The organism is Candidatus Eisenbacteria bacterium, assembly GCA_016930695.1.
In the GTDB taxonomy this organism is placed as follows: domain Bacteria; phylum Orphanbacterota; class Orphanbacteria; order Orphanbacterales; family Orphanbacteraceae; genus JAFGGD01.
Map to the genome: position 1 here is coordinate 1 of JAFGGD010000023.1, position 57,671 is coordinate 57,671.

At 65.3% G+C, this 57,671-nt stretch carries 50 protein-coding genes (1 of these 50 running past the window's edge); 23 read left to right on the plus strand and 27 right to left on the minus strand.

The window, feature by feature from the left end; translation table 11 throughout:
* A partial coding sequence (locus tag JW958_03725) for a hypothetical protein (GenBank protein MBN1825351.1) occupies positions 1-182 on the minus strand: 182 nt, incomplete at its 3' end.
* A 281-nt stretch (positions 183-463) separates the two neighbouring features.
* Between JW958_03725 and JW958_03730 the strand changes: the two genes are divergently transcribed.
* Positions 464-1,660: a hypothetical protein gene (locus JW958_03730; GenBank protein MBN1825352.1), complete on the plus strand. Its 1,197-nt coding sequence runs from the start codon at positions 464-466 to the stop codon at positions 1,658-1,660.
* A 90-nt stretch (positions 1,661-1,750) separates the two neighbouring features.
* Here the strand turns inward: JW958_03730 and JW958_03735 are convergent, their stop codons facing one another.
* Together JW958_03735 and JW958_03740 are read right to left on the minus strand one after the other, a co-directional pair.
* Entirely contained in the window at positions 1,751-3,508 is a 1,758-nt protein-coding gene (locus JW958_03735; protein ID MBN1825353.1) for a hypothetical protein, read from the minus strand.
* A gap of 246 nt (positions 3,509-3,754) precedes the next feature.
* On the minus strand, positions 3,755-4,285 hold the full coding sequence (locus JW958_03740) for a hypothetical protein (protein ID MBN1825354.1): 531 nt from the start codon (positions 4,283-4,285) through the stop codon (positions 3,755-3,757).
* Positions 4,286-4,843: 558 nt separating this feature from the next.
* On the opposite strand from JW958_03740, the gene JW958_03745 reads away from it, so the two are divergent.
* Together JW958_03745 and JW958_03750 are read left to right on the plus strand one after the other, a co-directional pair.
* Positions 4,844-7,099, plus strand: a complete 2,256-nt coding sequence (locus JW958_03745; GenBank protein ID MBN1825355.1) for a T9SS type A sorting domain-containing protein — start codon at positions 4,844-4,846, stop codon at positions 7,097-7,099.
* Positions 7,100-7,324: 225 nt separating this feature from the next.
* Entirely contained in the window at positions 7,325-8,020 is a 696-nt protein-coding gene (locus tag JW958_03750) for a hypothetical protein (protein ID MBN1825356.1), read from the plus strand.
* Positions 8,021-8,103: 83 nt separating this feature from the next.
* On the opposite strand, the gene JW958_03755 is transcribed toward JW958_03750, so the two are convergent.
* The gene (locus JW958_03755; protein ID MBN1825357.1) at positions 8,104-9,165 is read right to left on the minus strand and encodes a hypothetical protein; all 1,062 of its coding nucleotides are present in this window, start codon (positions 9,163-9,165) and stop codon (positions 8,104-8,106) included.
* 362 nt (positions 9,166-9,527) lie between these two features.
* Here JW958_03755 and JW958_03760 point away from each other — a divergent pair, with 362 nt between their 5' ends.
* Both JW958_03760 and JW958_03765 read left to right on the plus strand, forming a co-directional pair.
* On the plus strand, positions 9,528-10,820 hold the full coding sequence (locus JW958_03760) for a S1 RNA-binding domain-containing protein (GenBank protein ID MBN1825358.1): 1,293 nt from the start codon (positions 9,528-9,530) through the stop codon (positions 10,818-10,820).
* A gap of 119 nt (positions 10,821-10,939) precedes the next feature.
* Positions 10,940-11,734, plus strand: coding sequence for a class I SAM-dependent methyltransferase (locus tag JW958_03765; protein MBN1825359.1), 795 nt, complete (start codon positions 10,940-10,942; stop codon positions 11,732-11,734).
* A gap of 67 nt (positions 11,735-11,801) precedes the next feature.
* On the opposite strand, the gene JW958_03770 is transcribed toward JW958_03765, so the two are convergent.
* From JW958_03770 to JW958_03810, 9 genes are all read right to left on the minus strand, one after another.
* Complete coding sequence (locus JW958_03770; protein ID MBN1825360.1) at positions 11,802-12,548, minus strand: NTP transferase domain-containing protein; 747 nt, start codon at positions 12,546-12,548, stop codon at positions 11,802-11,804.
* A complete protein-coding gene (locus JW958_03775; GenBank protein ID MBN1825361.1) occupies positions 12,545-12,952 on the minus strand; it encodes an ATP-binding protein in 408 nt (135 codons plus the stop codon). The genes JW958_03770 and JW958_03775 overlap by 4 nt, the downstream gene beginning before the upstream one ends.
* Positions 12,949-13,989: a phosphotransferase gene (locus JW958_03780; protein ID MBN1825362.1), complete on the minus strand. Its 1,041-nt coding sequence runs from the start codon at positions 13,987-13,989 to the stop codon at positions 12,949-12,951. Before JW958_03780 ends, JW958_03775 begins: the two co-directional genes overlap by 4 nt.
* A gap of 112 nt (positions 13,990-14,101) precedes the next feature.
* The gene (gene moaC / locus JW958_03785; GenBank protein MBN1825363.1) at positions 14,102-14,584 is read right to left on the minus strand and encodes a cyclic pyranopterin monophosphate synthase MoaC; all 483 of its coding nucleotides are present in this window, start codon (positions 14,582-14,584) and stop codon (positions 14,102-14,104) included.
* 3 nt (positions 14,585-14,587) lie between these two features.
* Positions 14,588-15,562, minus strand: a complete 975-nt coding sequence (moaA, locus tag JW958_03790; GenBank protein MBN1825364.1) for a GTP 3',8-cyclase MoaA — start codon at positions 15,560-15,562, stop codon at positions 14,588-14,590.
* On the minus strand, positions 15,556-16,773 hold the full coding sequence (locus JW958_03795) for a molybdopterin molybdotransferase MoeA (protein MBN1825365.1): 1,218 nt from the start codon (positions 16,771-16,773) through the stop codon (positions 15,556-15,558). Before JW958_03795 ends, moaA begins: the two co-directional genes overlap by 7 nt.
* Positions 16,774-16,951: 178 nt before the next feature.
* On the minus strand, positions 16,952-19,891 hold the full coding sequence (locus JW958_03800) for a sigma 54-interacting transcriptional regulator (GenBank protein ID MBN1825366.1): 2,940 nt from the start codon (positions 19,889-19,891) through the stop codon (positions 16,952-16,954).
* Positions 19,891-20,163 carry a hypothetical protein gene (locus tag JW958_03805; protein ID MBN1825367.1) on the minus strand — a complete coding sequence of 91 codons (273 nt, stop codon included), beginning with the start codon at positions 20,161-20,163 and terminating at the stop codon, positions 19,891-19,893. Before JW958_03805 ends, JW958_03800 begins: the two co-directional genes overlap by 1 nt.
* A gap of 567 nt (positions 20,164-20,730) precedes the next feature.
* The gene (locus JW958_03810; GenBank protein ID MBN1825368.1) at positions 20,731-21,465 is read right to left on the minus strand and encodes a DUF2064 domain-containing protein; all 735 of its coding nucleotides are present in this window, start codon (positions 21,463-21,465) and stop codon (positions 20,731-20,733) included.
* A gap of 516 nt (positions 21,466-21,981) precedes the next feature.
* Here JW958_03810 and JW958_03815 point away from each other — a divergent pair.
* The 5 genes from JW958_03815 to JW958_03835 all read left to right on the plus strand — a co-directional run bounded on the left by JW958_03815 (position 21,982) and on the right by JW958_03835 (position 26,768).
* The gene (locus JW958_03815) at positions 21,982-23,082 is read left to right on the plus strand and encodes a hypothetical protein (GenBank protein ID MBN1825369.1); all 1,101 of its coding nucleotides are present in this window, start codon (positions 21,982-21,984) and stop codon (positions 23,080-23,082) included.
* Positions 23,083-23,310: 228 nt separating this feature from the next.
* On the plus strand, positions 23,311-24,825 hold the full coding sequence (locus tag JW958_03820; GenBank protein ID MBN1825370.1) for a DUF2779 domain-containing protein: 1,515 nt from the start codon (positions 23,311-23,313) through the stop codon (positions 24,823-24,825).
* Positions 24,822-25,448: a cyclase family protein gene (locus JW958_03825; GenBank protein ID MBN1825371.1), complete on the plus strand. Its 627-nt coding sequence runs from the start codon at positions 24,822-24,824 to the stop codon at positions 25,446-25,448. The genes JW958_03820 and JW958_03825 overlap by 4 nt, the downstream gene beginning before the upstream one ends.
* Before the next feature lie 168 nt (positions 25,449-25,616).
* On the plus strand, positions 25,617-26,495 hold the full coding sequence (locus JW958_03830; GenBank protein ID MBN1825372.1) for an SPFH domain-containing protein: 879 nt from the start codon (positions 25,617-25,619) through the stop codon (positions 26,493-26,495).
* 90 nt (positions 26,496-26,585) lie between these two features.
* A complete protein-coding gene (locus JW958_03835) occupies positions 26,586-26,768 on the plus strand; it encodes an Arc family DNA binding domain-containing protein (GenBank protein ID MBN1825373.1) in 183 nt (60 codons plus the stop codon).
* Positions 26,769-26,872: 104 nt separating this feature from the next.
* Here JW958_03835 and JW958_03840 read toward each other — a convergent pair whose 3' ends face one another.
* Positions 26,873-27,733, minus strand: a complete 861-nt coding sequence (locus JW958_03840) for a methyltransferase domain-containing protein (protein ID MBN1825374.1) — start codon at positions 27,731-27,733, stop codon at positions 26,873-26,875.
* 108 nt (positions 27,734-27,841) lie between these two features.
* On the opposite strand from JW958_03840, the gene JW958_03845 reads away from it, so the two are divergent.
* A complete protein-coding gene (locus JW958_03845) occupies positions 27,842-28,081 on the plus strand; it encodes a CDGSH iron-sulfur domain-containing protein (GenBank protein ID MBN1825375.1) in 240 nt (79 codons plus the stop codon).
* A 30-nt stretch (positions 28,082-28,111) separates the two neighbouring features.
* On the opposite strand, the gene JW958_03850 is transcribed toward JW958_03845, so the two are convergent.
* Entirely contained in the window at positions 28,112-28,681 is a 570-nt protein-coding gene (locus JW958_03850) for an HDIG domain-containing protein (GenBank protein ID MBN1825376.1), read from the minus strand.
* An 82-nt stretch (positions 28,682-28,763) separates the two neighbouring features.
* On the opposite strand from JW958_03850, the gene JW958_03855 reads away from it, so the two are divergent.
* Complete coding sequence (locus tag JW958_03855; protein MBN1825377.1) at positions 28,764-29,159, plus strand: hypothetical protein; 396 nt, start codon at positions 28,764-28,766, stop codon at positions 29,157-29,159.
* On the opposite strand, the gene JW958_03860 is transcribed toward JW958_03855, so the two are convergent.
* Together JW958_03860 and JW958_03865 are read right to left on the minus strand one after the other, a co-directional pair.
* Positions 29,127-29,468, minus strand: coding sequence for a hypothetical protein (locus JW958_03860; GenBank protein MBN1825378.1), 342 nt, complete (start codon positions 29,466-29,468; stop codon positions 29,127-29,129). The two genes, JW958_03855 and JW958_03860, sit on opposite strands and share 33 nt — an antisense overlap.
* A 1-nt stretch (position 29,469) precedes the next feature.
* On the minus strand, positions 29,470-30,759 hold the full coding sequence (locus JW958_03865) for a hypothetical protein (GenBank protein MBN1825379.1): 1,290 nt from the start codon (positions 30,757-30,759) through the stop codon (positions 29,470-29,472).
* A 69-nt stretch (positions 30,760-30,828) separates the two neighbouring features.
* On the opposite strand from JW958_03865, the gene JW958_03870 reads away from it, so the two are divergent.
* Positions 30,829-31,515 (plus strand): uracil-DNA glycosylase, encoded by a 687-nt coding sequence (locus tag JW958_03870; protein ID MBN1825380.1) that lies wholly within the window; start codon positions 30,829-30,831, stop codon positions 31,513-31,515.
* Between the two features lie 174 nt (positions 31,516-31,689).
* Positions 31,690-32,838, plus strand: coding sequence for a metallophosphoesterase (locus JW958_03875; GenBank protein ID MBN1825381.1), 1,149 nt, complete (start codon positions 31,690-31,692; stop codon positions 32,836-32,838).
* Positions 32,839-32,899: 61 nt separating this feature from the next.
* On the opposite strand, the gene JW958_03880 is transcribed toward JW958_03875, so the two are convergent.
* The 7 genes from JW958_03880 to JW958_03910 form a co-directional block, all read right to left on the minus strand.
* The gene (locus JW958_03880; protein ID MBN1825382.1) at positions 32,900-34,066 is read right to left on the minus strand and encodes a hypothetical protein; all 1,167 of its coding nucleotides are present in this window, start codon (positions 34,064-34,066) and stop codon (positions 32,900-32,902) included.
* A gap of 626 nt (positions 34,067-34,692) precedes the next feature.
* Positions 34,693-35,493: a metal ABC transporter permease gene (locus JW958_03885; GenBank protein MBN1825383.1), complete on the minus strand. Its 801-nt coding sequence runs from the start codon at positions 35,491-35,493 to the stop codon at positions 34,693-34,695.
* Entirely contained in the window at positions 35,486-36,244 is a 759-nt protein-coding gene (locus tag JW958_03890) for an ABC transporter ATP-binding protein (GenBank protein ID MBN1825384.1), read from the minus strand. The genes JW958_03885 and JW958_03890 overlap by 8 nt, the downstream gene beginning before the upstream one ends.
* Positions 36,241-37,152, minus strand: coding sequence for a zinc ABC transporter substrate-binding protein (locus tag JW958_03895; GenBank protein MBN1825385.1), 912 nt, complete (start codon positions 37,150-37,152; stop codon positions 36,241-36,243). The genes JW958_03890 and JW958_03895 overlap by 4 nt, the downstream gene beginning before the upstream one ends.
* Before the next feature lie 93 nt (positions 37,153-37,245).
* Positions 37,246-38,235: a zinc-dependent alcohol dehydrogenase family protein gene (locus tag JW958_03900; GenBank protein ID MBN1825386.1), complete on the minus strand. Its 990-nt coding sequence runs from the start codon at positions 38,233-38,235 to the stop codon at positions 37,246-37,248.
* A 123-nt stretch (positions 38,236-38,358) separates the two neighbouring features.
* A complete protein-coding gene (locus JW958_03905; GenBank protein MBN1825387.1) occupies positions 38,359-39,177 on the minus strand; it encodes a hypothetical protein in 819 nt (272 codons plus the stop codon).
* A gap of 134 nt (positions 39,178-39,311) precedes the next feature.
* Positions 39,312-41,879, minus strand: a complete 2,568-nt coding sequence (locus JW958_03910) for a hypothetical protein (GenBank protein ID MBN1825388.1) — start codon at positions 41,877-41,879, stop codon at positions 39,312-39,314.
* A gap of 157 nt (positions 41,880-42,036) precedes the next feature.
* Here JW958_03910 and JW958_03915 point away from each other — a divergent pair, with 157 nt between their 5' ends.
* From JW958_03915 to JW958_03955, 9 genes are all read left to right on the plus strand, one after another.
* A complete protein-coding gene (locus JW958_03915; GenBank protein ID MBN1825389.1) occupies positions 42,037-42,336 on the plus strand; it encodes a GYD domain-containing protein in 300 nt (99 codons plus the stop codon).
* Between the two features lie 60 nt (positions 42,337-42,396).
* A complete protein-coding gene (locus JW958_03920; protein ID MBN1825390.1) occupies positions 42,397-42,819 on the plus strand; it encodes a YjbQ family protein in 423 nt (140 codons plus the stop codon).
* 155 nt (positions 42,820-42,974) lie between these two features.
* Positions 42,975-44,114, plus strand: coding sequence for a saccharopine dehydrogenase NADP-binding domain-containing protein (locus JW958_03925; GenBank protein MBN1825391.1), 1,140 nt, complete (start codon positions 42,975-42,977; stop codon positions 44,112-44,114).
* 169 nt (positions 44,115-44,283) lie between these two features.
* Complete coding sequence (locus JW958_03930; protein MBN1825392.1) at positions 44,284-45,654, plus strand: fibronectin type III domain-containing protein; 1,371 nt, start codon at positions 44,284-44,286, stop codon at positions 45,652-45,654.
* 230 nt (positions 45,655-45,884) lie between these two features.
* Positions 45,885-47,258 carry a fibronectin type III domain-containing protein gene (locus JW958_03935; GenBank protein MBN1825393.1) on the plus strand — a complete coding sequence of 458 codons (1,374 nt, stop codon included), beginning with the start codon at positions 45,885-45,887 and terminating at the stop codon, positions 47,256-47,258.
* Positions 47,259-47,531: 273 nt separating this feature from the next.
* Positions 47,532-49,310 (plus strand): signal peptide peptidase SppA, encoded by a 1,779-nt coding sequence (gene sppA, locus JW958_03940; protein MBN1825394.1) that lies wholly within the window; start codon positions 47,532-47,534, stop codon positions 49,308-49,310.
* Between the two features lie 200 nt (positions 49,311-49,510).
* The gene (locus JW958_03945) at positions 49,511-51,595 is read left to right on the plus strand and encodes a (2Fe-2S)-binding protein (protein ID MBN1825395.1); all 2,085 of its coding nucleotides are present in this window, start codon (positions 49,511-49,513) and stop codon (positions 51,593-51,595) included.
* Positions 51,592-52,746, plus strand: a complete 1,155-nt coding sequence (locus JW958_03950) for an FAD-binding oxidoreductase (protein ID MBN1825396.1) — start codon at positions 51,592-51,594, stop codon at positions 52,744-52,746. Before JW958_03945 ends, JW958_03950 begins: the two co-directional genes overlap by 4 nt.
* Positions 52,747-53,028: 282 nt before the next feature.
* Complete coding sequence (locus JW958_03955; GenBank protein ID MBN1825397.1) at positions 53,029-55,140, plus strand: acetate--CoA ligase family protein; 2,112 nt, start codon at positions 53,029-53,031, stop codon at positions 55,138-55,140.
* 56 nt (positions 55,141-55,196) lie between these two features.
* Here JW958_03955 and JW958_03960 read toward each other — a convergent pair whose 3' ends face one another.
* The 3 genes from JW958_03960 to JW958_03970 all read right to left on the minus strand — a co-directional run.
* Positions 55,197-56,111, minus strand: coding sequence for an MBL fold metallo-hydrolase (locus tag JW958_03960; GenBank protein MBN1825398.1), 915 nt, complete (start codon positions 56,109-56,111; stop codon positions 55,197-55,199).
* Positions 56,112-56,200: 89 nt separating this feature from the next.
* On the minus strand, positions 56,201-57,274 hold the full coding sequence (locus tag JW958_03965) for an AI-2E family transporter (GenBank protein MBN1825399.1): 1,074 nt from the start codon (positions 57,272-57,274) through the stop codon (positions 56,201-56,203).
* Positions 57,275-57,525: 251 nt separating this feature from the next.
* Positions 57,526-57,671 carry the 3' portion of a S9 family peptidase gene (locus JW958_03970; protein MBN1825400.1) on the minus strand. It continues 1,948 nt past the right edge of the window, so 146 of the gene's 2,094 nt are visible here — the last part of the coding sequence; its start codon lies beyond the right edge, outside the window; it ends in the stop codon at positions 57,526-57,528.

The window sequence follows — 57,671 nt, forward strand, 5'->3', positions numbered from 1 at the left end:
AGAACCAGTAGAACCAACCGATCTCGGTGACGCCGGCGCCGGACCACCCGGCAGGGCGTTCTCGCCGGCATGTTCGCCGGCACCCTCTCCACCATCCTTTGGAAGGACCATCCCGACTGGAACGCGGCGCTCGACCGGAAGGAGGCCTGCTTCCTCCTCTCCCTCCTCTTCACGGTCGGCATCAGCCTCGCGATCCGGCCGCCGGAACGGATGAACACAGGACAATCAAACGGCCCATGTGAAAGAAGAACACGGCAAAGAACCGATCCTGAAGTGAACCGATCGCTCTATCACAGGAAATCCTTGACACTTAGGATCGCACTGTCTACTTTGTAGCCGCCCCCGAGGAGGGCGTGCGTTTGCGTGCCGCCTTTTCCGGATTACGGATCAAGGGCTTGGAGTTCTTCAGAAGGTTGGGGAAAGAGGGGATATTCTCGCGGCAACCACAAGGAGGGTATGGGACATGACACGGAACCGTTTGGTCGGCGTGCTTTTTCTGGCTTTCCTGCTTGCGGCGCTGGCGTCCACGGCGTTCGCGACCGAATCCCGCGTCGCCGCCCTGGGCGGTCGAGGCATCTGGCTGCGGGACGACTCCAACGTCTCCTACTTCCCCGGGACGATCGTCCGCTACAACGAGCGGGCCATCTCCGAGCTTCGCTTCAAGGACGCCACCGAGGATTCCTACACGATCGGCGTTCATTTTCCCGTCCAGGAGACGAATGTTTTCGGCGTCTATCTGAACAGTCCCATCGACCTGCCCGTCTTCCCCGACGATGAGGAGCGGGGTAATATGTTCGCGCAGGTCTCCCCGACGGATCTCCTGAACAACGCCTCCTACGAGCAGACTCTGACGTTCTACTACGGGATGCCGATGAGCTCCTTCGATTTCGCCGTCGGCCTGACCGTCGGCCTGGACAGTTACAAGAACGATCCGGGCTCCAACGACGTGGAGGAATCGACCCGCTACATCGCGGTGTCGGCGGGCCTCTCGAACGAGAAGATGGACCTGGGGCTCCAGATCGACCTTCCCGGTCAGAAGTGGGAATCGGGTGATAATGAGCAGACCTGGGGCGGCGTCGGCCTCGGCGTGGCGGGACGCTTCTTCCTCGGCGAGGAAGGAGAAACCCGGATCGTGCCGGTTTGCGGCTTCGGCTACTCCCCCACCACTTACGAGGTGAAGTCGGGGGGCAATAGCATGGAGACCGATCTCTCCGAGATGGACCTCCTCCTCGGCGTAGCCGTCAACAAGCCGATCAACGAGAAGAACCTCATCATCCTCGGCCTGGAGCTTTTCGGCTACCACACCGCGAAGATGGAAGACTCCGATCCCGACCTCAGCGCCACGCGGACGGTCATGACCCTGCCCGGCTTCTACGTCGGCTTCGAGTCGCAGATTCAGAAGTGGCTGACCGGACGGATCGGCGCGGTGGAGCGCTTCCAGAGCACGAAGTATCTATGGGAAGGCGACGGGGTGGACGACTACGAGATCACCATGCGCGATTCCGACCTGGACATCACCTTCGGCCTGAGCATGGAGTTCAAGCGGTTCGTGCTCGATGCGGTGATCAACGAGGATCTCCTCTTCGACGGCCCGAACTTCGTGAGCGGGACGACCGAAGTGATGGCGAACCGGCTTTCCGTGTCCTATCTCTGGGACTGATCGAACGGGAATGCAATGGAACGGGCGGGGAACTCATCCCCGCCCGTTTTCATTTCTCCCGCTCCGCCGCCGCCGGCCTCTTCTCTCCGATCAGTTCCTCCGATCGAACTCGTGAGTGATCCAGTAGAGCTCCTGCATTTCCGTGTCCCACATGGAGAAGCCGAGGATGAGAGTGTTCGAATCGACGGAGTATTCGTATTCCGAGCCGCTCCCCGTGTAGAGCATGTTACCGGATATCCACCAGGAGAAGTCGGCTTCCCTCTCCTGGTAGATCTGCACGGCCGAGCCGTCCGGATTGAAAATATAGGTCAACGGATCGGCGGCGATTTCACTTCGCGGCACGCAGTAACGAAAACCTTGTTGGTCCTCGGAACAGATGGAAACGAGATCCCAGGTCCCGATTAGGGCATGCTGGTTCGCATTGATTGTGAATGTCCATGTCCCGTCCGCCGGAGGAATGTCGTCGCTCGGACTGCTCGAGCATTCGGACATCCGGTTGTCGGCGACGACCCGCACCTCGTGAACTCCGTCGGCGAGAGAGAGATCCGCGGACAGTGCGAAATCGTTCGGCCCGTTCGACAGGACGGTGAGATCTTCGACGGGGTTTCCATCTACGGTGAGCTGAACACGATCCTCTTCGTAATAGGGGTAGTGGACTTCGGCCGAGAGCGTCACGTCGGGCTCGCTCACCGCGCCGGTCGGAGCGGGATTGGTCACTGCGGGAGGATGGAGGAAGTACTCATACACGAAGTCGGGTTTCACCCAATCGGGTGAGCCGACAAGACCGAACCGGCTTCTTTGCGGATAGTAGGGTTGACCTCCGGAATCACCGTAGAAGAGAGAGTCTCCGTCCCAGACGATCTGTCCACTTTTCGTATGAGTCTGTCCGCTCCAGATATTGTTATCGTAGACGGAGAAGAATGTATATTCGACATCCCCTTCCGTTCGCACTTCATAGTTATAAACCAGAACGGCGTGGCCGTCCATGGCGTCGACATTCGAGTTCCAGAACTCGAACCCGAGAAGAACGGGCTCCTGTAGAACAGCGAGCTGGAGACGGAGACTCCACTCCATGATCCGATCATCGATCTGGTTGGCGGCGAGGGCCGCCCGTGATGTGTGTTCGTGACAAACCCAATGGGTATAGAGAGCAATGCTGGCGTGCTCGGTCGTCTTCCACGTCGAAAGCGGCGTGCCCGCAACACCATGTTGCTCCCAGTACCACTTTACGAATGCACATTCCCCGTAACAGCTCTTTTGGTTGTTCGGATGCGTCAGTTTGTCCTGTGCGGGGTCGAAGGACAGATTGGATTGGGAGGGCAGCGTAGAACACGATGGATACGCGGCAACCTGAAACCAACCGGTGGATTTTGTCGTGAGGGAGATCGTGTTCTCCGTGGAATCCGCCGTCGAGAGAGCGGCGACTTCCCACGATCCATCCTCGATATTCGCGTGAAGGGGAACGATGCCGCTTTCAACGATCCCGCTCTCTTCGTAGGGAATGTGAATCGTGATCGACTTGTCGAAGCCGTCCGCCCCCCGGAGATCCAGCCGAAACGCGGTACTCGCCCCGGTCAGCATCTGCGGGAGAGAGGGGGCGGAGCCGACGTCGAGGGATACCGTGCGTTCGGAGGAGAGCGCTCCGGCGGGAACGTCCACCCGCACGCCATAGAGGACGCTGCTCGAATCTTCCACCGTGAGGGTTCCGCCCGACGGGCCGATGGCCGCGGAAGCTTCCGGTTCGTCCACCGGCCCCGCCGGCCCGCCGTCGTCACCGCAGGAGAGGGTGAGAAGAAGAGCTGTCGCGGCGGCGATCCCGCCGGCGTGAATTCGTCTGAAATGGAACATGCCCGCATCCTCCGGTTGGCGTGAATCCGCGCGATGCCGGGAGGAAACCGTGAGAGTCCGTTCGCATTTCAGGAGGCATGTTCCGGTGGATTCCCGTCGTTTCCCCGCACATCTCGATTCTAACATTCCTTATTTCGCGAATGAAGGAAATCGATGAAAAATAAGCGGAGACGGACGGGATGGGGAAGAAGAAAAACCCCCCGCCCGTCGAACGAGCGGGGGGTTCGAATCGCGAACCGAATCGATTTAGAACCAGTAGAACCAACCGATCTCGGTGACGCCGGCGCCGACGGTATAGAAGTCCGTGGTGCCCTCCATGATCACATCGCCAGCCTCGTTCTCACGATCGCCGGTGATTTCGATGTTGAGGCCGTGGGAGGCGTTCACACCGAAGTTGTCGGTCACCATGAGGTTGACCGTCAACCAGCCATGGACCACGAAGTCGATCGGGCTGTTGTCGACCTGACCGAACGGGCCGTCCTCGTCGTACGAGGTGTAGTAAACCGAAACGGCCGGACGGAAATCGAGCGAGCAACGGTCATTCGCCATCAGCTCGATGGGCAGACCGAGGTGCACGTTGAACTCCATCCGGTTCGTGTCGTAGCTCGCCACACCGAGGCCGACGTCGGCCGCGATCTTCTCGGCCACCTGGTAACGGATGCCGATCGGGGCATTGCTGTTCACCCAGCCCAAGGCCATCGAGCCTACCGGCATCGCCGCGTAGGCGGTGGTGGTCATGAGTGCAGCTGCCGCCAAGAGCAGAACGACTTTACGCATTCGAGAAACCCTCCTTCTCGGATTGAAAAAGGCCATGTCGACCTGCCGGGCGCAGAATCGCAACACTGAACCCGGCTGTCAATAAAAAAACATTCACGAACTCTCATGGCTTTATGCCAGGACTGCGTGTTCCTGTCAACAGGAATCGTTCTCTTCTTCTTCCCTCGCAACCGGCTACGGCGTTCTCTTCAGAGGAATCCGCCATCGCTCCATCCCTTATCCCAAAATAATTCTCTATACAGAGAAACGATCCCTTCCCGTCGCCGGCCATGTCGTGGGCGGCGTCGTCATCTTCGTGACCGGCGCCTGAAAAAACCACTCGGCCCTTGACATAAGAAAACGGCGGCGGCGGCACCATATCTATTTTCTATCGAATTACATAACAACGGCTTGCGCGATCAATCCCGTGGCGATGTCGCGGCGATTCCACGGGCGGATTTCCGGAACGAAAAATGCGGGGGGTCTGTCCGGCCGGCAACCCGGGCAAGGCGCTCGGGAGGAGAGACCACCCTCTCTCTTTTTTGAAAACGGGAACGGCGGCGAGGAAGGAGCGGTCCGATGATGGGATGGGTAAGGGATGAAGCGGGTAAGACCGGCGCGGGAAGGACCTTCCTTTTTCCTCTCCTCTGCATCTTTTTTTTCTTCGATTACGCGGCGGTTCGAGCCTCCGATATCGACGGGAACGGGATCGACGACGACGCGGAAGTCGCGCTCGCGGAGAAGTTCCGGCCGACGTTGATTCTGCCGTCGGACGGCACGGATGGGATGAAGCCGTGCCCGGTCGGGATTCTCGGGGATGGAACGGCGCTCACCGCGGATCGATTGTGGGCGCGCGTATACAACGTGGCCGGTCGCTTGGTCGGCGTGTTTCGCGCGACCGATCCGGATTGGAACCCGGCGCCGACGTTCGCGTCTCCGTCGTTCAATTACTCCGGTTTCGGTTGGGACGGGAACGCGATCACCTACGTCGGAGCGCCCCCCGGCGCCGCCTACTACATCTACTACGTTCGTCTCTACCCGGACTACGGCGGACCCTCCGTCCGGTGCCCCGGCGACTGGCGAGCGCTCTACGCGTCGGGAAGCGGCGATCACCCGCCCGGCGCGGATCTGGAGCCGACCGTCTATGCGCATCTCCTCGCGGGCGCCGGGCAGCCGATCATCCAGTATTGGTTCTTCTTCCCCTTCAACGACTGGGTGAACAATCACGAGGGGGATTGGGAGCACGTCCACATCCGCGTCTCCTCCGCCGATCCCGGTTCGGCGGAGATTCTCTCCGCCTGTTTCTATTTCCACGGGCGTCACCAGATCCGGGAGGCCTCCTCGCTTCTTCTCGCCGACGGCGGCCATCCCGTGGTCTGGATAGGCGGATCGGGAGAGTGGAGCTGCGGAGGTTGCGACGGAAACAGCTGCCCCGGCGACGGGAACGGCGGACCGGAATCGCACGGGTGCTACCCCTTCCACGGCCACTGGCCCGATGTGGGAGCCGGCGTGCCCGGCTGCGGGAAGGCGGACGAGTGGGTGGCGCGATGCGGCGACGTCGTTCATTGGGCGGACATCCGCGTGACGATTCTCCCCGAGCCGGACCGTATCGACTATGCCGACGAACCGGGGCTCTCCTGGCACAAGGCGAAAATCCCATTCGGCACCCCCTTCGTCCCGAGCTACTGCGACGGCGCCTGCGAGTTCTTCGACGAGTTTCCGCCCACGGGGTGGCTCATTTCGGAATGCGGCAATCGAGCCCCCTTCGGCCCCGCTCACCACCCGAGCTGGGAGGGGTTCGATCTGTCCGATGGGGGAGGCGCCTATGCGGGAGGACCTTTACCGGAGGGACGGCCGACGACGCTCCTCGTTCCCGAGGAGTTCGACGGCATCCGGTCGGCGGCGTTGTGCGCGCTTCCGGGAGACACGATCCTCGTCGGGCCGGGGACTTATTCCGGCAAAGTACTCCTGACCGGGGGGGTGACCGTCTTCTCGACGGAGGGTGCCGACTCAACGGAGTGGATGGCGCCCTTCTTGGACCGGGCGGTCCGGGTGCGGAACAACGCGCGGAACGTGAGGATCGGCGCGCCGGGACGCGGTTTCCATTTCACCTGCGACTCGGCTTTCTTTCCTTTCTACTACGTGGTGTTGGCCGGGGACGACGGGATGGTGCTGGCCGGGAATCGCTTCGAACATCCCTCGCTTCTATCGGCGGTCTATGTCAGCGGGGATCCGGGACAAGTGCGGATCGAGTCCAACACGTTCTTGGGGAACAATCCGGCGATCCTGGCCCACCTCGGACCGGGAAGAGAAATGACCGTCGGCGGCGGACGGGACCGGGCGAATGACTTCACATACGTCTCGACCATGAAGCACATCAAGATTTATTGCGACTCCTGTCCCGCCGCGGACGGCGCCTATAATTACTGGGGGACCATCGACCCCGGGGCGATCGCGTCTCGGATCGACGATCCGGTTGGAGCGCTCGCGTGGGAACCGTGGACGGACTCGAGCCACACCGGCGTCTACGACAGGGAAAACGTGGGACTTCCCGGCCGGTCCGAACGGGTCGAATCGCTTCGTCTCGAAGCCGCCGAACCGAATCCCTCTTCGACGTCGATCCGCGTCCGTTTCACCCTCCCCCGCGCCGCGCCCGTAACGCTTGCTCTGTACGATGTAAGGGGGCGACGAGTCCGAGCGATCGAGATAGAAGAGCGGCGGGCGGGGGCATGCTCGCGGATCATGCGGGTGGACGACCTGCCGAGCGGCGTGTATTTCTTGAGAATCACTTCGGGGGAGAGGAGCGTCACCGGGAAGGTGATTCTCCTCCGATAAAAATGGGGGCGCCCCGTCCCCGCGGGGCGGAAGGGATAAGGGGAGATCGACGGGGAAGAAGTTACGGAGACGAGAAGAAAACCGGAGGGTCTCCTGCGGCGTGTTCGCGTCGATGGAGTGCGTGGAACGCGCCCCGGTGTGGCATTCCCCCAGAGGGATGGAGACGAAGGATGGTCTCGCGCAGAGAGAGGCCGAGCCCGTCTCGAAGAACACGAGGAAGAGTGAATGGAGAAAATGATTGCTCACCCCCCGGCCGGCGGGGAGAAGAGACGACGATCGGATTCCATCGGCGGAGTCCGGAAGGATCCCCCCAAAAACGCGAGGCGCCCCGGATCGCCCTTCCGTGAAATATTGCTCCTGCTCCTGGCGGCCGCGTTTCTCGCCGCGCCCGGGAGAATCCAGGCTTGGGACACGGAAGAGGTGGAGGGAGAGGAGAGGAAACAACGCGCTTTCTTCGGCGCCGGGATCGCCGTGGGCCTCGAATCGGATAGCTCGGAAGCGAACCTCGCCCTCAATTTCGGGTCGATCCGGCGGCTGGGGCACGGATTCGGAGCGGGCTGGGAAGCGGCGCTCCACGACCTCTACTCCTCAGGCGACCCCGTCTACGGCGGAGCGATCGTCCTGTTTCGCCTGGGCGTGACCGCGGAATGGCTCCCCCCCTTCCCCCGCGACACCCGCCCCTTTCTCGGCGGCGGCGCGGGCTGGTACTCCTGGGGGGAGCGGGGCGGTTGCGGCGATCGGGTCTGCTGGCCGTGGAGGGATAGCGCGCGCCACGACGCCTTCGGCGGATGGGTGGGCGGCGGCGTGCGGATGCCGCGCGGCTGGGGGAGGGATCTCTCCATCGCGGCTCAGTTCCACCCGTGGTCGACCTGGAACGAGGCGTGGGATTTCCTCAACGTCTTCGTCACGATCGGCTGGTAGTCGATCGGCAAGAGAACGGCCGATCGCAAAAACGCCCGGCCCCCGAAGGGACCGGGCGAGTTCGACGGATCGAGAGCGATCGTCTAGGGGCAGCTGGGACAGCCGCCGCGAATCATACGGAGCATCCTGTCCAGGACCATCTGTTCGGGCACTTTGCCGGCAAAATCGACGCCCAGGTCGAAGGAGCCGGTCACCGTCTTGTTGATCGTGCTCTGGGAAGTGGTCGTGATTTCCACGTCAAAGTCGAAACTCCCCACGATGTGGGAAGACGTCGCCTCGGTGATTGTGAGGGTTCCGCCCGCGCTCTCCGTGAGACCATCCGGATCCCCGTATACGACGCCTACTTGATTCCCCGTCGGCAAGTCACTCAGACCATAGGTGCCGGTCGTCGTGGGCGATGGGGTCGTAAAGATAAAAGAGGGGGTGTCACCCAGATTCACGGAAATACTGTAGTAGCCCTCGCCGGAGTCGTAGTAAACGAGCGCTTCCGCCCCGGTGAAATCGACATCGGTCGTGCCGCCGTTCGTGATCGTCGCGGTGAAACTGCCCGTCCCGGGATCGACAGGTGTATCGCCTCCGGTTCCAACAGGTCCCACATCCGGTACGCAGGGGTCGGGTACGTCGCCGATCCGCGTACCCACCACCGAATAGGTGGCGGTCACCGTTTCTCCGGCCAGCTCACCGCAGCCGGCTCCGTAGGTCATCTCCATGGTGCCGTTTCCTTGGTAGCTACCGGCCGAAACCGTCTCGGTGAACTCCAGGTCAATGGTGGTCTCACACGCCTCCGTCGTGTCCGTCTGCGTGCAGGCGACCGTCAGGGTGTTGCCGTTCCAGGTGAAGGTGCATTGCGGGGGGAGCCCGGCGGCGCTGTCGGCGGGCATCTCCGGACAGATCGTCACCGTCACCGTGTCCGAGAAACTGAACTGCATCTCCCCGACGGTGTACTCGATATGGGTCGAATCCTTCCAGACACCGACCCACTGGCTCGGCACGCTTACAAAGGTACCCTCTCCGTTGCCGCCGTTGCCGCCGTTGTCGGCCGGGTTGTCGTCATCGTCGCCGCAGCCGACGGCGAGCACGAAGGTCAGCGCCAGCACGGTGAGCAACGAGAACCACACGGCCCTTTTTTTCCCGTTTCTCGTCATGGTTCTACCCTCTCCTTTCGAAAAAGGGGCTTCCAGGAGGCTCACTCCCCTTCCGGGGACTCTTCCCAGGGGCATTGTGAACGCTTCCCTCCGGTTGTCAAATAAAACCAGAACCGCCAACTCACTTCCAGATCGTTCCTTACATGAATCCGCCTCCACGCCTCCCTCTTGCCGTTCCTCCGCAATCCCCCAGGGAACAGCTCGCCCGTCCTCCTCTCCACTTCCCGCTCGCGGCCGGCGGCCAGCCGGCGACGCCCCTATCTCCCGAGCGGCCCCGCGGGCCGCCCCGGTGCCACGCGGAGCTCGAAAAAACAAGAACTCGGATTGACATTTTCCCTCCACCATCTGGTAGGATGGTGTGTATGGAAGAGAACCGCCCCGAGCCTCCGCCCGAATGGCAAGAGCCCCCCAGGCAAGAGCCGGACCGGGAAGAGATCGAAAAACAGATGGAAGCGGCCATTCCCCCGGAGGGGGCTTCGACCGAATTGGAGGTCGGGCATCGCCTCAAGGGGAAGCTCGTCCAGATCGGCGAGAAGGAGAGCTTCCTCGACTACGGCGGGCGGAGCGAGGCGATCATCCTCTCCCAGGAACTCCGTGACGAGAAAGGGGAGATAAAATTCGCCGTCGGTGATTCGCTCGAGGCGACCATCGAATCGGTGGACGAGCAGGTCGTGCTCACTCTCGGTAAAAAATCCGGCCCCACCGACCGGGACGCCATTCGGGCCGCTTACGAGGGAAAGGTTCCCGTCGAGGGAACGGTGAAATCGACCAACAAAGGCGGGTTCGAGGTGGCCATCGGCAGCCTCCGCGCCTTCTGCCCCTTCTCACAGATCGACATCGCCTACTGCGCGGACCCCAATGTATTCGTCGGACAGAAGCTCTCCTTCCTCATCACGCGCTTCGATGGAGGCGGCCGCAATGTCGTCGTCTCCCGCCGCGTCATCCTCGAAGAGGAAAGGAAGGCGATGGTGAAGGAGACCGAGGAACGCCTGAAAGAGGGCGAGGTATTCGAGGGGATGATCCGCCGCGTCCTCCCCTTCGGCGCCTTCGTCGATATCGGCGGCATCGAGGGGTTGCTGCACGTCTCGGAACTCTCCCACGCCCACATAGGCGATCCCAAGGAGGTGCTCCAACCGGGCCAAGTCGTCAAGGTCCAGGTGATCGGCGTCGAGCAGAAAGAGAAGGGACGACGCATCTCCCTCTCCATGAAAGCGCTGGAGCCGGACCCTTGGGCCATCGCCATCGCCGAGTTGGAGCCGGGCAAGGTGGTGCGGGGAAAAGTGGCGCGCCTGACCGACTTCGGCGCCTTCGTGGAACTCGCTCCCGGCGTGGACGGACTCCTTCATATCTCCGAGATCAGCATGCAACGCATCAAGCACCCCCAGGACGTGCTGAGTCCCGACGAGGAGATCGAAGTCAAGATCCTCGACATCGACCCGGCGAAGAAGAGAATCTCCCTCTCCCGCAAAAGCCTCGAAAAACAAGCGGTTCAGCAGGAAGAGAAGGCCAAGCTGGCCGAATTCAAACAGCAGCAGAAAAAGAAAAAGGAAGATACCCGGCCGAAACCGGAGGATCTTCCTCCCCCGCCGACGGAATCGATGGAGACACTCCTCGACCGCCTCCAGGACAAGTTCCGCGACAACTCCCTCGACTAATCGCCGCCGCCTCGCACGGCCGACGCCTCTGTGGTATTCTGGCTTCGCGGTGGGAGCGTGGGGGCGTCCCCGCCGACAAAGCGAGTATTCCCCCGCGCCCTACCCAACGAGACGGAGCCATGCCGAAACCGATTGCACGCACCCAGGACAGACATCGCCTGTATGAAGCCTCGGTCCAGAATCCGGACGAAGAGGTACGTTTCATCCGCCGCGTATACAAACAACGGTATGGAAGAACCCCGGTTTTTCTACGCGAGGACTTCTGCGGCACCGCCGCCGTCTGCGCCCGCTGGGTGAAATCGTTCCCCGAAAACCGCGCCGTCGGCGTCGACCTGGACGAAGAAACCTTGGAGTGGGGGAGGCGGAACAACATCGAACCGCTCGGCCGGGCCGCCGAGCAGGTGCGCCTGATTTTGGGCGACGTTCGCTCCCGCCGCGCCTTCCGTCCCGAGGTGGTGGCGGCGATGAACTTCTCCTACTTCGTCTTCAAGGATCGCGCCGCGCTCCTCGATTATTACCGGCGGGTGCGGCGAAGCCTGCGTCCCGAGGGGATGTTCGTTTTCGATATCTACGGCGGCCCGGAATCCCAGATTCCACAGGAAGAAGAAACCGATTATGACGACTTCACCTACGTCTGGGACCAGGACCACTACGATCCGGTCACGGGCGCCTATCGTTGTTACATCCATTTCCGTTTCCCGGACGGGAGCCGGATTCGGAAGGCTTTCGCCTACGACTGGCGACTCTGGACGCTGACGGAAGTTCAGGACCTGCTCCGTGAAGCGGGCTTTTCGGAAACACGCGTTTATTGGGAGGGGACGGACGAGGACGGCGACGGGAACGGTGTGTTCCGGCCGGTCAAGAAAGGGGACGACGCGATCTCCTGGGTCGCCTATGTGACGGCTTTCTGCTGATGGGGCCAAGTGCGCCGCGACAACAAGAAAGGAGTGCGTTCGCCGTCACGGGAACGGCCGGCGATGTCTACAGCCCGCCGGCCGCGAGCCGGTCGAGAGTGGTTTTCCCTCCCGCCAGGTCCTTCTCCACCTTCTCGAGACGCTCCCTCGTCCCGAGGTCGGCCCAGTAGCGCCCATCCATCGGGAAGGCACGCACCTCCGCTCCTTCGGCCACCCAGACGAGGTAGGCGTCGATCAGATCGAAAGCTCCTTCGCCGGGGAGGCGCTCGGCGAATCCCGCGCGGATCACCTGGATCCCGTTGAACGCGAGGGGACGGGTCCCGCCGCGCGGCCGCCGAATCTCCGGTCCGCCCCATCTCCCGCAGACCATCCCACCGGAGTCCACGGCGAGGGCCCGCCCGGTCGGGCGATCCATCACCGCCAGCGTCGCCCGCGCGCCGGTCCGACGGTGCTCCGCCAGGAGGTCGGCGAGCGGAAGATCGGACAACACATCCACGTTGTGGACGAGCAGCGGTCCGTCGCCGCCCAGCAGGGCGGCCGCCCGTTTCACCCCTCCGCCGGTGCCGAGCAGGAGATCCTCCCGAGAGAGGAGGACCGGGCAGGGCGCGGGCGTTCCGCTCCGTAAAAACTCCTCCAGCCGATCGGCGTGGTGGTGGGCGTTGACGGCGATCCGATCGAATCCGGCGACGGCGAGCTTCGCCAGTGCGATTCGCAGAAGGGGAACGCCTCCGACGGTGAGAAGCGCCTTGGGTGTCCGGTCGGTGAGCGGACGGAGGCGACTCCCGATTCCCGCGGCGAGAACGACGGCGTTCAAGGATTCTCCCCGGGCAGGTCGTGGTGGGTCAGATCACAGCGCTCGCCGCGCCCCGACAGGTGGCGGCAAAGCTCCTCGGCCAGCCATACGGAGCGGTGCCGGCCGCCGGTGCAGCCGAAGCAGACGGTGAAGTCCTCATACTCCTTCGCCCGAACCCCCTCCACCGCGTCCTCCACCATGCGAAACACCCTCTCCCGAAAGGCCCGCGCCTCCTCCCTCGCCTCCAGAAAAGAGGCCACATCCGGGTCCCGTCCGGTCCGATCCCGGTAGCGCTCCTCCCGGCCCGGGTTGGGAAGAAACCGGCAGTCGAACACGAAGCCGCCGCCGTGCCCGGTCGGGTCGGCGGGGATGCCGCTCCCGTGATAGGAAAAGCTGCACACATGAATTCGGGGCGTTCGGCTCATCGCTCGGGCACCCTCACCGCGTCCGGATCTTCGGTGATGCGCGACACCAGATCGCGCAGCGCGCCCGGCCGGGCGAGGGGCCCGTCGCGGGCGAGGAGCGCGCGCAGGTTGGCGATCGCGAAGGGGACGCTATCGAGAAATCGCGTCTTCTCCTGCCGAATTCCCAGATTACCATAAGCGCCGAGCGCTTGAAGGATCCGGATCAGGACGAAACCGGGGAAGAGACGAAGGAAGCGCTCGCGGTCCACGGGTATGCGGCCGGCCAGTTCCTCCAGATACGTTTCGGTCAGTCGCGCACGGACCTCCTCGCCGAGATCGGCGCGGGCACTGTAGAGAAGGGAAGCGAGGTCGTAGGCCAGGGGGCCGCGGCGGCCGGACTGATAGTCGATGAACCAAGGGCGGTCATCGAGGATCATCACGTTGCGGGCTTGGAAATCCCGGTACAGGAAGTAGTCGCGGTCCTCGCCGTCCAACTCGGCGACCAAACGGTCGAAGTCGCGATCGAGAGCTTTCCCGTCGAGGGGGCCTCGGTAGAGCAGTCCGAGAAAATGCTCCCGGAAATAATCGATGTCGCGGCGCATCGCCGCCGCGCCGAATTCCCCCCCCTGGTGACAGAGGCCGTAGTCGAGGCCGCGGTGCCCGTCGATCTGAAAGCGGACGAGCGCGCGGACCGTCTCTTCGTAGATGGGAAGAATCCCGCCGGGGAAACGCCCCTCCCGGCGGACCGCGAGAAGACGGCGGTGGAGCGTTTCGTCTCCCAAATCCGTTTCGAGGTAGAGCCCCTCCCCCGCGTCCTCGGCGATGATCTCCGGCACGGGGAGTCCGACGGAGCGGAAGTGCCGGCTGAACCCGATGAAGGCGTCGTTCTCGGCGCGGTTCCCGCCGCGCACGCCGACGACGCTCCGCCCGCCGCTCCGGAGACGGAGGATTTTCCGGTTCGAGCCGTCCGAGCGGATCGGAACGATCTCCTCAGGCTCCACGCCGAACACGCGGAGATAGAGGGCGGCCAGCGCGGCGCGCGTTTCGGGATCGCTCATAACGGGCATCCTTGTTTCATCGAAGGGAGACTACCGGGCGGGCGGGAACGGGTCAAGGCGGCGGCGGGCAGCCCACGCGCCGTTTCCGAATCCCGGCGCCGGAGAGCCGCGTTCATCCTCCGGCGCTCCATTCACCGCTTTTGCCCCCCCGCTTTTCGAGCAGGCGGACCGTCTCGATGACGATTCCCTTCCCCGCGGATTTGCACATGTCGTAGACGGTGAGCGCGGCGGCGGCGGCGGCGGTCATCGCCTCCATCTCCACGCCGGTCCGGGATCGAGAGGAGACGACGCAGGTGATCCGGACCCTTTCTCCGTCAAGAGTCGTCTCCACGTCCACGTGATCGATCGGGATCGGGTGGCAGAGCGGGATCAGATCCGGCGTCCGCTTGGCGGCCATCACCCCGGCGATCCGCGCCGTCTCCAGCACGTTCCCTTTGGCGACCGCCCCGGTTTCGGCGAGAAGTCGCGCCGTCTCCGGTCCGAGCCGGACCGTCGCCTCGGCGCGGGCGTACCGGTCGGTCGCCTCCTTGCCGGAAAGGTCCACCATGCGGGCGCGCCCGTCCGGGCCGGAATGGCTCAATCGTCTTTCACTCATCCATCAACCTCCGAGGCGGTGCATCGCCTCGCCGGTCCGCATACCGCTCCTTTGCGGTTTGCCGCGGAGCGCCGCTTCCAGCGCGCCGGCGAGCCCGGCGGCGCGCGCGGCGGCGGGGCCACGCAGAATCGGCCGCAGATCCACGCCGTCGGCGCTCATCAGGCACCCGCGCAGGAGACCCGCGGCGCCGAGACGAAGCCGCCCACAGCTCGCACAGAATGGATGGGTGACCGGCGCGATCAATCCGACCGTCCCCTCGCGCCCGTCCGGAGCGGTCAAGGCGTAGCGGACCGAGGTGGACCCGCTCCGCGTCGGGAGGGGCCGGAGATCGAAAGCCTCCCGGATTCGATCGAGCGCTTCCCCCGCCGGCGCGAAGAAGTCGTCGTGGATGGTCCCCGCCTCGCCGATCGCCATCAGCTCCAGGAAACGGACCTCCACGCCGCGATCGAGACCGAAGCGGACCAGGTCGACCGTCTCGTCCAGGTTGCGGTCGCGGAGAAGCACCACGTTCAAACGGACCGGCTCCAATCCGGCGCGGCGCGCCGCTTCGATCCCGCGCAGGGTCTTTTCCACTTCGCCGGCGCGGCGGAGTTCACGGAAACGCTCGGGGCGGAGCGAGTCGAGGCTGATGTTGACGCGGTGGAGGCCGGCCCGCCGGAGCGCCTCGGCGCGCCCCTCCAGGCGTTGCCCGTTTGTGGTGAGAGCCAGATCCTCCAGGCCGAGAGCGGCGAGCCTCCCGATCAGGTCCTCGATACCGGGGCGGAGAAGCGGCTCGCCTCCGGTGATCCGCACACGGCGAAGACCGGTGCGTTCCTTGAGGAAGCGGACCGTTTCGATGATCTCCTCGTCGGTCAGCAGTTCCTCCTCCTCGACGAACCGCCCGCCGTGCAAGGGCATGCAGTAGAGACAGCGGAGATCGCACCGATCGGTGACGGAGAGGCGGAGGCGATCGATGGCGCGCCCGTAGCGGTCTACCACGAATACCTCCAGGGATGAAAATCAACGGCGACGCCCTCGGCGAGCCGGATCGGGCCGTCGGGGAGCATGATCACACCATCGCCGCGGGAGGCGGTGACGAAGTCTCCCGATCCGTGGTTGTCGAGTGCTTCCACGGCGGTCACTCCGCCCGCGTGGATGAGCCGCGCGGGGAGAAAAAAGCGGAGAGGGAGAAGGCGCTCCACGCCGGCGGCGAGGGGAATGCGGACGGACGGTCCCGACGGGTCGGCGAAGCCCGCCATGCGCCGGAGGCCGCGCAGGGCGATCTCCCGGAAAGTGACTTGGAAAGAGACCGGATTGCCGGGGAGCGCGAACACCGGTTTTCCCTCCGCCGTACGGCCGAACCAGCACGGCTTGCCCGGGCGGATCGCCACCTTGTGGAAGAGGCGCCGAACACCGCACTCGCCCAGCGCGTCCGGGACCAGGTCCCGGCGGCCCATGGAAACGCCGCCGCTCATGACCAGCGCGTCGGCCTCCTCCAGCGCGGCCGATATCGCCGCGGTGAGAACCTCGCGGTCGTCCGGCGCGCGGCGAAAGGAGGACGCCGCGAGCCAGGGCGTCCGGTCGATGAGCGCCCGGAGGCCCGGGCCGTTTCCTTCCCGGATGTGCGTGGGAGCCGGTGTCTCTTCCACACCGATCACCTCGTCTCCGGTTCCCACGTAGGCGACGCGCACCGGGCGGCGGACCGCCACCTGCGCCGCGCCGACCGATGCGGCGAGCACCACGCGATGCGGGTCGAGAGTCGTTCCCGCGCCGACGGCGACGTCGCCGCGCCGCGCGTCGATCCCGCGCGGGTGCACGTAGAGCCCGGCGCGCATCTCCGGCTCGTCGATCCGGACCCTTCCATCCCCGGCGGTCCCCATCTCCACCATCGCCACCGCGTCCGCCCCCTCCGGGAGGGGAGCGCCGGTCATGATGCGCGCGCACTCTCCCGGACCGACCACGACATCCGGCGGCCGTCCCGCCCACAGGATACTTTCCAGGAGGCAAAGGTCGGCGCGCCCGCCCCGGAAATCGGCGCTCCGCACCGCCCAGCCGTCCCTCTCGGAACGGTGGAAGGGGGGAAGGTCTCGGTCCGCGGCGATCGCCTCGGCGAGCACGCGGCCCGCCGCTTCGATGAGGGGAAGGGTCTCCTGCTCCAAAGGATCGGTGTTGGCGTCGACGATACGGATCGCCTCTTCGAAAGGGATCATCGCTCTCCCGCGGAGTGAGGATGGACGGAGAAGGTGCCGCGCCGCCCGGCCGAGAGGGGACTTCCCCCGCCGGGCCGCGAACGCCCCCGCGCGGGGGCGACGGCGTCACCCGTTGGATTTGTTGAGCTTAAGATGAGAGGCGGCACGATGTCAAGGGCTCGGGATAAGGAAGGCGACCTCAGTTCTTGCGGATGCGGATGTTGTACTTCTTCAGTTTGTAGCGGAGAAGTTGGACGGAGATGCCGAGAGCGCGGGCGGATTCGCGCAGGGAGCCGCCGGAGTCGGCGAGCGCTTCCTGAATCCTGCGCTCTTCGAATGTGGCCAGCTCCCGAAGGAGAAGCCCCCGTCCATGCTCGGGTGCCTGGAAACGCTTGACCGATCGAGCGTCCCGCAGGAACGCCGACAGTTCCTCGTCGCGGAGCGGTTCCCCGTTCGGGTGGAGCACCACGGCCCGCCGGATCTCGTTTTGCAGCTCCCGCACGTTGCCGGGCCAGGGGTAGAGCATCAGACGCCGCATCGCCTCCGGATCGACGCCGGCCACCCGTTTCCCCTCCTCCGCGGCATAGCGGGCGACGAAATGGCTCACGAGGTGGGGGATATCCTCGCGCCTCTCCCGGAGCGGCGGCACGGTCAGGCGGATCACGTGGAGACGGTAAAAGAGGTCTTCGCGGAAACGTCCTTCGGCGACCTCCTCAACCAGATCGCGATGCGTGGCCGCGACCACGCGAACATCCACGGCCCGATCCCGCGCCTCGCCGACCCTCTTGAGGCGTCCCTCCTCGATGACCCGGAGGAGTCGCACCTGCACCTCCGGGGACAAGTCTCCCACTTCGTCGAGAAAGAGGGTCCCCCCGTTCGCGGACTCGAAAAGCCCCTCCCTCTCGACGACGGCGCCGGTGAAGGCGCCCCGAGCGTGGCCGAAAAGCTCGCTCTCCAGCAAGGTCTCCGGAAGCTCGGCGCAATGAACTTGAACGATACGTACCGCCTCGCCGTGATCTCCCAACTGATGAAGCAGATGAGCCAGAAGCCCCTTGCCGGTGCCGGTCTCGCCATAGATGAGAACCGGCGCGCGGGAGTTGCGGATCGAAACGAGACGGTCCACCAAGCGTTGCATTAATCCGCTCCGGGCGATCACCGTCGGGTAAGGAGATCCCTTCGTCTCGGTTTTCCTGCGCGGGAGATCCCCGAAGAGGCGCTCGGCGTAGGCGACAAACTCTCCGGCCTCTCTCTCGTCGAAGGGGCGCTCCCCCAAACCCCTTTCGACGTAAAGAAGTGCGTCCGCAATCTCGGGACGCCGAAAAGCGAGAAAAGGACCGTGGCAGTCGCTCCCCGTGCTGGTGAGGTTCCCCGAGGAGACGACCAGATCGCGCCCGCCCACTTCGCGCAACCGGGCGGCCAAACGAACCGCCTCTTCTTCCGCGACGCCAACGGCGCGCCTCCCCTCGGGGGAATCCTCGATCAACAGAAAAGCCTGCTTCGCCCCGTAGCGACGGGACAGGCGCGCCACGGCGCTCGCGTGGGCCTCCCTCCCCTCCCGTCGATACAGGAAAGAAGATTCCCCCTCGAGGGCGACCCGGGCGACCTCTTCCTCGAGGCGGGAACGGAGGTCGGCGATTTCACGAAGGGCTCGGTGGTCACGCCGGCGCCGGCAGAGGATCTCCGCCTCTTGCAGGAAGCGAAGCCCCTCATAGGGAGAAATCACCCCCTCGGCGATTTTTACGATCTCGATGAAGAGTTCGCTCCTGCGGCGCGGAAGGCCCAGTTCCTCCAGAATCTTCGCGGCGCTCCGGAAATCGTCCACTCCCCTGCGCCGGTCTTCACGGGACCTGCGTGGGGCGGAAACCCTGAGCCGGCCTCTCTCGATCCGGCTGAGCGCCTCCTCATAGCGGGTACCGATCTCTTCCAGAATGTCGATGCTCTTCTTAAGCGCCGACTCCGCGGATTGGAGCCTTCCACGGCTTGCGAGGATCATTCGGGCGCGGACCCGGTGTAGGATTCCCTCTTCACGGCGATCCTGGATCTCTTGGGCGATCTCGAGGGCTCTTTCTAATTCCACCCGCGCCTCGCGGATCTCGCCGCGGTCCAATCGCCAATCGGCGATTCTACGACCGATTTCCGTAACCATGTCCCCTCGCGGCGCGATACGAAGGGCGATCTCCATCGCTTTCGCGTAGTGCTCCCCCGCCTCGTCGGACCGATTCTCCGCACGTTCCAGATCGCCAAGGAATTCGTGGGCGATGGCGATATCACGCACCACACCTATTTCACAAGCACCCTCCCTCGCCTCTTCAAGATTCTTTCTGCTCTTCTTGTATTCATTTGTTCTACAGTATATCATTCCTAATGCTGTCTTTATTCTAATTGCCCCTCGCAAATGATGTGTTTTGTTTGCCTCTGAAAGTGCTTCCTTTAGTCTTATTGTTGCTTCTTTATACTCCCCTCTCCAGTAAGAAATAATACCCGCTACGAGCAACCACCTCGACTGCCCACCATCAGATAGATTTTTTCTTCCTTTTAATGACTTCTTTGAACAGGCACTGGCTTTCTCAAGCATTCCGATGTTTTTATAGGCTATACTGAGGTTGTGATAGGCTCTGTTACTCATACCTTCATCGTCGAAATACTGAGCCACTCTCGAGACCGTCTCGTATCTTTTTATCGCTTCTTTATACCTAGACAGCCTAAGGAATGCCGTGCCAATGCTTATCAACAAATACAAAGCTTCTTTATAGATCACACCGTCAAACTTCTTAGAATATTGTCTTTCTAGATCCACAACTGCATTGTATTCACCAAGCCAGACTAGCAATCTCGCCTTTAAATCGAGGGAATACAGGTAAGTGCGGTGGTCGATTTCCAAATCAGACCCGATGATCTCTTCAACACAACACAGAGCACTCGAGTAATCATCGGACAAGGCGAGCATCCATGCTTTAGCCAATGTCGACTCTGCATCAGTCTCAAATACCAGTGGGATTTTTACTGAAAGGTTGGCACCAATCGTATAGCAAGCACAACTTGCACCTGTATTGATGTTGTCCTCAGATACAGGTATATCTTGCTGTTTGCAATTAAGCAGTCTTCTGAAGCCATCAATTGCAGTTTCAGTATTCTTCATTATCTCAAAATCACATCCAACAGGTGAAAAAGCACATCAGCACCAACAAGAGGCTCGTCAAAGCAATCTTGGTGAGTTCTGTTCAGTACGTACGGGAAAGGATCATCAGGATCCCCATTACAATGAATCTCCCTCTCCCACTCTTTCTGCGGTAGGTAGGTGTCCTCCGCGCAGGCGCGGGAAACAGTTAAGGAAAAGAGGGAAAAGAGCACGAAGAGAGTGAGGGAGAGGGTGACGGGAATACGGGTTCTACGGAGGAACTCGAGGGCCATGACCTTTCTCCTTCTTGGCGGGAAAATTCTTTCACACCCACAACGGAATGCCGCTACATAAAATACCCTAGCAGCACCGCGGGGCGACCCGCAAGAATCCTTTTAGGCCCTATCGCGCTCCGTCGGTCCGTCCAATGGAGCCGCGGGAAACAACTCTCGATATTTAAACCGGATAGGTGATCCGCGCATGCTTTCTCGCCTTCAGGCCACCGAGGCGATTCCATCCCGACAGGTGATTGTGTCGGGCGAGGGATGCGCCGCCATTCCCTGCAAGGAACCGTTTGGGGAGTGAAAATATTTTTCTCCCACAACAGGTTATGGCCGAAGGAGTTCGCGTCTCCGTCGCACCACCCTTTTCTCATACTTTCCTTGCAACCTTTTCGGCAATCGAGCGCACGGTCCGGCTCACACCACCCGGCTTCCGTGGAACAATATCCTAGCATCCGCCTTATGATGTGTCAAGCTTGTGCGCGGAAAAGTTAAGCCGGCGCGGTCGCGGATAGGGAGCGCGACGCTCCGGGCCACTCTTTCGGAGGAGGCACAAAAACGAGAAATACGCTTAAAGCATTAAGAATAGAGGGAGCGGTCGCCCCACTCCTTGCCCACTTCCATCCCACCCTCCACCACGGATTCGATCCACATGCCGAACTGTTGGCGGGCGAGACTGTGGGAAATCTGGAGATCCTCGGCGGCGCGGTGGAAGGCGTGCTCGTCGGTGACCCGGTACCAGGGCGGGGCGATACCGAGCTTCATGCCGTGGCGGCTGAGAACGCTCGCCAACTCGCCGAAAGTGTCGGCGCTTCCCCAGTGAACCGACTCCAGCTCCGGCACGTCTTTCCCCACGCCGAAGACGTAGACATCCCCGTTCTGGGTGGGGCCGATAACGGCGTCCTTGTCGCGGAAGAGCCGGCGGATCACGCGGAGGTAGTGCATCGGCAGGGAGGGACAATCCGCGCCCAGGACGACCACCTTTTCGTGGCCCATCGTCCGGAGCGCCTGCACGATCGTGTGGAGCCTCTCCCCCTGCGCCCCCTCCGGCTGAGGGATGACGTACTCCGCGTAGGGAAACTTCAGCTCCACCCATTCCCGGTCCTCTTCGCGGGAAGGACAGATCGCCAGATCATAGATGTCGTGCAGGAGAGGAAGTTCCTTCTGGAGAAGGTCGAGGCAGAGCGTGCGAAACTGCTCCACCGCCTGATCGCCGACGGCATCCCGCAGGACGGACCGGCCGCTCTTCGGATCGGGGCAGTTGCACAGGATGGCGAGCACCGGACGTGTGTCCGATCCCTCCGTCCGATTCAAAAGCTCTCCTCCCTCCTTCCCGGCCGAAGCGCCCGCACGCCGCGAGCGCCCACCGGGTGGTTGTCCGCGATCCGGCCGTTCCGAAGAGAAGAGGGGGCGCGTGGAGAAAGCTTCACGCCGGAGCGGCCGTGCCGCCGTGGGGTCCACCCTTTCCATCTATAACAGAAACGAAAGGGTCCGTGAACCACTAAACAGGAACCTATTCCAACTTAGCACCGATTCGCCCGCGCGCCATCCCCCGCCTTATCCCCCGCCCCATCACCGCTCCCCCGCCACCTTATGTGTGCTCCCGCGTCAACCAGTTTGAATGCAAGGGATTACGCGCCGACAATCCTCCCTCTCCTGTAAAGAGAACCGCAGAAGCTGCCGATGATACGCATGATCGGCGTCTCCCGTCGATCCGGCTCCGCGCCGGAAGCGGGACCGGATGGACCGGGCGCGCCGGGTTTCGAGCGGAACCCGAGAAGGAAAAGTGGTTCCCATGGACGCACAACCACGTCGCGGAGGTCGCTGAAGATGAAGAAGTCTCTACCGCTGCTCATTCTATCGCTTGTTCTGCTCGTCGGCGCCGCCTGGGCCTGGGAACGGGCCGGAACCGGCAACTCCATCGCGCCGCAGCAGATGCTCGACCAGAAAAACGCGCGGTCCACGGGGAGCCCCTCCCCCGGCGTGCGGACCCAGGGAGACGACATCGGGAATCCCTACTTGATTCCGGGCATCCCCTTTCGTGATGAAGGGAACAGCTGCTCCTTCAACGATGACTACGTGGAGTACTGCCCCTGGCAGGATCCGGTCCACATGGCGCCGGATGTCGTGTACGCCTACACACCGGCGGGCAATGTCATCGTGAATGCGTCCCTCTGCGAGTCCCAGTACGACACCAAGATCTATATTTACGAGAACTCCTGGACGTCCGGCTCGCCCTACGCCTGCAACGACGACGCCTGCACGAACGAGTACACCGATTTCGCCTCCAAGCTGGAGGCAGTGCCGCTCTACTCGGGGAACACCTACTACTTCGTCGTGGACGGCTACGGGTATAGCTGCGGCGACTACGTGATCGACATCACGGAGTGGTCGGAATGCGTCATCGACTGCCCCAACGGCGCCCTGACCGAGGACGAACCGGTCTGCTACGACGAGTATGTGGACGTCTCCAATGGAGGCTGCAACTCCTCACCGCCCGTGTTCGACCCGATCTCCTGCGCGGCCGAGCCGATTCACCTGTGCGGCACGAGCGGCACCTACATCGTGACCGACCCGTTCTGGGGGGACGTAGACTACCGGGACACGGACTGGTACGAGATCACGCTGAATGAAACCCGGACCATCACCTACCGGGCGACGGCTCAGTTTCCGGTGCTGATCTTCCTTCTGGATGGAAGCGGCGGCTGCGACGATCAAGAGATTCTCGAGTCGGACTCCGCCTGCCCTTGTGACGAGGCGATGGTCTCCCGCACGCTCGGCCCAGGCACCTACTGGCTCTGGATCGGCCCCTATTTCTACTCCGGCGTCCCCTGTGGGGCGGAGTACGAGATCACCATCGAGGGTTTGGAGTGTCCCGTACACACCGAGAACTCCAGCTGGGGGAAGATCAAGAGCCTTTTCCGCGATTAAACGCGGCGGAAGACGACGTGGTGCGAGTGGCGGGCGGGCGTCCGGAATGGGCGGCCGCCCGCGCTCTTTCGGGCCGGAAGCGGGGTGCGCGCGCCCGGGCGTTGATTTTTTCGGCCCCTTGCATGAAAATGAAGGGGTGAAATTCACGGATCGGCGGCGAGAGACCACGAAGAGGCCCACCGAACCGGAGGACCCCCGCCCGAACCGGACCCCGCGAAACGGAACTGCATGCCTCGTAGTAAGCGATTAACGAAAGAGATCATCGGACGCGCGCTCGAGTGCCCGCGCCTCGCCTATCTGGAGACCGCGAGACGTGCGCCGGAGAACGCCGCCGGAGAGCCGACCAGCGCCGCGCGCATTCAGATGCATCACGGCCGCATCGTGGGAAAGCTGGCGCGCGGGGAGTTTCCCGGCGGCCGCCTCGTGGAGGCGATCCGTTTCGACGACGCGGTGGGCGAGACCGCCGAGGCGATCCGCGCGGGCGAGACCATCCTGTTCGAGGCCGCCTTTCGGGGGGACGGCATCGCCGTGCGGACCGACATCCTCGCCCGGAACGGTTCGGACGGGAAATGGCGGCTCTGGGAGGTGAAGGCGGGGGGCGAGGTCAAGGAATCCTATCTGATCGACCTCGCCGTGCAGGTCCACGCGCTCGAGGCGGCGGGCATCCGCCCGGAGCCGGGGCTCATTCTGCTCGACAAGGAGACGGTCCGCGGCGATCCCTCCCACTTCCGGCGCGTCTCCTGCGCCGCCGACGTGAAGCGGCGGCTGCCACGGATCCGCGACGCGGTCGCGAAACTCCGGGACACGCTCGCCTCGCCCGCGCCGCCCGAGGCGCCGATGGAACGGCGCTGCCGTGACTGCGCGCACCGGCGGTCGTGCTGGCCGGCGCTCCCCGACCGTTCCGTCTTCGAGCTGTACCAAGGGATGGGCGGCTGGCGCGCCGTGGAGTCGCTCCTCGCCGCCGGCTTAACCGATATTCGTTCGATTCCCGCCGACGTGCGACTCACCCGCATCCAGAAGCGGCAGGTGCGGTCGGTGCTCTCCGGCGCGCCGGTTGTGGGACGCGGTCTCGGCAAAGCCCTTCTCGCCGCCGCGGTTTATCCAATCCACTTCCTCGACTTCGAGGCGGTCCGCCCGCCGATCCCCCGCTTCGAGGGCCAGCGCCCCTTCGACCTGGTCCCCTTCCAGTGGTCCTGCCACGTTCTCCGCGAACCGGACGCGCCGCTGGAGCATTACGATTATCTGCGGACGGACGACGGCGACCCGCGACGCGAACTGACCGAGTCGCTTCTCGACCGCGTCGCCGACGAAGGATCGATCATCGTCTATTCCCTCTTCGAGCAGGAGGTGCTCCGGAGCATGGCGGCGGTTTGCCCCGACCTCGCCGCGCCCCTGCGCGGCATGGAAGAGCGTCTCTTCGACCTGCTCGACGTGATCCGCCGGCACTACTATCATCCCGGTTTCGACGGATCCTTCTCGATCAAGAACGTGCTCCCCGTGCTTGCCCCGGGTAAAGGGTACGAAACGATGGCGATCCGCGACGGCATGGACGCGGTTTGGTCCTACTATCGATTACAATCGGAGGGGATGAGCGACGGAGAACGCGAGCAACTGGAGAAAGACCTTCTCGAGTACTGCGAGCTGGATTCTCTCGCCATGGTCGACATCTACGAGGCGCTCCTACGCGCGCGCGAACACGATCCCGCCGCGCGCGGCGGGAGACGGGGGTTTCGAGAGAAATGACGATTCACGACATCACGAGGCCTCTCGGCGAAGAGACCGCCCCCTGGCCGGGGGATACACCTTTCTCACGAGCTTGGGCGGGGCGGATCCCGCGGGGGGACCACAGCAACGTGAGCGCCCTCTCTTTCAGCCCCCATTTGGGCACGCACGTGGACGCCCCCTTCCACGTCCGGGAGGAGGCGCCCACTCTCGACCGGATGAACCTGGAGCCCTTCCTCGGGCCGGCCCGCGTGATCGACGTGGAACCGGGTCCGGATGGCGCCATCGGACCGGAGGCGCTCGCCGGGATCGACCCGGCCGATCCGCCCCGTCTCCTCTTCCGGACAGGAACCCACCCGGACACCACCCATTTCCCGACGAGCTTCGCCTACCTCGCCCCCGAAACGGCGGAGGCGATCGTGCGGGGGGGCGCGCGCCTGGTCGGCATGGATTCCCCCAGCTTGGATCCTTTCGGCTCGGACGCGCTCGTCAGCCACAAGTGCATCATGGAAGGTGGGTTATACTGGATCGAGAATCTCGATCTCTCCCGCGTTTCCGCAGGCATCTACAGGCTGATCGCCCTTCCTCTCCGCATCACGGGCGGGGACGCGAGCCCGGTGCGAGCTGTTCTCGTTTCTGAATAACTCTTATTCCAGAAACGCGTTACGAGTTTTCTATGTGGGCCGGTGAAGAAAATCCGGCCCTCTTTTGTATTCTCAGTTGACGAAAAAATATCAATGTGATATCATTTCGATAACAACACCGTTCGACGCCGCCCCCCGCACGGACGGCGCGGAGAAGGAGACCCGACGATGAACGGCGAAACCACGCGCAAGCCGATCTCCGGCTACCCGATGCTGATCTTGGTCCTGCTGATTCTGCCGCTGATCGCGCTATCGATCGTTGCGGCGGGATCCACGAAGAATCTCCTCTATCTCGTCCCTCTCTTCAGCCTCTTCCTTCTGGAGATTCTCCTTATTCCCGGTTTCTTCGTGGTCAACCCGAACGACTCGCGGGTGCTTGTGCTCTTCGGGAAGTACAAGGGGACGGTGAAGACCAACGGCTTCTTCTGGGCCAATCCTTTCTACAGCAAACACAAGATTACATTGCGGGCGCGCAACCTGAACGGCGACCGTTTGAAGGTGAACGACAAAGCGGGGAACCCGATCGAGATCGCCGCGGTGGTGGTCTGGCAGGTGGAGAACACCTACCACGCCGCTTTCGACGTGGACGACTTCCATGAATACGTGATCGTGCAGAGCGAGGCGGCGGTCCGCCATCTGGCCGGCGCCTATCCCTACGACACTTTCGAAGACCATGACGAGGAGACCCTTACCCTCCGCGCCGGCAAGGAGCACGTGAACGAGATGCTCGAGAAGGAGTTGACGGAGCGTTTCGCCCGGGCGGGGGTTCGCGTGATCGAGGCGCGGATCAGCCATCTCGCCTACGCCTCGGAGATCGCCGAGGCGATGCTCCGGCGGCAGCAGGCGTCGGCGGTTGTCGCGGCGCGCACACAGATCGTGAACGGCGCGGTCAGCATGGTGGAGATGGCCCTCGATCAGTTGAGCGCCAAAAATGTGGTCGAGCTGGACGAGGAGCGGAAAGCGGCGATGGTGAGCAATCTGCTCGTCGTGCTCTGCAGCGAGACTTCCGCCTCGCCGGTGGTGAACGCGGGCACGTTGTATCAATAAACCTCGCGACAAGGCGGACGACGCGGCGCCGGGTCCCTCCGCGGGGCGTCCGGCGCCGCGACCGTTCCCCGGCGGAATCGAGGTCGAGACGTGGCGGAGCGAAAGAAATTCCTACTCCGAATGAGCCCCGACCTGTGGGAAGAGCTGAACCGCTGGGCGGCGCGGGAGTTCCGGAGCGTGAACGGTCAGATCGAGTTCCTGCTGCGGCGCGCGGTGGACGAACGCAGCTCGGGTAAAAAAGACACCGAAGGAGGCGAAGGAGAAAACCGATAGCCCTTCGCGGACAATCGACCGAGGGGCGGGCCGGCACCCGCTTTTTTTATTTATAAAACAAGAGATGTCGCGTCGGACCAGCCGCCGGGCCGCATCTTCCGTCGCTACTCCGGGCGGACCGCCTCGAAGAGTACCCGGGCGACGGCGCCCGCAAGATCCCGCGCGGCGCGCCCCACCAAGCGGTCGGTGACGAATCCTCCGAGCGCCTTGCGGGCTTCCTCCGCTCCCGGCACCGTCTCGCCCCGGATCATCTCGGCGATCCGGTCCTCCGAATAGGGAACGCGCTCCACGATCCGCACGGACGCCAGACCGGCCCTCTCCAGGCCTTTCCGGTACGCGTCGACCCCGATCGCGCCGGCGAGGCTGGGGCTGTAAAAGGCGCCCACTTCGCGGAGCCAGAGGGGCATCTCCTCCACCGCCACGTCCGCCAGAATCGCCCGCCCTCCGGGATGAAGCGTCCGGACGATCTCGGCGAAGACGAGATCCTTCTCGGGCGAAAGGTTGATCGCGGCGTTGGCGTAGATCCGGTCCGCGACGCCGCTCCGGACCGGCAACCGTTCGATGGCGCCCACGACCGCCCGGACGTTGGCGAAGCCCGCGGCGGCGGCGTGCTCTCGGACGCGCTCCGCCATGGGGCGGGCGAGTTCCACGCCGACCGCGATCCCCCGCGGGCCGATTCTTCGAGCCGCGAGAAGAAGGTCGAGACCGGCGCCGCATCCGAGGTCGAGCACGAACTCCCCCTCCGCCGGCGGCGAGGCGCCCACCGGATCGCCGCACCCGAAGGAGAGCGCCCACGCCCCCGGCGGGAGGCCGGCGAGATCCGCGGGGCTGTAGGGCGCGTCGCGCGCCGTCACGCCGGCCGGCGTCGCTTCCCCCTCCGCGCCCGTCCGGGAAACCGCCGGTAGCGCGGCGGCGCGCGCGTAAGTCTCGGCGACCCTCCTTCGGATCGCGTCGGCGTCGCTCATCATCCCCTCCCCCGCCGGGGGCGGAAAGAGTACCCACCCGGCGGCGGGATCGTTAGACTACAAACAAGGACGCGCCGGGCGTTCCGGGGCGTCGAAGGAGGTGATCCGATGGCCGAACCGAAAATTCCCTTCAAGAAGCCGATCAACATGAAGCTCGAGCCGGGCGAGTATTACTGGTGCGCCTGCGGCCGCTCCTCGAAACAGCCCTTCTGCGACGGCAGCCACAAGGGGACCGAGTTCACGCCGCTTCGTTTCGAAGTGAAAGAAGCGAAGTGGATGAACCTGTGCCGTTGCAAGCACACGGGGACGCCGCCGATCTGCGACGACACCCACGAGGATCTGGAATAGGCCGAGGGGACGCCCCCGCGCGCCCCCATCCTACAAACCCAGCGCCTCGGCGTTTTCCTGCATCGCCGCGAGCACGAAGAGGATGTGCTCATCCAGATCGACGCCCAGCTCCACCGCGCCGACCTTCACCGCTTCCCGGTCGACGCCGGCGGCGAAGGATTTCTCCTTCCACTTCTTCTTGATCGACTTCAGTGCGACGTCCGCCAGCTTTTTCGACGGCCGGACGAGGGCGACCGCGGCGATCAGCCCGGTCAGCTCGTCCACGGCGTAGAGCGCCTTCGCCATGCGCGTTTCGCGCGGGACGCCCGTGTAATCGGCGTGGCTCAAAATCGCCCGCAGAAACTCCTCCGGGTAGCCCTTTTCACGAAGCAGGTTCACGCCCCAGTAGGGGTGTCCGCTCTCCGCCTCCGGGTCCGGCTTCGGGTGCGCCTCGTAATCGAAATCGTGCAGGAGGCCGAGCGCCGCCCAGATCTCCTCGTCCTCGCCGAAACGGCGCGCGTAGGCGCGCATCCCCGCTTCCACGGCGAGCATATGCTTGATCAGATTCGGGTTCTTGGTATGCTCCGCCAGTATCGCGTATGCTTCTTCGCGTGTGATCATCGTTCCCTCCCGGCCGGGTTTTGCTCCATTCTAGCAGGAGCGGCGGCGCGGCGGGACCGGAAGATCCCAAGGAGATGAACCCATGCCGCTGCGTTCGAAGATTCCTCTGTTCCTCACGCCGGCCGTCGTTTTCCTCTCCCTCGCCCTCGTCAACTGGCTGCAGATCCGAGAGGCGCGGACGAAAGACTTCCATTGGACTCCCGGGGCGAACCCTCTCACCATCGAGGAAGCGGCGGGAGACGTGGAGGTTTTCGCGGCGGGGGCGCGGGTGGAGACGCTCCTCGACCGGCGGGAAATGGCCGTGCGACGGGACGGCGAGTGGATCCCCCTCGCCCGCGGCGACATTTCCTTGCGGATCAACAATCTTCACCGGGTGAACGGTCCCCGCTTGTTCGCCTTGGGTATTTTTCTGGCGCTCGGCGCCGTCCACCTGCTCCTCTTCTTTCTACCCGTTCGGATCGGGCGCGGCGGCGTCTAGCGGAGGTACGCCTCGGGCCGCGGCCGTTTCGGCGAGCATAGCGATCCGGAATGGACCGACCCGATCCACGATCACATACCTCTCATCGATCAGATTCGAGAACCAGACGAGGGCCGGATCGACCCTCGATGAGCCGACGGCGAAGAGGTCCGCTCCCGCGACGAGAAACTCCGGCCGTCCCCGCTCCACGTCCGGCCGGACCTCGCGCTCGAATCGCTCCATCGCCCTGGCGGTGAAAAACCGGCCGAGGACGACCGACCCCGCGATCCAGAGCAGAAGGAGGACGCGCGTTCCCTTGCCGCCGCTCATCTCAACTCTCCCGCGCGCGGCGGCGCAGCCAGAGCGCCTGCACCACGTATCCCGCCAGGTTGGCGGCCAGCCCGTAATAAAGCCCCGTCACGCCGCCGTGGCGCACGCCGGCGACGAGGACGGCGCAGATCGTCGCCAAGGAAAGCATCATCGCCTCGGTGATTCCCCGGGTCCTATGGGTGTGAACCAGATCCCCCTGATAGTAGCTGTGGATCACGCTGAACGCGGGGAAAAGGACGGCGATCCAGAGGCCGCGGCCGGCGAGGACGGCGAGCTCCCCTTCCAACGCCGACACGCCGGTGAACCAGAAGCGGCCGAGGGGGGTCACGATGACGATCAGGAGGAGCGCCGTGGTCGACACGCCCAGGACTCGGGCGAAACGGGCGAGTGCGCGGCGCGCGCCCGCGTCGTCCAGCATCACCACCACCACCTCGTTGAAGGCGAAGCCGAGCGATCGGAGCGTGAAGACCAGGCCGTTCAGCACGGGAAGGACCGCCAGCGATTCCAGCGCGCGGGGCATCCGGCTGAGCGCCGCGCTCATCACCGGATGGGCCATCATCGTGAAGAGCGGGGTGATGGCGAGAGGCACATAGAAGGAGAGCATCGCGCGGAGCGTGAGCGGCGCGCCTCGGACCTCCGCGAGTTGAAGCGGTCCGCGCACCACCGCGCGCGCGACGGCGCCCGCGTAGATCGCCTCGGCGATCACGCCGACGGAGATCGCCGTGGCGCCCACGACGATCCCCGGCAATCCGCCGTACGCCATCCCCGCGAGAAGCGTCGCCACGTTCGCGCCGAGACGGACCGCCGTGCCGATTCCGACGGCGCGTGAACGGCCGAAGCGAATCAGGAGCCCCTGCTGGAAGCGGCGGTAGGCGATCGCCGGCGTCCAGGGGGTGAAGATCAGCATGCCGAGGCGCGCCGGCCCGCGGATCTCCTCCGGCACGCCGAGGAGCCGGTCCACCACGAGGTCGTAGAGAGGCGTGGCGGCGAGGGCGAAGTGGACCGCGCCGAGGACGAGAGCGGAGACGATCATGAAGCGGCGGAGCCTCGCGTAGGTGTCCCGGTCGCGGCAAAGCGCCGTCGACGCCGACAGAAGCATGATGATCGGCGCCTCGATGACGAGCGACAGGGGAAAGACCACGCCGCCGTAGGCCGCCAGATGGACGCTCGGGTTCGGAAGACGGGCGATGACCGCGCTCGCCACCGGCAATTCGAAGCCCATCATGATCCAGCTGGCGGCGAGGGGCCACCAGGTGCGGAAGACGCGGCGGAGCGTGATGTCCCGTTCCATACGATCGACCGTCCTCGCCGTTCGCGAAAAAGGATGGCGGCCGGCGGTTCCGCGCGATAGGGTGGCCCCATGAGCACCGCGCGGGATTGGCTGCAACTGAACGAGCGAATCGGCGCCTGCGCCCGTTGCCCCCGCCTGCGCGAATACGGCGACCGCATCGCCGTGGAGAAACGGGCCGCCTACCGGGACGAGACCTACTGGGGGCGCCCCATTCCGAATCTGGGCGATCCGGAAGCGCGCCTCCTCTTGGTCGGGCTCGCGCCGGGCGCCCACGGCGCCCACCGGACCGGCCGCATGTTCACGGGCGACGGCGCCGGCGATTTTCTTTTCGACGGGCTCCGCGCCGCCGGACTCGCCGCCGGACCTGCGGGGGAAGAGTCGCTACTCGGCGCGGCGATCACCGGCGTGATCCACTGCGCGCCCCCCGGCAACCGTCCTCTCGCCGCGGAGATCGCCGCCTGCGCCGAACACCTCGACGGAACCGTCGACCGGCTTCCCCGCCTCGCGGGGATCGTCGCCCTCGGCGGAGTCGCCTTCGACGCGACCGTCCGCCTGCTCCGGAGGCGCGGCGTGCCCCTCGGTCCGACGCGCCCCCGCTTCGGCCACGGCGTCCGGGTTCTCCCCGCCGGCGGTCCCTTCCTTCTCGCCTCCTACCACACGAGCCGCCTGAACACGTCCACCAAGCGACTCACCCGTCCGATGCTTCTCGCCGTGCTCCGCGAAGCGGCGCGCCGCGCCGGCCTCGCCGCCGGCTAAGATGTCCTCGGTGCCGGACACCTTTTTGCGAACACAGGGAGCGAAAAGGTATCTGGTGCCGAAAAACGGTTCGGAAAAAGGGAAAACACGCCGTTCGGGCTCGTTTCGGGTTATCTTCCGTATCAAGAGCGGTATGCGACCGTGCACCAAACACGCCATCCAAGAGGATGTTTCATGAATCATCATCGAGGCGGACGGACGGGGTCAAAACAAATCTCCCGGACGGCGGCGGCGATCGCGTTCTCCGCGGCCCTTTCCCTGGGATTCACCTGGCCGTGGGAGATGGGGGATCCCTGGCCGGGAACGTCCGAGACGCCGGTCGCGCCTCTCGAGCGCCCCGCGCCGGAGGAGCGCGCCGCCGCGATCGATGTCGACCCCGCGGAAGGCTACCGCTTCGCCGTCTTCGGCGATCAAAGGGCGCTCGCCGACGGCGAGTGGCAGAGGATGATCGCCCACATCGACTCCATCGACCGCGCCGGGCCGCCGATCCTCTTCCTGGTCGACACGGGAGACATCGTCTACAACGGAACGCACACCGATCAGTTCGCGATGCTGCGGGAGATTCTCGCGCCGGTGGAGCGCCTCCCCTATCTGGTCGCCGCCGGCAACCACGAGGTGTGGAACAACAAGAGCGACGCCGCCCGCGCGCACACCGCCCGTTTTCTCGCGGGGCTCGATCCCGCGCTCGGACCGGAGCGTCTGTATTTCAGTGAGCGCGTCGGCCCGGCGCTCTTCCTCTTCCTCGACACGAACGACATGGTTTACGGCGGCGGCCGGAACGAACGCGTGCCGGCGCAGATCGCCTGGCTTCAAGAACGCCTCGCCGCGCGCGAAGAGGGTGTGCGAACGGTGATCGTGGTGATGCACCATCCCATCTTGCAGTCGTCGGAGAAGCACCGCTCCGAGGCGGCGAAACTGTGGAACGCCGACCACGGCGGGCGCCGTCTCGTGGACCTCTTCCTGGACGGAGGCGTCGACCTGATCCTCACCGGCCACACGCACACCTACGAGCGCTTCCGGATCGAGAGGGCGGGCGGCGGCGCGCTCGATCTGGTGAACCTCTCCGGCCGCCCCCGGAACGATCTCTTCTGGTTCGGCCATCGCTCCCGTCGCGCCCGCTCGTTCGCGGGCCGCGAGAAGGAATGGCTCGAGTCGAAGGGCTGGCGGATCGACGAGGGATGGCGGATCACGCAGGAAGAGGTGATGACCGGCGAAGGGGCGGACCAGTTCGGCCTCTTCACCGTCGGCCCGGACGGCGCGATCGACGCGGAGATCCTCTTCTTGGGCGACGACGCGCCGGGAGGACTGCGGCGGGGGTTCTAGCGGACGCGATCCAGACCCTCGAGCACGAACCGCTCGCGGCCGGCGGGAGGACACCGCCCGGTCAAAATCGGATGGAAGTGATCCGGCGTCCATGCTCCCGTCGCGAACGCACGACCCCGTCTCGAAGATCGAGAATCAATCCATCCGCCTCCAGGCGCATCTCCTCGAATATCCCGTCGGACGGGACATCCGGAATCTCCTCCCCGTTCCAAAGGATCCGCGGAGAGGACGGCCAAGCGAACAGAATATTTCTCACTCGAAAGAGATCCCGGTCCGCCAGTTCGGTCAGCGCTCCGCGCCCGTTCATACTAAGGAAGAGGCGTGGATCCCTAAAGACCTTTAGAAATCCACGATGAAGAATCGTGCGATCGGACACCCGGATAATGCCCTTGGGATTGTAGTTCATGCCGATTTTCGGCCAACCCGCCGGAATCCCGATTTCTACATGGTCTTTTCCGGTGATTTCCCGCACGAGACCGGCCAGACCGGCCCGATTCTCGTCGACTCTGATCGCGAATTCGTTTCGATGTCCTTCATACCCGTAGTATTCCAAGATTTCCGCGAGACTCCACCGGCCGTCGACGGGAATCCATTCGTCCACCAAGCCGCCCAATGTGCTACCCGAACGGACCCGTCGCTTCCAATCCGGATCGATCCGGTCCAGAAGAAAGGCGAGAGTACCGCCGACGCCGTATCCCCGGTTTCTCCATCCGGCCGGATCAAGAAACACCTGATCCAGTCTTTCCCTTAGCGCCTCCCCCGCAATGGAGCATCCGGTCAGGACCTCGACGCCTTGTAGGCCGACATATGTGGCGATCCCTTCGTGAAACTCCGATCCGCGTTCACAAGCAGCCATTTCCGGATCCAGGAGCGCCCGCCGATGCCGGGCCACCGTTCGATACCGAGCAACCCGATCAATCATGTCTTCCGGCGCCGTCGATCGCAAGGCCTCGGCAAGAATGATTTGTTCGAGATGTCCGAGCGCATAGAACTCCGCATGATCAATCGGAAAGAAAGACTGCAACGCCGGGTTTTCCCAGTTCCCCTTGAGAGCGGGATCCACTAATTGGCGGGTGTGAAATCCCTCGTGAAACAACAACTCGTAAAAACGTTTTTCGTCCCAATCTTGCAGAGCGAGCATGAACAGGGGGTCCGCGCCGTCCCAGGCGGCGTCGACGAAAACGTCGAACGGCGCGTCGGCCGCAAAGAATACCGGCCGGCCGTTCATGCGGACGCGGGTATCGGTAAAATCGTCCGGCGGCTTCTCCGAGTTCAAAAGGCAGGTGTAATCGGCGCCCCAGAAGGCGATCCGCATCTCCTTCAGGTTGTAGCCGGGCCATATTTCTTCCAAGACCTCGTCTTCTTCATTGAAAACGCGCTCCATACGGAGGAGCGCCATCCGCAAGGTTTTCGGGAAAGGAAGGTCCGGTGTGGACAAGGTATCTCCCGACGAAGCCGATTCGCCGTTTTCTTCCACACGGACGAGGTTCGTGGCGCAGGCGGGACCACGGACGATCGACGGGACGTGAAGGACAAGGATCACACACAGGTAGAAGCTCGAACACGCGGGACACAAGCATCGCCTTTTCATGATTCGTTCCCTTGTTGAATTTCGTTCCGAGTCGCCTTCGGTTCATCCGCGTCCTGATCGGTGGGTCGATTTTTAATTCCGGGCACGAAATTTTCTTCACTTCTCTAGACACTTGAAAAAAGAGAATGGTTGCCCACTTCATCCGGACCGGGGAAACGAGTCATCATCATGCGGTATTCGGGGCGCCCCTCATCAAGGGGGCGGAATGGGAACGCGTGCCTCGCCCCGGGCGATTTCTACGGAGGAAACGAAGGGAAAGCCGGCTATCCCCGGCCGCGCCGCAGCAGAAAGGCGGCGGTGAAGACGGCGGCGTGTGTGAGGATCACGGTGGCGCCGCTCGGGACGTCCAGTTCGTAGGAGGCGAGGAGGCCGGCGACGGTGCCGAGGACGCCGACAGCGACGGCGATCGCCGTCATGCCGAGGAAGGTGCGGGCGAGTACGCGCGCCGTCGCGGCGGGGATCACCAGAAACGCCGCGATCAGGAGAATCCCCACCACCTTCACCGCCACCACCACGGTGACCGCCACGAGAATCGCGAGAAGATAATCGTCGCGGCCGACCGGCACGCGGTCCGCCCGCGCCAACTCCCGATCGAACGTGGCGTAGGCCCAACGGCTCCAGAGGGGAAACGTGGCGAAGGGAAGGAGCGCCAATACGCCGCTCAGAATCAGGTCCCCCCGGTCCACGCCGAGAATCGATCCGAAGAGGAGTGCGAAGGCGTCCTCGGTGTACTCCCGTTTGAGCGCGAGGAAAAGAACGCCGAGGGCCACCGACACGGCGAAGAAGATGCCGATCGACGTGTCCCCACCCAGCTCCGTCCGGTCCCGCACCCAGGTGATCCCGACGGCGACGAGCACCGTGAAGGGGATCGCCACATAGAGGGGCTGCAGACCCAGGAGCAGCCCGAGGGCGACGCCACCGAAGGCGGCGTGGGCGAGGCCGCTGCCGAGAAAACTGAGCCCCCTCTGCACCACGAAGACGCCGTAGTAGCTCGCCAGGAAACCGACCAACGCGCCGGCGAGGAGCGCCCTCTGCATGAAGGGGAAGGTAAGCGCCTCAAACATCGAACACCCCCCCGAGGTAGGGTGCTTCGTGACTGTGGCCGGTGTGGCCGAAAGCGGCGCGCAGGCAGTCTTCCGTGAGGCAATCCCTCGCCGGACCGAAACCGATCTGCCGGCGATCGAGAAGAAGCACGTGGGTGGAGTGATGATAGGCGACCTGCCAGTCGTGGGTCACCACGAGCATCGTCGCCCCGTTCTCCCTCTGATAGTCCTCGAGAAGACGGTACAGGTCCGCCTCGCCGACGGCGTCGATCCCCGAGGCGGGTTCGTCCAGAAGAACGAGGCGCGGACGACTGACGAGGCAGCGGGCGATGTAGATCCTTTGCATCTCCCCGCCGGAGAGATCGCGGATGGGGCGGTCCGCCAGGTGGGCGGCGTCCACGTCGGCCAGCGCCGCCATCGCCTTCTCACGATCCCGCCGGGCGATCCTCGCCGGCCAGCGCCGCCGGAGGCCGGAGACGACCAGTTCCACCGAAAGCGCGGGAAAACGCCGGTCCATCGTCTTCAGCTGAGGCATGTAGCCGATCCTCGCCGGGGAGACGCGGCGCGGCTCTTGTCCGAACACGCGGATCGATCCGGTCTCGATCGGCACGAGACCGAGAATCGCCTTCAGCACCGTCGACTTGCCGCCGCCGTTCGGCCCGATGATGGAGACGCTCGCCCCCTCGGGAACCTCGAAGTTCAGATTCTCCACGGCGCGATGCGCGCCGTAGCGGACCGCGAGCCCCTCCACACGCACCACCGGTTCGCTCATCGAAGGGCCTCCGCCGCGCCGCGCGTCATCGCGAGCAGAATCTCCTCGTACGTATCCAGCCCCGGCGCGCCGCCGAGAGGGTCGAGGAGCACCACCGGGATCCCCGTCGCCTCCTCCACCGCGCGCGCCGGCTCCCGCGAGAGCTGCGGGAGCGCGAAAATCGCGTCGGCGCCGCTCTGTCGGACGGCGCGGATCACGCGAACCAACTCCTTGGCGGTCGGTTCCTTCCCCGGGACGATCTCGATCACGCCGGCTTCGCGTATTCCGTAGCGCCTGAGAAAATAACGGTTAAAAGGATGAGAGAGGAGCACCACGCGCCCGCGAAAGGGTTCGAGAGTCGCTTCGATGCGCCGGTGAAGCGAATCGACCGACGCGGCGACGCGCGCGCCGTTCCTCCGATAGACCTCCGCACCCTCCGGGTCGAAAGCGGCGAGGCTCTCCGCGAGGACGGGGATCGTCGCCGCGACGGCGACGGGATCGAGCCAGAAGTGCGGGTCCGTTGCGGGCGAGTCTCTCTCGTCGCCGCCCCCGCCGCGCGCGCCGTGGTCGTGATCGTGGCCGGGAAGAACATCCGCGGGGAGGGGAAGGAGAAGCGAATCGGGGACGAGGCCGAGCACCCGAAGACGGCGGGGCCCCGGCAGGTTCGCCGCCCAGCCGTCCAGAAGACGGTCGACATAGACGATCGCCGCTGCCCCTTCGGCGCTCCGGATGTCGGACGGCCGCGGCTCGTACGTGTGCGGCGAGGCGCCGCTCGGGAGGAGGCGGATCACCTCCGCGCGCCCCTCCGTCACGCGGGCGAGCAGGTCCGCGATGGGCGCCACGGTGGCGATGTAGCGCACCGGCGCTTCGCCCGACGCGGAGCCCCACAGGAGCACCGACAGAACCAGAATAAGAACGCTTGGGCGCATCGCGCTTCCCTCCCCCGGGCGGGGGCGCCCGGGTCGCTCGGGACCGATCGCCTACAAACTACTCTCCTCGATGCCGGTTCGCAACGCCGGCGCTCATCGGTCGACGACGAGCACCGCCGCGCCGGTCAGCCGTCCGGCGCGCAGATCGTCCAGCGCGCGGTTCGCTTCGCGAAGGGGATAGGGGACGACCTCCGTCCGGACCGGGACGCGCGGCGCCAGATCGAGAAACTCCACGCCGTCCCGGCGCGTGAGGTTGGCGACGGAGACGATCGATCGCTCCTCCCACAGAATCGAGTAGGGGAAAGAGGGGATGTCGCTCATGTGGATTCCGGCGCAGACGACCCGCCCGCCGCGCGCCGTCGCGGCGAGCGCCGCCGGGACCAGTTCCCCCGCCGGCGCGAAGAGAATCGCCGCGTCCAGAGGCTCCGGGGGCGCCTCGCCGGAAGCCCCCGCCCAGACCGCGCCCATCCGTCGCGCGAAGCGCTGCGCCTCCTCGTCGCCGGGACGCGTGAAGGCGTACACCTTCCGTCCGAGGTGAACCGCCACTTGGGTGATGAGGTGCGCCGCCGCGCCGAAACCGTACATGCCGATCCTCTGCGCGTCGCCCGCCATGCGAAACGCGCGGTAGCCGATCAGCCCGGCGCAGAGGAGGGGCGCCGCCTGCAGGTCCGGGTATCCCTCGGGGACGGGAAAGGCGAACCGCCGATCCGCGGCGGCGTACTCGGCGAAACCGCCGTCGACTTGGTAACCGGTGAAGCGCGCCCCGGCGCACAGGTTCTCCCGGCCGCTCCGGCAGTAGACGCAGCGGTTGCAAACGCCGCCGAGCCAGGGGATGCCGACCCGGTCGCCGACGACGACGTCCCGAACCTCGGCGCCCACCGCGACCGTCTCGCCGACGATCTGGTGCCCCGGCACGAGAGGGAGCTTGGGCTCCTTCAGGTCCCCGTCCACCACGTGCAGGTCGGTTCGGCAGACGCCGCAGGCGCGCACGCGCACCAGCACCTCCTCCGGCCCCGGTTCGGGGCGCGGGATCTCCTCGGGACGGAGCGGCTTCCCCTGTTCATGCAGTACCATGGCGAACATGTCGATCACGCCTCCTCGCCCCGGCTTGCAAAGAGACCGCGCGCGCGGCGGCCCGCCACCGGTATCTTCCTCATTATAGCGAAAAAGGGAGGGACGGCGCGAGAGGGGCGCGGCGGCGGGGCATCACCGAACCGGCGCGCTCTCCCAGTCCAGCTCCGACCCCATCATGCTGTGCGGAATCAGATAGATCGCGAAGAGAAGCAGGGCGGCGGCGAAAACCCACCAGCGCGCGGAGCGGGCGCGGCGGCGGAGGGCGGCGAGCGCCGCGATCCACCCGAGAAAGGCGACCAGCGTTTTGTTGTCGGTCAGGTCGAAACCCAAGGGGACGCCGGTCCAGAAAGCGCCGAAAGCGAATTTCTGCACCACCGGACCGAGGATCATCCCGCCCGCCAGGAGAAAAAGAAAAGTGATTCGCGCGTAAACCGCGAGCCGCGGGCCGTTCCGGATCGCTTCGACGCCGGTCCGGTTGGAGAAGAGCATGGCGACGAACATGAGGAGGATATGCGGGACGAGGACCGCCGCCGGAACCGCGCCCTTGAAGCGCGTCACCACGGTCCGATCCGCCGGCGCGCGGACCCTCTCGCTCCCGTCCCGAAGAAGGAGAGAGTACTCGATCTTTCCCGCGGGCGGTTGGTGGGGGATGCGGCCGACGAGACGGTCCCCCTCGCGGGTCATCGGCGCGCTTTCGAACGGATCGTCGGTCGGATAGCGCCTCCAGAGGAGATCCCCCTCCGCCGTCCGGGAGAGGCCCGCCGCCTCCACCGTCTGGTCGCCGGGACCGCCGTGGCTTCTTTCGAAAACGACGACCGTCTCCCGCGAACCGAGGCGGACCTTCTCCTCCAGAGGATAGGTCGGTCCGGTGGCGCGCTGATGCCCGGCGGCGCCGACGGTGATCGCCGCGGCGATCGCCCAGAGAAGCAAACCCCGAATGGAACCCTTCACCAGTGAACATCCTCCGGCGGCGCGCTCCGGTTCGGCCGCGCCTCTCCGGAAAATAGCCGGAAAGCCGCCTTACGGCAAGAGGGCGGCCCGACACGCCGTGGGGCGCGGAGAGAGAGCGCCCCGGCGGAGCGGGATCACTTTCCCTGCAGCCTCTTGAGAACGCCGCCGACGCCGCCGTCCAGGGTTTCCGCCGCGTCCAACGACACCTTCGGTTTCTTCGTCGTCCCGGTGAGGCGAAGATGGACCGGCACGCGTCCCTCCCCGCCGCCGAGAAGAGCGCCGAGGAGCGCGTTTCCGCGGTACTTGCGGGAGAGTTCCTCCGAGAGGAGCGCCTGGATCTTATAGTCCAGGGCGCCTCCGAAACCGATCGATCCGGAGACGGTCCAATCCGCGTCGTCGGCGCGCGCCTGCAGATCGTCGAAGACCACCTTGCGGTCCCGCACGGCGAAATCGGACCAGAGGGCGCGGAAGGGAAGTTCCCCCGTCTTGCCCCGGCCGAGCAGTTCCGAGATCATGTCGATGGCTTCCAGGTTTCGGAGGCGGCCGTTCTCCACGCGCATCGTGCCCGCGGCGGCGAGGTGGGCGAGCATCGTGTCCGGCGAGAGCCCCCTCCCCTCCCATTCCGATTCCATTTGAAAGCGGCCGAAGAGAACGTCACGCGCCGGCGTCAGGCGGGAGAGAAAATCGTTCGCTTCCATCTCTTCGGCGCGGACGCGTGCGCGGTAGGAGCTGTCGTCCCGGCCGCGGATGTCGACCCGCGCGTCCCCCTCGATCCGGCCGCGGAATACGCGGGCGCGGACCGAGTCGACGGCGAGGCGTCCCTCCAGGCCGAGGGCGAGGCGGCAGCGCATGTCGTGGAGAGGCACGCGGCCGAGGGCGGCGCTGTCGGCGGCGAGGATCCCCCCGAGGGAGCCATCCTTCAGAACCAGGTCGGCGCGGGCCTTGCGGAGGCGGATGTCGCCGATCACGGCCGTCCCCATCGTCGCGGCGAGGGGGCCGTTCCCGCCGGTCAGCGACGGCTTCGCCTCGAACCCGAGAAAGAGGTTGCCGCCGGTGACGATCGTGTCGATCCGCGCCCGGCCGGAAAGGGTGATCGGCGGCACCGGCGGGAGGGGCGGCCCCGCGGGCGCCGCCGGAGCGGTCCGCTTCGCCCCTCCCTTCGCCGGGGCGGCGGTCGAGTCGAGGGGCGCGAGAATCCGGTCGAGATCGAGGCGGCCGAGGCGAAGGTCGGCGTCGACGCGACGCGCCCCGAGAGGATCGTCGATCCGCGCCGTCAGCTCCAGGGGAGAGCCGTTCAGCTTCGCTTTTAATTTGTTAAGACGCAAACGGTTTTCCTCGAAGAGCAACTCGCCCGACCCCCCCGCCACGTCCAGATCGGGGGCGGCGGAACGATAGGCGACACGGTCGAAGCGGGCCGATCCCGACAGGCGGATCTTCTCCGGCTCGGCGGCGGGACCGGCGGCGCGGAGGTCCAACCTCACCGCGCCCTTCGCGGTCACCCCCGCCGGAAGAAGGCCGGTTCGGGCGAGCGCCTCCAGATCGACGGCGCCGATCACCGCGAGGTCGATCCGCGGCTCGCGCAGAGGGGCCGCCGTCCCGTCGATCCGGACCGAATCGGCGCCGATCACCGCGCCCACGTTCTCGAGCCGCACCTCTTCCGGCGTGATCTCCAGGCGGCCGGTCACCGAACGGATCGGTTCCGCCGCCCCTTCGCGGCGCACCTCGAGGCCGCCGAGAACGAGGAGGACGCGGAAATCCACGGGAGCGGGCGGGCGGAGAGCGACCTCCCCGTCCAGGGAGACCGGCCCCCGTCCGCTCCACGGGAGTGGGCCGTCGGCCGGGACCGGGAGGAGGGAGAGAAGGTCGGCCGTCTCGAGGCCGGGCGCCGAGAAGGAGAGGGTCCCCTCCGGCTCATCGGGGAGCCCGGCGAGAGAGCCGTTGAAGGCGATCTCCAAGTCGCGGAGGGCGACGGCGATCTCGCGCACCTCCGCCGTGCCGTCGGCGCGATAGAGCCCGTCGTAGCGGATCCGTATCGGACCGATCCCTCCGGCCAGACCGGCCGAGTCGAGCCGCGACGCGGTCACGCGCTCGATCGTCACTTCACCGCGCGCTTCCGCTTCGCCGTCCCTCTCCGCACGGAGCCCGGTCCGCGCCTCGATCCCCTCGAGACGGATCTCCCCGCCGTCCGCGGGATCGATGAGACGGAGGTTCGCCTCGCGGATCTCCGCGGAGGAAAGCAGAAGGGCGAAGGAGGAACCTTCCGAAACCGCCTGTTCTCCCGGCGGAGCGGCGATCGGCGGCGCCCCATCCGCGGGCGAAGGGGGCGCTCCCTCTTGAACGGCTTCCCTCTCCGGAAGGACAAACGTCACATCCAGGCCGGTGAGGAGGACGCGGTCCACCTCGATGCGGCGGCGTAGAAGGGGGAGAAATCGGAGGTCGAGCGTTCCTTCCCGGAGGGTGACGTCCGGCGCGCCCCCCGGCACGCCGCCTCCCTCTACGCGGAGCCCGCGGAAGGCGAGACCGAGTGGGCGGAGGCTCGGCCGCGCCTCCTCCAGAGACACCGGCGCGCCGAGGGCGCCGGCCACGCGGTCCGCCAGGATCCGGCCGGTCCGGTCGGCGGGAAAGAAAATCAGGAAGGCGGCCGCCGCCAGAAGGAGGACGCCGGCGAGGATCGCGAGCAAGACGGCGATTCGTTTGCGCATGAACGGGATCCTTTCGAGGGGTGACGCTCCCCCCTGTCGAGAAGCCTCTTGGAAACCATCATAAAGACGAGGATAATCGTTCTGTCCAGCGGAATGTGGAAAAGTCGGGCGTGTGCGCCGGAGCGCGGCGTTCCGCCCGGAATCAAGGAGGTGCCGCATGCCGACGTTCGTACTGATGACCCGGCTCGCCCCGGAGGCGCTGCGCGACGCGGAGGGCCGCCGCGCCATGGGGAAGGAATGGATGAAAAAAGTGAAGAGCGTTTGCCCCGAGGTGAAGTGGGTCGCCCACTACGCCCTGCTCGGCCCCTACGATTTCATGGACATCTACGAGGCGCCGGACGTGAAGACGGCGCACCAGGTGTCTCTCATCAGCCGGAGCGAGGGGGCGGTCACAGCCGAGAGCTGGGAAGCCATGCATTACGAGGAATTCCTGGAGCTGATGCAGAAGGTTCGCTGATCAACGCCGAGAAAGGGCCGCGCCGCCCGGCGGACCGGCGCCGGCGACGGAAAGGAAAGAATGAAATCCGCGACCGAATATTTGACCTTCGAAGTTCCTGAACGGATGGCGTTCCGGAACATCACCGCCGAAGTGGAGGGGGTCGTGCGAAAGAGCGGGATCCGGGAAGGGCTCTGCCTGGTGAACGCCATGCACATCACCGCGTCGGTCTTCATCAACGACGACGAGCCCGGCCTTCACGAGGACTACAAGCGATGGCTCGAGGAGCTGGCCCCCTTCGATCCGTCGCCGGAACGCTACCGCCACAACCGGACCGGCGAGGATAACGGCGACGCCCACCACAAACGCCAAATCATGGGACGAGAAGTGGTGGTGGCGGTCACCGACGGCCGTCTCGATTTCGGCCCCTGGGAGCAAATCTTCTACGGCGAGTTCGACGGGAAACGGCGGAAACGCGTACTGGTCAAGGTGATCGGCGGGTGATCGGCGCGGCGCGCCCCGGCCCCCGCCGGTCCTCCCCTTCTTCGGTGACGAAGGCCGCGTCGCCGTAGCCCGTCCTGCCGGACCGTGGTTGCCGAAACCCGTTCCCCGTGCTATCGTTAGGGCGATCCTGAAAGACCTTCACGCGGAGACGCTTTATGCAAAAAATACTCGTGATCGGCGCCGGCATGGTCGGCCGGGCGATGGCGGTGGACCTCTGCCGCGCCTTCGACACCACCCTCGCGGACATCGACGAAGAGCGCCTCGCCCTCATTCGGGAGCACCACCCGATCCGCGTCGTGGCGCTGAACGCCGCGGATCAGGAGGCGGTTCGCCGCGCCGCGGCGGGCCAGGACCTGGTGATCGGCGCCGTCCCCGGATTCCTCGGCTTCGAGACGGTCCGCGCCGTGATCGAGGCGGGCCGGAACATCGTGGATATCTCCTTCTTCGACGAGGACGCCTTCGCCCTCGATGAGATGGCCAAGGAGAAAGGCGTCACCGCCGTCGTGGACTGCGGCGTCGCGCCGGGAATGTCCAACGTGATCCTCGGCCACCACGCCGCGCGCATGGAGGTGGAGGACTTCGAGTGCGTCGTCGGCGGCCTCCCGGTGAAGCGGACCTGGCCTTACCAGTACAAGGCCCCCTTCTCCCCCATCGACGTCTTCGAGGAATACATCCGCCCCGCCCGCCTCGTCGAGAACGGCCGCGTCGTCACCCGGCCGGTCCTCTCCGGCGCGGAGTACGTGGACATCGATCCGGTGGGGACGCTGGAGGCGTCCAACACGGACGGGCTCCGCACGCTCCTTCGTACCATGAAGGTCCCGAACATGCGGGAGAAGACGCTCCGCTACCCGGGGCACTTCGAGTACATCCGCCTCCTCCTGGAGAGCGGCTTCTTCGACAAGGAACCGATCGACGTGAACGGCGCGACGGTGAGGCCCATCGACGTCACCGCGCGGCTGCTCTTCCCGCGCTGGCGCCTCGCCGAGGACGAACCGGAGCTGACGGTGATGCGGGCGATTCTTCGAGGCCGACGGGAGGGAAAGCCGGTGGAAATCGTCTATGATCTCTTCGACCGCTACGACGAGGAAACCCGCACCAGTTCCATGGCGCGCACCACCGGCTACACGGCGACCGCCGCGGCGACGCTCCTTCTGGACGGATCCTTCGACCGCAAAGGGATCTGTCCCCCCGAGTATCTCGGCGCCGAGCCGGGTTGTTTCGAGCGGCTTCTCGCCTATCAGAAAGAGCGAGGCGTGATCTACGAAAGGACCGAGAGACTCCTTCCCGAGGATTGATCCCCTTCGCCCCGCCGCGCCGGCGCCCACCGCCCCCGCCGGCCGGGCTTTTTCCCGTGACATCCCTTATTCATCACTATAGGGTTTATCCACGCCCTTCGGTCCGCGGAGGCGCGACGGGCCGCGTCTTCCCGCGCCGGATCACCACCAGCTTCGAAAGGAGCCGCTCATGAGAACCCCCCGCAAGTGGATCGCCATGCTTGCCATCCTCCCCATCCTCTTTCTCGCCTGCGGCGACGGCGACGACGACAATCCGTCCGGCACCGGCGACGTGATCGCGCCCTCGGCGGTGAGCGACCTGGTCGCGTCGGACGCGACGCGGACGTCGATCCAGCTCACCTGGACCTCCACCGGAGACGACACCACGAGCGGCACGGCGAGCTCCTACGACATCCGTTACGCCGAGGCGACCATCACCGCCGCGAACTGGTCGAGCGCCACGCAGGCGACCGGCGAGCCGAATCCGGCCGCGGCGGGGACGCAGCAGACCCTCACCGTCACCGACCTCGAAGGTGGGACGGAGTACTTCTTCGCCATGAAGGCGGGCGACGAGGTGCCCAACTGGTCCGGTCTCTCCAACGTGGCGGTGGACACCACCCTTCCGAGCAGCCTGATCCTGGTGGCCTCCCGGGGGAGCCACTACGTGATCGTGAATCCCGCCACCGGCCAGGATTCGGTGGAGATCGAGCCGAACGTGAATTATACGGCCACGGCCTGGACCTTCGGCTACGGCTGCCGCAGGGTCTACTTCGATTGCCGGGTCGACGTGAGCGGCGCATCCGCGATCTGGGGTTGCGACGCTTTCGACGGCGCGAACGTGGAGATGATCACCGACCATACGCGGATGGACGTGGGCGATCTGGACGGCTCGCCGACGGAGGAGAAGATCGTCTTCCAGGCCACCGGCGTCGATCCCCACTATCCGGGAACCAACATTTTCGCGATCGACGAAGACGGCTCCGGCCTCACTCAGCTCACCACGAACGAGGAAATGCTCCAGGAGCCGAACGGCACCAACGTCCGCGTCAACTGGTCTTACATGCCCCTCTGGTCGGCGGACGGAACCAAGATCGCCTACTGGGCGAACGTGACGGTCACCGATTTCGGAACCAACCCGCATTTCGATTGGATCGTGATGGACGCCGACGGGAGCAACAAGGAAATCGTCTTCGTACACTCCGGCGACGCCCATTACCGGCGCGGCGGCTGGTCCCGGGACGGGGAGTTCCTCTTCATCAACCACGCCGACGGCTCGGCGCGCAAGATCCTCGCCCTGCACCTCGCCACATTGAACGAGTCGAATATCACGGCGGGACTGGGGAGCACCCCCTACCCCGTCAATCTGATCGCCCCGTCTCCTCAGACGGACGAGATCGCCTTCGACCGCTTCTACCCGAGCGGCAGCCCGCTCTTCACGGCGGATTACTCGGCGGCCGGGACCGGTCTCTCCGTCTCGAATTTGGCGGAGCTCATCAACAACGTGACCGCCGGCCCCAGCTATAACGATCCCGACTGGGCCCCCTTCTATCCGGAGGACTGATCGGGCACACGATTCACGCGACATTCCACGCCCCGTCCGGACCGCCGGGCGGGGCATTCCTTCCTATATCGTACTCCTCGCGTCGATTCGGCTCCCGCGCCGATTTTTCTTGGTTTTTTCCCTCCATCGCCCGTAAAGTATCCGCACGCTGAAAGGTTTGGGAGGTGTGTCGTCGTTCGGCGCGGTTCCCGAGCATCGTTGTTGATCACAAAACCCGAAAGGAGCCGCGAATGAGACCCCCCCGCAAGTGGATCGCCATGCTTGCCGTCCTCCCCCTGTTCCTCCTCGCCTGCGACGACGGCGGCGACGACAACCCGTCCGGCACCGGCGACGTGATCGCGCCCTCGGCGGTGAGCACCCTGGTCGCGTCGGACGCCACGGAGAACAGCATCAAGCTCACCTGGACCGCCGTCGGCGACGACACCACGAGCGGCACGGCGAACTCCTACGACATCCGTTACGCCGAGGCGACCATCACCGCCGGCAACTGGTCGAACGCGACCGCCGCCAGCGGCGAGCCGAATCCGGCCGCGGCGGGCGTCCAGCAGACATTCACCGTCACCGGTCTTCGCGGCGGGACGGAGTACTTCTTCGCGATGAAGACCGCCGATGAAGAGCCGAACTGGTCCGACCTCTCCAACATCGCGGTGGACACCACCCTCCCGAGCAGCCTGATGCTGGTCGCCTCCTCGGGCGGCGAGTACGCCATCATCGATCCCGCCACCGGAAGGGACTCGGTGATCGTGGAGCCGAGCGGCGCCTATCACGAGAACGGGACTCTGTGGACCTTCGGTTACGGCTGCCGTCGCGTCTACTTCCGGGCCAAGGTCGATCAGAGCGGCGAACAGGCGATCTGGGGATGCGACGCCTTCGACGGCCTGAACGTGGAGAAACTCACCGACCACGCGCGTCTCAACGTGGCGGCCCTGGACGGATCCCCGGCGGAGGAGAGAATCGTCTTCGAGGCGGCCGGCGTCGGCTCGTACTACCCCGGACGCAACATCTTCGTCGTCGACGAGGACGGCACCGGCCTCACCCAGCTCACCTACGAGGACGAGGCGTTGGAGGAGCCGGACGGCACGGACGTCACCATCGTGTGGTGTTATCAACCGGTCTGGTCGCCGGACGGAACGAAGATCGCCTTCTTCGCGCGGACGCTCACCACGAGCAAGGCGCTTCACTATGATTGGGTCGTGATGGACGCGGACGGAAGCGACAAGGAAGTGGTGAACGTCTTTGACGGATTCTCCGACGTCCGCCGCGGCGGCTGGTCCCACGACGGCGAGTTCCTCTTCGTCAATCAGCTGGACGGAGCGGACCGGAAGATCCGGGCCATTCACGTCGACTCGAGGACCGTGACGGACATCACCTCCGTGCTGGGCACCTCCCCGCAACCGCTGAACTGGATCGCCCCGTCGCCCATGCACGACGAGATCGCCTTCGACCGCTTCATGCCGAGCGCCACGTCGCTCTACCGGGCGTCGTACACCGCCGCCGGCACCGGCCTGTCGGTTTCCACTCCGGTGGAAGTCGCCTCTTCGAGCCAGTACGGCGTCCTCTCCTACGACCAACCGGACTGGGCCCCCTTCTATCCGGAGGACTGATCCCGGATTCCGGCACTGACGCACCGACGCCCCGTCCGGACCGCCGGGCGGGGCGTTTCTTCGTCCCTCGAGAAAGGCCGCCCGAAAGACCGTCGTCCCGTTCTGGCGCGGCCGCCTCCGGGCTGCTACAATCCCTGCGTCGCCGGAGGGTGAAACCGGTTCCGGCGCCGAAACGTATGAGAAATCAAGCGGCCGGCGATGCCCACCCGTCCCGCGCCCGGCTTCCGTCATGCCCACGAAATACGCGTAGTCCAACGCGCAAGGAGGCAAACCGTGAGATCCCGATCCCACCCCTTTCTCCGATCCTTTTTCGCATCCCTCCTCGCCTTCGCGGTGCTGATTCTGCTGCTGATCGGAATCGGCGCCGCCGCCCTCCACGGGGACGAGGAGAAGATCGAGGACGGCTCCTGGCTCGTCATCGATCTGTACGGCGAGATCACCGAGTACGACCCGCCCGGCGGATTGCTGGCGGAGATCGTCGGCGGTTCGCCCCGCACCCTTTCCCGGACGCTGGACAACCTGGACAAGGCGCGTTACGACGATCGCGTCGCCGGCGTGATCCTGAAGCTCTCCGCCGCCAGCGGCGCCGGCACGGCGATGCTCGAGGAGATTCGCGGCGCGGTGCACCGTCTCCGCGACTCCGGCAAGCCGGTCTACGGATGGGCGGACTCGATGGACCGGCGCACCTTCTACCTCGCCTCCGCCTGCGACTCCATCTTCATCCCGCCGCCGGCGTACATCCAGTTCACCGGGATGGCGATGATGTCGACGCACGTGAAGAAGACCCTCGACAAGATCGGCGTGAAACCGAACGTTCACAAGATCAAGGATTACAAGAGCGCCGCCGAGCTGGTCACCCGCGAAAAACTCTCCGAACCGGCGATGGAGAACCGACGCTGGCTGATGGACGAGCAGTGGGCGATGTTCATGGACGCGATCCGCGAAGACCGCGGCATGAGCGAGGAAGAGGCGACGGCGCTGATGGAGCACGCCCTCTTCACCTCCGAGGAAGCGGTCGAGGGAGGCCTCGCCGACCGAATCGCCTACTGGGACGAGCTGATCGATTCGATCGAGGGAGAGGACGGCGGCGCGGAGGAGGAGAGTGACGACGACGACGATGATCTCCCCCTCGTCGATGAGGGGCGCTACGGCGACGTCACCTGGAAGGATCTGGATCGCGAGGGGAAGAAGACGATCGCCGTCGTTCACGCCGAGGGGACCATCGCCGGCCGGAAGAGCAAGGTGGATCCCATGTTGGGAATCCTCATGGGACACGAGTCGGTCGCCGAGGACCTGCGGGCGGCGCGCGAGGACGACGACGTGGCGGCGATCGTCTTTCGCGTGAACAGCGGCGGCGGATCGTCGCTCACCTCCGATCTGATCGCCCGGGCGGTGGAGATCGCCTCCGCCGAGAAACCGGTGGTGGTGAGCATGGTCGACGTGGCCGCTTCGGGCGGCTACTACATCGCCTACCGCGGGACGCGGGTCATCGCCGACCCCACGACGATCACCGGCTCCATAGGCTCCATCAGCGCCAAGATGAACATCAGCGGCCTCCACGAAAAGCTCGGCTTCACCCACGACACGTTGGAGAAGGGGCCGATGGGACTCATCTGGTCGAGTCAGCGCGACTTCACCGACGAGGAGTGGGAACGCTTCACCGAGAACCATTGGGAAGGCTTCAACATGTGGCTCCGCGACGTGGCGGAGAAACGCGGCATGACCTTCGAGGAGGCGGAAAAGCTCGCCCACGGCCGCGTCTGGACGGGCAGGCAGGCCCTCGCCAACGGGTTGATCGACGGGATCGGCGGCATGGACCGCGCCGTCGCCCTCGCCCGGGATCTCGCCGAGATTCCCGAGGACGAGATGGTGAACGTGACCCATTTCCCGAAGGAAAAGGGACTCGTGGAATCGATCATGAGCGGCGAACTCGACTTTTCCTATCTGGCGCGGGTCGCCCTCTATCACTTCATCCGCGACGATCTGACCGCGACATGGAAACTGCTGACCGACGGCGGCGCCCTTCTCTACGAGGAGACGGCGATCCGCTGACCCCGAGCGCGGCGGTCCGGGGCGTTTTCGATGAGCCCCGGGCCGCCCGCCCTGTCCTCGCAACTCAAAACCGCCAAACGAGTTGCGGGGCGCGCACGGCGCCCTCCCCCCTGCCGCCGGGGATTGCCTAACCATCGTTACCCGGTGTACACTCGTGGATCGCGTCCCCGGTTGGCTTCATCCTCGAGGAGTGTGACGACTTGACGCCGGAAAGCGACAGCGGACGAATCACCCGGCATCCCGTCTTCGATCCGGCCGGCGGCCGGACGGTTCGTTTTACCTTCAACGGCCGAGACCTGAAAGGCCGCGAGGGAGAGGCGGTCTCCTCCGCCCTCTTCGCCGGCGGCGTCCGGGTCTTCGGACATCACCACAAGGACGGCGGGGCGCAGGGGATCTACTGCGCCAACGGCCAGTGCGCCCAGTGCACGCTCATCATCGACGGCGTCCCCCTGAAAAGCTGCGTCACGCCTCTCCGCGAGGGGATGGACGTGCGGAGCCTGGAGGGACTCCCCGAGCTGCTCGAGGTTCCGCCCCCCGGCGTGGATCCGCCGGAGAGGATCGAGACGGACGTGCTGATCCTCGGCGCCGGCCCCTCGGGGATGGCGGCGGCGATCGAGCTGGGGAAGGTCGGTGTCCGAACGATCCTGGCGGACGACAAGGATCGCCTCGGCGGCAAGCTGGTGCTTCAGACCCATAAGTTCTTCGGCTCCGTCGAGGACTGCCACGCCGGAACGCGGGGGACCGAGATCGCCCGCATCCTGGAAAGGGAGATCGCGGAACTCCCGGACGTCGACGTGTGGCTCCAATCGATCGCCCTCGGCGTGTACAGCGACCGGACGATCGGGATCCGGCGCTCCGACGGCTACAAGATCGTAGCGCCGAAGACGCTCCTCGTTTCCGCCGGCGCGCGGGAGAAGTCGATCGTCTTCCCCGGCTGCGACCTCCCCGGCGTCTACGGCGCGGGCGCCTTCCAGACGCTGGTCAACCGGGACGCCGTCCGCTCGTCGGACCGGATCTTCGTGCTCGGCGGCGGGAACGTGGGGCTGATCGCCGCCTATCACGCATTGCAGGCGGACATGACCGTGGTCGGCTTGGCGGAGGCGCTGGAAACCTGCGGCGGGTACTACGTGCACGCCGACAAGATCCGCCGGCTCGGCGTGCCGATCTACACACGCCACACGGTGATCGCCGCCCACGGGAGCGAGGGCCTGGAGGCGGTGACCGTCGCCGCCGTGGACGAGGCGTTCCGCCCGATCCCGGGAACGGAAAAGACCTACCGCGTCGACACGCTCCTCATCGCCGTCGGCCTCGATCCGGTGAACGAGTTCCACGAAAAGGCGCTGGCCTTCGGCGTCGATTCGCGCCTCGCCGGCGACGCCGAGGAGATCGCCGAAGCGAGCGCCGCCATGTTCTCCGGCAAGATTCGGGGCATCGAGATCGCCCGCGACCTGGGCGCCACGGACCGGGCGATCCCGGAAGAGTGGAGCGTCAAGGCGGAGGTGCTGAAGAGCCCCGGCGGAGCGGTTCATCCTTATGAGGAAGAAACGCGCCGCGAGGGGATCTACCCGATCCTCCACTGCACGCAGGAGATCCCCTGCAACCCCTGCATGACCGTCTGTCCGAACAACCTGATCCACACCGAAGACCACCCGATCCTCGGCATGCCCGAATTCGACGGCGACTGCACCGGCTGCATGAAGTGCGTCACCATCTGCCCCGGCCTGGCGGTCACGCTGGTGGACCGCCGCAAGGACCCGGAGAGCCCCGTCGTGATCGTCCCCTTCGAGCTGGGCGCGTGGCGCGTCGCCGAGGGGGAGGAGATCGCCGTGGTCGATCACGCCGGCGAAGCGCTCGGGCGGGGGCGGCTCCTCAAGATCCTCCGGCCCAAGTCGACGCCGGGGACGCTCCTTCTCCGAATCGAGGCGCCCGCGGCGATCGCCAACCGGATCGCGGGGGTGCGCGTGCAGTCACCGGAGGAGACGTCGCCGGAGCCGGAGCCGTGGGAGAGTCTTCTCGCGGACGACGCGATCCTCTGTCGCTGCGAGCGGGTAACCGTCGGTGAGATCCGCTCCCTCCTTCGGGGGGGCGTGCGCGACATGAACGAGATCAAGGCGCTCACCCGCTGCGGCTACGGCGCCTGCGGCGGGAAGACCTGCCGTCCGCTCCTGGCGCGTCTCTGCCGCGAGGAGGGAATCCCCGACGAGGAGATCACCCCCTTTACCGACAGGCCGCTCTTCGCGGAAACGCCCCTCGGATGGTTTTCGGGCGGGAGGTCGGACCGATGAGCGGGCGCGCCTGGGACGTCGTCGTGATCGGCGCGGGGAGCGTGGGCGTCCCTCTCGCCATGAGCCTCGCCGAAAGGAAGATCCGCGTTCTCTGCATCGACGAGCACGCCTCCGCCGGCCAGGGAAACAACAAATGCGCCATCGGCGGCATACGGGCCACCCATAGCGAGCCGGCGAAGGTCGCCCTCTGCCTGCACTCTCTCGAGACCTTCCGCGCCTGGAAGGAACGACACGGCGAAGAGATCGGCTGGCGCGAAGGGGGCTACGCCTACGTCGCCTACGACGAAACGATCGCGGCGCTTCTCCGGGGAATGATCCCCAAACAGCAGGCGGCGGGACTGAACATCCGCTGGATCGAGGCGGAGGAAATGCGGCGGCTGATTCCGGGGATCAACGGGGAAGGGCTTCTCGGCGGCACCCACTCGCCGGAGGACGGGAGCGCCCATCCGGTGCGGAGCGGCTACGCCTTTCACCGGCGGGCGGTCCGGCTGGGCGCGGTCTTTCGCTTTCGGGAGAAGGTGAGCGGGCTCCGGATCGAAGGGGGGCGCGTAAAGGCGGTGACGACGAACCGGGGGAGCTACGCCTGCGGGGCCGTGGTCAACTGCGCCGGCTCCTTCGCGAAAGAGGTGGGCGCGATGGCCGGCGTTCGTCTTCCCGTCACGCCGGACTGTCACGAGTCGGGGATCACCGAGCCGGTGAAACGTTTCTTCGACCCGATGGTGGTGGACATCCGCAAAGCGCCCGGTTCCGCCAACTACTACTTCTACCAACACGACACCGGCCAGATCGTCTTCTGCATGACCCCCGACCCGCCCATCCTCGGCACGAGCGTCGACGAGACGAGCGAGTTCCTGCCGCTGGTGGCGCCGCGCATGGTCGATCTTCTACCGCGCCTCGCCAACCTGAAGGTCCGCCGCGTCTGGCGGGGGAATTATCCGCAGACGCCGGACGGTTCCCCCATCGTCGGGCGGCTCGGCCCGGAGAACCACTGGGCGGCGGTCGGCATGTGCGGCCAGGGTTTCATGCTCGGCCCGGGCGTGGGGGATCTGGTCGCCCGCGCCCTCGCCGGAGAATCGAACGAGAGCGACGGCGAGGTGCTCCACGCCCTCCGGCCGGACCGCCCCTTCAGCTCCGAAGAGGCCCTGAAGTAAAGGGAAAGGGGGCCTTGACGGATTCGGTCCCATGGGGCGACAATAAGAGGTCCTCGGCGTGATACCCCGGTTCCCGGCACGGTCCGCTGTGAGCCCCGGCGAGTGAATCGCACGACCCAAAAGGGGCCGCATCCCCAGTAACGCCAAGACGTTAGGATAATACGAGGGGAAAGAGCGGGAAGAGAATCACGTCTCGGTCTCGGGGTCCGACCCACGGAACCGATAATCCGAATAAGAGGCGGACTGGTCACCTCATTCCGACAGGACACAGGAGATAGGAACGTGGCAACAGCATCACTGGACGGATTGTTCCGGCCGAAATCGGTCGCGATCATCGGTGCGTCGAGCAAGCCGGGGAAGATCGGCTACGCGGTGGTCAAGAACCTGATCGACGCGAAATACGAGGGGCGAATCTACCCGATCAACCCGAAGGCGGACGAGATCCTCGGCATCAAGGTGTACCCGAGCCTGGCGGACGTGCCGGGCGAAGTCGACGCAGCCGCCATCACCGTCCCCGCCGTCATGGTTCCGCAGGCGGTGGAGGACTGCGGCAAGAAGGGCGTGAAGGGTCTCATCATCATCGCCTCCGGCTTCAGCGAGGTGGGCGAGAGGGACCTGGAGAACCGGCTCGTCGAGATCGCCCGCTCCTACGGGATGCGCATCCTCGGCCCGAATATCGTGGGCACCCTCTCCAACTCGGACAAGCTCAACGCCTCCTTCGCCCCCTTCCTGCCGCTCCCCGGCAAGGCCTCGTTGGTCTCCCAAAGCGGCGCGCTCCTGATCGCCATCGACGCCGCCACATTCACCCGGCGCGTCGGTTTCGACAAGCTCATCTCCATCGGCAACATGTCCGACGTGAACTTCGCCGACGCGGTGGAGTGGTTGAGCCACGACGAGAACACGGGCTGCATTACCCTCTATATCGAAGGTTTCAAGGACGGCCGGCGATTCATCGAGGTCGCCCGTAAATCCGAGAAGCCGATCGTGGCGCTGAAGGCGGGCGACTCGGAGCACGGCGCCGCGGCGGCCGCCTCCCACACCGGTTCGCTTGCGGGCGCGGCGAAGGTGTACGGCGCCGCCTTCGACCAGGCCGGCGTCGTGACGGCGCGCCACCTGGACAACCTCTTCGATCTCTCCCTCGCCTTCTCCATGCAACCGCCGATGAAGGGGGACAATCTCCTCATCATCACCAACGGCGGCGGCGTGGGCGTGCTCGCCACCGACGCGGCGGAGCGTTTCGGCCTGCCGCTGAAGTTCGCCCCCGAGGAGGCGCAAAAAGAACTCAAGAAGCACATGCCCGAATTCGGCTCCGCTAAGAACCCGGTGGACCTGACCGGCATGGCCGGCCTCGACTGGTATGAAGATTCGGTCCGCTACGCCATCGCCCATCCCTGGGTGAACGGCCTGGTGGTGCTTTACTGCGAGACCGCCATCACCGATCCCCTGGAGATCGCGAAGGGGATCAAGAAGGCCATCGACGCCTCGGGCGTGAAGGACAAACCGGTGACCGTCAGTTTCGTCGGCGGCGAGGAAAGCGCCAAGGCCATGCGGTGGTTGCTGGAGCAGGGTGTCCCCGCCTACGGCGCCCCGGACATCGCCGTGGACGCCATGGCGGCGCTCAATCGTTACACCAAGATGCACGCCAAGAAACGGGAAGAGGTCCCCGTCGTCGAATCCGGGAAACGGGACGAGGCGCTCAAGATCATCGCCGGCGCCCGCGCCGACGGCCGCGGCGTTCTCACCGAGGTAGAGGCCAAGACGGTCTTCGACCTGTACGGCCTTCCGATCACGCAAACCCGGCTCGCCAAAAACGAGGACGAAGCGGCGAAGACCGCCGCCGCGATCGGTTTCCCGATCGTGATGAAGATCGTCTCCCCCGACATCCTCCACAAATCGGACGCCGGCGGCGTCAAGGTGGGGATCGAGGACGAGGCGGGAATCCGCGAGGCCTACCGGACGATCCTGTCGAACGCCAAGGCCTACAAGGCGGACGCGGACATCCACGGCGTGGTGATCCAGGAGATGGCGCCCCATGGGACCGAGGTGATTCTGGGATCGGTGAACGATCCCACATTCGGACCCACCATGATGTTCGGTCTCGGCGGAATCTTCGTGGAAGTGCTCAAGGACGTCACCTTCCGGGTGACGCCGGTGAGCCGAACGGAAGCGACGAACATGATCGGCGAGATCCGCGGCGCTCCGATCCTGGCCGGCGCCCGGGGCGAGGCTCCTCGGGACCGGGCGGCGCTGGCGGACACGATCTGTCGCTACTCCAACATGGTTCTCGACCTGGCCGACGAGATCAGCGAGTCCGACGCGAACCCGGTTCTGGTCTACGAAGAGGGGAACGGCCTCAAGGTCGTTGACGCCCGAATCATTCTGAAGAAGAAATAGCCGGGAAGATCATCGAAGGAACGGGGCGGTTTCCGGAAACGGAGACCGCCCTTTTTTCATTTCCCCGCCTCGCCGTGCAGACAGCCGAGCATTCCCTGAATCGTGTGCCCGGCGTAGAGCCTCTCCCGCCCCTGGATGTCTTCGTCCAGCGCCGGAAAATTGGCGTAAAGAGGGTCCTCCTCCAAAAGGCGGAAGTGCGCCCGCTCTTCCAGGTTCTCCTCGGAAACCGCGGCCAGCTCCGCCACCACCGACGTCCACCAACGGAGCTGCTCGCGCCCCGCCTCGAGCAACTCCGCCGCTTCCCCCCTCTCTCCGTAGTGGGCGAACAGGATCCTCTCCGGCGCGGGATCGAGGGCGAGAAGCGAGTCGATGGAGGCGACCGCCTGGTCGAGGAAGAAACGGGGAGGTGTGGCGGGCCGCAGATAGACCTGGTCGTCCCGTCGGCCCGGGAGGGGACAATGGGTCCCGATCGCCTCGCCGACGAGAAGCGCGTCTCCGCAAACGAAGGAGACGTGGTGCGGCGCGTGCCCCGGAGTCGGCATCACCCGGACGCCCAAGCGCTCCACCGCCGCCTCGTCGATCAGGTTCGCCTCCGGAACGGGCGACGGCGCGCCGTACACGCCGGCCACGCGGCCGAGCACGGCCCGCGAACCTTTCCAGAGCCGGGCGGGATCGACGAGGTGCCGGCGCCCCGACTCATGGCAGTACACGCGCGCCTCGGGGAAGGAGCGGAGCAGGTGCCCCGTCCCGCCGGCGTGGTCGATGTGGATGTGGGTGAGGAGCACCGCGTCGAGCCGGCGGACCCCCTCCGCGCGCAGTTCCTCGACGAGCTTTTCCGCGCTCGACGCCGGGCCGGGGTCGACCAGAAAAACCAGATCCGGCGTCCGGTAGAGCCAGCAGCCGAGAAACAGGCGGTGTCCCTCCAGCTCTTCCTGGTCCAGGTCGATGAGCGTGAATTCCGGCCGATTCATCATTCCCCCTTCCGCGGCGGATCCGCCCCGCCCCCCCGCCTCGGTTCGATCCCGCGGCGCGCCCGAGGGATTCGCGCCCCTCTCCCGCGCTACGTCTCCGACCTCTCCCGGTGACCGAGTTCGTCCCGGAAAGCGCGACCGTAGATCTCCCATATCGTCACGAAAAGGGCGGTCAGGATCGGCCCGATGATAAATCCGAGCACGCCGAAGAAGAGCAGGCCGCCCACGGTTCCCAGGAAGATGAGCAGGTCGTGCATCTGCGTGTCCCTGCCGACCACCCGCGGGCGGAGCAGGTTGTCCGCGCTGCCGACCACGAGACCGCAAAAGAGAATCAGAAAGATCCCCGATCCGATCCGGTCCGTGGCGATCAGGATCAGCGCCGCCGGCAGCCAGACCAGCGCCGTGCCGACTCCGGGAATGACGGAGAGGAAGGTCATCACCGTTCCCCAGAAAACGGGGCCGTCGATGCCGGCGATCCAGAAGGCGACGCCGGCGAGGATCCCCTGGACCAAACCGATCAGAAGCGTCCCCTTCAGCGTCGCCCGGGTGACGCTCACGAACTTCTCCGTCATCCGCCTCTCGTCGCAATCGTCGAGCGGCAGGTAGTACAGGATCCTGTCCAGCAGACGGCCGCCGTCGACGAGAAAGAAAAACATGGCGTAGAGCATAATGAAAAACTGAAAGAGGAAGGAGACCGTCCCCCGTGTCGCGGCGGAAAGGCTGTTGAAGAGAAACTGGCCCGCGCCGCCGACGAGCGCCGCCGCGCGTTGCAAAATCTCGCCGCGGTAGGGGACGAGTCGTTGCAACACCGGCACGCGCTCCAGATAACGGAGGAGGAGCCCCGGCTCCTCGAAGCGGGCGCCGATCCAGGGGCTCACCTCCTCGCTCACCTGAATCGCCTCGCCGGCCACCACGCCGAGAAGCCCGATCAGGGGGACCACCACCACCGCGACGAGCAGCGCCAGCGTGACCAGGCTCGCGGCGGTTCTCCTCCCCCGGAAGAGGGCGAGCAGCCGCCTGTAGAGCGGATGGGCGAGACCGCTGAAGATCGCGGCGAGGAGGAGCGTGAGCAGGAAGGAGCGGATCATGGCGAGGAAGGCCGCCGAGATCACCACGACGAGAAGGACTAAAAAGGCGCGACTGAAACGGATTCGATCGACCATGGCCCGATGGTAACGGATCGCCGGGAGGGAGGGACACGGAAAAACGAAAACCGCCGCACCCCGTAGGATGCGGCGGCTATGAAAACTCGACCGCCTCGGGGCGCCCGGCCGAAACCGGGCAGGATGCCGTTCTCGCTGCGCAACTCCCCCTCGGGGCCGAGATCAGGGCGATCTCCGATCGCCGAACGGAATTATAGTGCATTCGGCGGCCTTTTTCAACCCTCTTGCCGTATCGCGGCGACCGCCCCGGCTCAGCCGAGGTGCTTCATCAACCAGCCGACGACCTCCTCATACCACACCTCGGCGTTCGCCGGCTGCTGGACCCAGTGTCCTTCGTCGGGGAAGCAGAGGAACCGAGAGGGAACGCCCATCACCTGCAGGGCGGTGAAGAGAGAGA

Coding starts and splice junctions, on each gene's coding strand:
- JW958_03750 (MBN1825356.1), top strand. CDS start 7,325: ATGGAGAAAATGATTGCTCACCCCCCGGCCGGCGGGGAGAAGAGACGA.
- JW958_03870 (MBN1825380.1), top strand. CDS start 30,829: ATGAGCACCGCGCGGGATTGGCTGCAACTGAACGAGCGAATCGGCGCC.
- JW958_03925 (MBN1825391.1), top strand. CDS start 42,975: ATGCAAAAAATACTCGTGATCGGCGCCGGCATGGTCGGCCGGGCGATG.
- JW958_03735 (MBN1825353.1), bottom strand. CDS start 3,508: ATGTTCCATTTCAGACGAATTCACGCCGGCGGGATCGCCGCCGCGACA.
- JW958_03880 (MBN1825382.1), bottom strand. CDS start 34,066: ATGAACGGCCGGCCGGTATTCTTTGCGGCCGACGCGCCGTTCGACGTT.
- JW958_03860 (MBN1825378.1), bottom strand. CDS start 29,468: ATGAGCGGCGGCAAGGGAACGCGCGTCCTCCTTCTGCTCTGGATCGCG.
- moaC (MBN1825363.1), bottom strand. CDS start 14,584: ATGAGTGAAAGACGATTGAGCCATTCCGGCCCGGACGGGCGCGCCCGC.
- JW958_03935 (MBN1825393.1), top strand. CDS start 45,885: ATGAGACCCCCCCGCAAGTGGATCGCCATGCTTGCCGTCCTCCCCCTG.
- JW958_03930 (MBN1825392.1), top strand. CDS start 44,284: ATGAGAACCCCCCGCAAGTGGATCGCCATGCTTGCCATCCTCCCCATC.
- JW958_03780 (MBN1825362.1), bottom strand. CDS start 13,989: ATGAGCGATCCCGAAACGCGCGCCGCGCTGGCCGCCCTCTATCTCCGC.
- JW958_03795 (MBN1825365.1), bottom strand. CDS start 16,773: ATGATCCCTTTCGAAGAGGCGATCCGTATCGTCGACGCCAACACCGAT.
- JW958_03950 (MBN1825396.1), top strand. CDS start 51,592: ATGAGCGGGCGCGCCTGGGACGTCGTCGTGATCGGCGCGGGGAGCGTG.
- JW958_03855 (MBN1825377.1), top strand. CDS start 28,764: ATGCCGCTGCGTTCGAAGATTCCTCTGTTCCTCACGCCGGCCGTCGTT.
- JW958_03740 (MBN1825354.1), bottom strand. CDS start 4,285: ATGCGTAAAGTCGTTCTGCTCTTGGCGGCAGCTGCACTCATGACCACC.
- JW958_03760 (MBN1825358.1), top strand. CDS start 9,528: ATGGAAGAGAACCGCCCCGAGCCTCCGCCCGAATGGCAAGAGCCCCCC.
- JW958_03730 (MBN1825352.1), top strand. CDS start 464: ATGACACGGAACCGTTTGGTCGGCGTGCTTTTTCTGGCTTTCCTGCTT.
- JW958_03910 (MBN1825388.1), bottom strand. CDS start 41,879: ATGCGCAAACGAATCGCCGTCTTGCTCGCGATCCTCGCCGGCGTCCTC.
- JW958_03830 (MBN1825372.1), top strand. CDS start 25,617: ATGAACGGCGAAACCACGCGCAAGCCGATCTCCGGCTACCCGATGCTG.
- JW958_03965 (MBN1825399.1), bottom strand. CDS start 57,274: ATGGTCGATCGAATCCGTTTCAGTCGCGCCTTTTTAGTCCTTCTCGTC.
- JW958_03915 (MBN1825389.1), top strand. CDS start 42,037: ATGCCGACGTTCGTACTGATGACCCGGCTCGCCCCGGAGGCGCTGCGC.
- JW958_03805 (MBN1825367.1), bottom strand. CDS start 20,163: ATGGCCCTCGAGTTCCTCCGTAGAACCCGTATTCCCGTCACCCTCTCC.
- JW958_03815 (MBN1825369.1), top strand. CDS start 21,982: ATGAAGAAGTCTCTACCGCTGCTCATTCTATCGCTTGTTCTGCTCGTC.
- JW958_03875 (MBN1825381.1), top strand. CDS start 31,690: ATGAATCATCATCGAGGCGGACGGACGGGGTCAAAACAAATCTCCCGG.
- JW958_03895 (MBN1825385.1), bottom strand. CDS start 37,152: ATGCGCCCAAGCGTTCTTATTCTGGTTCTGTCGGTGCTCCTGTGGGGC.
- JW958_03920 (MBN1825390.1), top strand. CDS start 42,397: ATGAAATCCGCGACCGAATATTTGACCTTCGAAGTTCCTGAACGGATG.
- JW958_03800 (MBN1825366.1), bottom strand. CDS start 19,891: ATGAAGAATACTGAAACTGCAATTGATGGCTTCAGAAGACTGCTTAAT.
- JW958_03825 (MBN1825371.1), top strand. CDS start 24,822: ATGACGATTCACGACATCACGAGGCCTCTCGGCGAAGAGACCGCCCCC.
- JW958_03755 (MBN1825357.1), bottom strand. CDS start 9,165: ATGACGAGAAACGGGAAAAAAAGGGCCGTGTGGTTCTCGTTGCTCACC.
- JW958_03890 (MBN1825384.1), bottom strand. CDS start 36,244: ATGAGCGAACCGGTGGTGCGTGTGGAGGGGCTCGCGGTCCGCTACGGC.
- JW958_03745 (MBN1825355.1), top strand. CDS start 4,844: ATGATGGGATGGGTAAGGGATGAAGCGGGTAAGACCGGCGCGGGAAGG.
- JW958_03885 (MBN1825383.1), bottom strand. CDS start 35,493: ATGTTTGAGGCGCTTACCTTCCCCTTCATGCAGAGGGCGCTCCTCGCC.
- JW958_03850 (MBN1825376.1), bottom strand. CDS start 28,681: ATGATCACACGCGAAGAAGCATACGCGATACTGGCGGAGCATACCAAG.
- JW958_03765 (MBN1825359.1), top strand. CDS start 10,940: ATGCCGAAACCGATTGCACGCACCCAGGACAGACATCGCCTGTATGAA.
- JW958_03900 (MBN1825386.1), bottom strand. CDS start 38,235: ATGTTCGCCATGGTACTGCATGAACAGGGGAAGCCGCTCCGTCCCGAG.
- JW958_03865 (MBN1825379.1), bottom strand. CDS start 30,759: ATGGAACGGGACATCACGCTCCGCCGCGTCTTCCGCACCTGGTGGCCC.
- JW958_03845 (MBN1825375.1), top strand. CDS start 27,842: ATGGCCGAACCGAAAATTCCCTTCAAGAAGCCGATCAACATGAAGCTC.
- JW958_03820 (MBN1825370.1), top strand. CDS start 23,311: ATGCCTCGTAGTAAGCGATTAACGAAAGAGATCATCGGACGCGCGCTC.
- JW958_03775 (MBN1825361.1), bottom strand. CDS start 12,952: ATGAGCCGAACGCCCCGAATTCATGTGTGCAGCTTTTCCTATCACGGG.
- JW958_03840 (MBN1825374.1), bottom strand. CDS start 27,733: ATGAGCGACGCCGACGCGATCCGAAGGAGGGTCGCCGAGACTTACGCG.
- JW958_03960 (MBN1825398.1), bottom strand. CDS start 56,111: ATGAATCGGCCGGAATTCACGCTCATCGACCTGGACCAGGAAGAGCTG.